The sequence below is a fragment of the Exiguobacterium sp. s78 genome, assembly GCF_018618985.1.
GTDB lineage: Bacteria > Bacillota > Bacilli > Exiguobacteriales > Exiguobacteriaceae > Exiguobacterium_A > Exiguobacterium_A abrahamii.
This window is the reverse complement of sequence record NZ_JACSNB010000002.1, coordinates 287,885-334,187: the sequence shown is the minus strand read 5'-3', so window position 1 is coordinate 334,187 and position 46,303 is coordinate 287,885. Positions and strand designations below refer to the sequence as shown.

The 46,303-nt window shown below is 48.6% G+C and carries 47 protein-coding genes, 1 rRNA gene and 5 riboswitches (1 of these 53 only partly in view); of the genes, 22 read left to right on the top strand and 26 right to left on the bottom strand.

Annotated features, from left to right (window positions below):
• From KNQ18_RS13100 to mtnK, 13 genes are all read right to left on the bottom strand, one after another.
• Nucleotides 1–71: ribosomal RNA gene (locus KNQ18_RS13100) — 16S ribosomal RNA — on the bottom strand; the annotation flags it as partial.
• Nucleotides 72–390: 319 nt separating this feature from the next.
• Entirely contained in the window at nucleotides 391–1,302 is a 912-nt protein-coding gene (locus tag KNQ18_RS13095; RefSeq protein ID WP_214725049.1) for a proline dehydrogenase family protein, read from the bottom strand.
• A gap of 83 nt (nucleotides 1,303–1,385) precedes the next feature.
• Entirely contained in the window at nucleotides 1,386–2,690 is a 1,305-nt protein-coding gene (locus KNQ18_RS13090) for an NCS2 family permease (protein ID WP_035398981.1), read from the bottom strand.
• 135 nt (nucleotides 2,691–2,825) lie between these two features.
• Nucleotides 2,826–2,927: riboswitch (purine riboswitch) on the bottom strand.
• A 69-nt stretch (nucleotides 2,928–2,996) separates the two neighbouring features.
• Nucleotides 2,997–4,028, bottom strand: a complete 1,032-nt coding sequence (locus tag KNQ18_RS13085; RefSeq protein WP_215085109.1) for an acyltransferase family protein — start codon at nucleotides 4,026–4,028, stop codon at nucleotides 2,997–2,999.
• Nucleotides 4,029–4,139: 111 nt separating this feature from the next.
• Nucleotides 4,140–5,660, bottom strand: coding sequence for a glutamine-hydrolyzing GMP synthase (guaA, locus tag KNQ18_RS13080; RefSeq protein WP_051353615.1), 1,521 nt, complete (start codon nucleotides 5,658–5,660; stop codon nucleotides 4,140–4,142).
• Between the two features lie 129 nt (nucleotides 5,661–5,789).
• Nucleotides 5,790–5,891: riboswitch (purine riboswitch) on the bottom strand.
• A gap of 40 nt (nucleotides 5,892–5,931) precedes the next feature.
• On the bottom strand, nucleotides 5,932–8,004 hold the full coding sequence (locus tag KNQ18_RS13075) for a transglutaminase TgpA family protein (protein WP_215085108.1): 2,073 nt from the start codon (nucleotides 8,002–8,004) through the stop codon (nucleotides 5,932–5,934).
• On the bottom strand, nucleotides 8,001–9,083 hold the full coding sequence (locus tag KNQ18_RS13070; RefSeq protein WP_023467046.1) for a DUF58 domain-containing protein: 1,083 nt from the start codon (nucleotides 9,081–9,083) through the stop codon (nucleotides 8,001–8,003). The genes KNQ18_RS13075 and KNQ18_RS13070 overlap by 4 nt, the downstream gene beginning before the upstream one ends.
• The gene (locus KNQ18_RS13065; protein ID WP_023467045.1) at nucleotides 9,080–10,036 is read right to left on the bottom strand and encodes an AAA family ATPase; all 957 of its coding nucleotides are present in this window, start codon (nucleotides 10,034–10,036) and stop codon (nucleotides 9,080–9,082) included. The genes KNQ18_RS13070 and KNQ18_RS13065 overlap by 4 nt, the downstream gene beginning before the upstream one ends.
• 361 nt (nucleotides 10,037–10,397) lie before the next feature.
• The gene (locus tag KNQ18_RS13060; RefSeq protein ID WP_215085106.1) at nucleotides 10,398–11,405 is read right to left on the bottom strand and encodes an ABC transporter permease; all 1,008 of its coding nucleotides are present in this window, start codon (nucleotides 11,403–11,405) and stop codon (nucleotides 10,398–10,400) included.
• Nucleotides 11,402–12,910 (bottom strand): sugar ABC transporter ATP-binding protein, encoded by a 1,509-nt coding sequence (locus KNQ18_RS13055; protein ID WP_215085104.1) that lies wholly within the window; start codon nucleotides 12,908–12,910, stop codon nucleotides 11,402–11,404. The genes KNQ18_RS13060 and KNQ18_RS13055 overlap by 4 nt, the downstream gene beginning before the upstream one ends.
• Nucleotides 12,907–13,989, bottom strand: coding sequence for a sugar ABC transporter substrate-binding protein (locus KNQ18_RS13050; protein ID WP_215085102.1), 1,083 nt, complete (start codon nucleotides 13,987–13,989; stop codon nucleotides 12,907–12,909). The genes KNQ18_RS13055 and KNQ18_RS13050 overlap by 4 nt, the downstream gene beginning before the upstream one ends.
• An 11-nt stretch (nucleotides 13,990–14,000) precedes the next feature.
• A complete protein-coding gene (mtnA, locus tag KNQ18_RS13045) occupies nucleotides 14,001–15,050 on the bottom strand; it encodes an S-methyl-5-thioribose-1-phosphate isomerase (protein ID WP_215085100.1) in 1,050 nt (349 codons plus the stop codon).
• Complete coding sequence (gene mtnK, locus KNQ18_RS13040; protein WP_215085098.1) at nucleotides 15,047–16,213, bottom strand: S-methyl-5-thioribose kinase; 1,167 nt, start codon at nucleotides 16,211–16,213, stop codon at nucleotides 15,047–15,049. The genes mtnA and mtnK overlap by 4 nt, the downstream gene beginning before the upstream one ends.
• A gap of 78 nt (nucleotides 16,214–16,291) precedes the next feature.
• Nucleotides 16,292–16,395, bottom strand: a riboswitch (SAM riboswitch).
• A 205-nt stretch (nucleotides 16,396–16,600) separates the two neighbouring features.
• Nucleotides 16,601–16,702: riboswitch (SAM riboswitch) on the top strand.
• 70 nt (nucleotides 16,703–16,772) lie between these two features.
• Here mtnK and KNQ18_RS13035 point away from each other — a divergent pair.
• The 6 genes from KNQ18_RS13035 (at nucleotide 16,773) to KNQ18_RS13010 (ending at nucleotide 21,218) form a co-directional block, all read left to right on the top strand.
• On the top strand, nucleotides 16,773–17,963 hold the full coding sequence (locus KNQ18_RS13035; protein WP_029340724.1) for a 2,3-diketo-5-methylthiopentyl-1-phosphate enolase: 1,191 nt from the start codon (nucleotides 16,773–16,775) through the stop codon (nucleotides 17,961–17,963).
• Complete coding sequence (locus KNQ18_RS13030) at nucleotides 17,960–18,619, top strand: 2-hydroxy-3-keto-5-methylthiopentenyl-1-phosphate phosphatase (RefSeq protein WP_215085096.1); 660 nt, start codon at nucleotides 17,960–17,962, stop codon at nucleotides 18,617–18,619. Before KNQ18_RS13035 ends, KNQ18_RS13030 begins: the two co-directional genes overlap by 4 nt.
• Entirely contained in the window at nucleotides 18,616–19,236 is a 621-nt protein-coding gene (locus tag KNQ18_RS13025) for a methylthioribulose 1-phosphate dehydratase (protein ID WP_023467033.1), read from the top strand. The genes KNQ18_RS13030 and KNQ18_RS13025 overlap by 4 nt, the downstream gene beginning before the upstream one ends.
• A gap of 16 nt (nucleotides 19,237–19,252) precedes the next feature.
• Entirely contained in the window at nucleotides 19,253–19,789 is a 537-nt protein-coding gene (locus KNQ18_RS13020; RefSeq protein WP_023467032.1) for a 1,2-dihydroxy-3-keto-5-methylthiopentene dioxygenase, read from the top strand.
• A 124-nt stretch (nucleotides 19,790–19,913) separates the two neighbouring features.
• Nucleotides 19,914–20,402 carry an arsinothricin resistance N-acetyltransferase ArsN1 family A gene (locus KNQ18_RS13015; RefSeq protein WP_215085094.1) on the top strand — a complete coding sequence of 163 codons (489 nt, stop codon included), beginning with the start codon at nucleotides 19,914–19,916 and terminating at the stop codon, nucleotides 20,400–20,402.
• 60 nt (nucleotides 20,403–20,462) lie between these two features.
• Nucleotides 20,463–21,218: an MBL fold metallo-hydrolase gene (locus KNQ18_RS13010; protein WP_215085092.1), complete on the top strand. Its 756-nt coding sequence runs from the start codon at nucleotides 20,463–20,465 to the stop codon at nucleotides 21,216–21,218.
• A gap of 67 nt (nucleotides 21,219–21,285) precedes the next feature.
• Here the strand turns inward: KNQ18_RS13010 and KNQ18_RS13005 are convergent, their stop codons facing one another.
• A complete protein-coding gene (locus tag KNQ18_RS13005) occupies nucleotides 21,286–21,924 on the bottom strand; it encodes a pentapeptide repeat-containing protein (RefSeq protein ID WP_215085090.1) in 639 nt (212 codons plus the stop codon).
• 175 nt (nucleotides 21,925–22,099) lie between these two features.
• Here KNQ18_RS13005 and KNQ18_RS13000 point away from each other — a divergent pair, with 175 nt between their 5' ends.
• The 8 genes from KNQ18_RS13000 (at nucleotide 22,100) to KNQ18_RS12965 (ending at nucleotide 28,653) form a co-directional block, all read left to right on the top strand.
• Nucleotides 22,100–23,422 (top strand): Y-family DNA polymerase, encoded by a 1,323-nt coding sequence (locus KNQ18_RS13000; protein ID WP_058714034.1) that lies wholly within the window; start codon nucleotides 22,100–22,102, stop codon nucleotides 23,420–23,422.
• On the top strand, nucleotides 23,406–23,735 hold the full coding sequence (locus tag KNQ18_RS12995; RefSeq protein WP_023467027.1) for a YolD-like family protein: 330 nt from the start codon (nucleotides 23,406–23,408) through the stop codon (nucleotides 23,733–23,735). The genes KNQ18_RS13000 and KNQ18_RS12995 overlap by 17 nt, the downstream gene beginning before the upstream one ends.
• Before the next feature lie 51 nt (nucleotides 23,736–23,786).
• Nucleotides 23,787–24,599, top strand: a complete 813-nt coding sequence (locus KNQ18_RS12990) for a ZIP family metal transporter (RefSeq protein WP_023467025.1) — start codon at nucleotides 23,787–23,789, stop codon at nucleotides 24,597–24,599.
• Between the two features lie 357 nt (nucleotides 24,600–24,956).
• Nucleotides 24,957–25,793: an undecaprenyl-diphosphate phosphatase gene (locus KNQ18_RS12985; RefSeq protein WP_149426781.1), complete on the top strand. Its 837-nt coding sequence runs from the start codon at nucleotides 24,957–24,959 to the stop codon at nucleotides 25,791–25,793.
• Between the two features lie 107 nt (nucleotides 25,794–25,900).
• Entirely contained in the window at nucleotides 25,901–26,494 is a 594-nt protein-coding gene (locus tag KNQ18_RS12980) for a LemA family protein (protein WP_050677130.1), read from the top strand.
• Complete coding sequence (locus KNQ18_RS12975; RefSeq protein WP_149426780.1) at nucleotides 26,491–27,228, top strand: TPM domain-containing protein; 738 nt, start codon at nucleotides 26,491–26,493, stop codon at nucleotides 27,226–27,228. Before KNQ18_RS12980 ends, KNQ18_RS12975 begins: the two co-directional genes overlap by 4 nt.
• An 18-nt stretch (nucleotides 27,229–27,246) precedes the next feature.
• Nucleotides 27,247–27,510: a DUF1294 domain-containing protein gene (locus KNQ18_RS12970; RefSeq protein ID WP_251133417.1), complete on the top strand. Its 264-nt coding sequence runs from the start codon at nucleotides 27,247–27,249 to the stop codon at nucleotides 27,508–27,510.
• Nucleotides 27,511–27,690: 180 nt separating this feature from the next.
• A complete protein-coding gene (locus KNQ18_RS12965; RefSeq protein ID WP_055970200.1) occupies nucleotides 27,691–28,653 on the top strand; it encodes an EAL domain-containing protein in 963 nt (320 codons plus the stop codon).
• A 48-nt stretch (nucleotides 28,654–28,701) separates the two neighbouring features.
• Here KNQ18_RS12965 and KNQ18_RS12960 read toward each other — a convergent pair whose 3' ends face one another.
• The gene (locus KNQ18_RS12960) at nucleotides 28,702–29,727 is read right to left on the bottom strand and encodes an iron-containing alcohol dehydrogenase family protein (RefSeq protein WP_215085088.1); all 1,026 of its coding nucleotides are present in this window, start codon (nucleotides 29,725–29,727) and stop codon (nucleotides 28,702–28,704) included.
• Nucleotides 29,728–29,859: 132 nt separating this feature from the next.
• On the opposite strand from KNQ18_RS12960, the gene KNQ18_RS12955 reads away from it, so the two are divergent.
• Complete coding sequence (locus KNQ18_RS12955) at nucleotides 29,860–30,675, top strand: aldo/keto reductase (protein ID WP_064300617.1); 816 nt, start codon at nucleotides 29,860–29,862, stop codon at nucleotides 30,673–30,675.
• A gap of 111 nt (nucleotides 30,676–30,786) precedes the next feature.
• Here the strand turns inward: KNQ18_RS12955 and KNQ18_RS12950 are convergent, their stop codons facing one another.
• The 3 genes from KNQ18_RS12950 to KNQ18_RS12940 all read right to left on the bottom strand — a co-directional run bounded on the left by KNQ18_RS12950 (nucleotide 30,787) and on the right by KNQ18_RS12940 (nucleotide 32,302).
• The gene (locus KNQ18_RS12950) at nucleotides 30,787–31,530 is read right to left on the bottom strand and encodes a general stress protein (RefSeq protein WP_215085086.1); all 744 of its coding nucleotides are present in this window, start codon (nucleotides 31,528–31,530) and stop codon (nucleotides 30,787–30,789) included.
• A 128-nt stretch (nucleotides 31,531–31,658) separates the two neighbouring features.
• Nucleotides 31,659–31,976, bottom strand: coding sequence for a DMT family transporter (locus KNQ18_RS12945; protein ID WP_023467016.1), 318 nt, complete (start codon nucleotides 31,974–31,976; stop codon nucleotides 31,659–31,661).
• On the bottom strand, nucleotides 31,973–32,302 hold the full coding sequence (locus KNQ18_RS12940) for a DMT family transporter (RefSeq protein WP_149426776.1): 330 nt from the start codon (nucleotides 32,300–32,302) through the stop codon (nucleotides 31,973–31,975). Before KNQ18_RS12940 ends, KNQ18_RS12945 begins: the two co-directional genes overlap by 4 nt.
• 269 nt (nucleotides 32,303–32,571) lie before the next feature.
• Between KNQ18_RS12940 and KNQ18_RS12935 the strand changes: the two genes are divergently transcribed.
• Nucleotides 32,572–33,126 (top strand): GNAT family N-acetyltransferase, encoded by a 555-nt coding sequence (locus KNQ18_RS12935; protein ID WP_133208350.1) that lies wholly within the window; start codon nucleotides 32,572–32,574, stop codon nucleotides 33,124–33,126.
• 141 nt (nucleotides 33,127–33,267) lie between these two features.
• Nucleotides 33,268–35,823, top strand: a complete 2,556-nt coding sequence (locus tag KNQ18_RS12930) for a C40 family peptidase (RefSeq protein ID WP_251133416.1) — start codon at nucleotides 33,268–33,270, stop codon at nucleotides 35,821–35,823.
• A 58-nt stretch (nucleotides 35,824–35,881) separates the two neighbouring features.
• On the opposite strand, the gene KNQ18_RS12925 is transcribed toward KNQ18_RS12930, so the two are convergent.
• Nucleotides 35,882–36,175 carry a putative quinol monooxygenase gene (locus KNQ18_RS12925; RefSeq protein WP_029340705.1) on the bottom strand — a complete coding sequence of 98 codons (294 nt, stop codon included), beginning with the start codon at nucleotides 36,173–36,175 and terminating at the stop codon, nucleotides 35,882–35,884.
• A gap of 77 nt (nucleotides 36,176–36,252) precedes the next feature.
• Here KNQ18_RS12925 and KNQ18_RS12920 point away from each other — a divergent pair, with 77 nt between their 5' ends.
• The 4 genes from KNQ18_RS12920 (at nucleotide 36,253) to KNQ18_RS12905 (ending at nucleotide 40,287) form a co-directional block, all read left to right on the top strand.
• Nucleotides 36,253–37,431, top strand: coding sequence for a M20 metallopeptidase family protein (locus KNQ18_RS12920; protein ID WP_215085084.1), 1,179 nt, complete (start codon nucleotides 36,253–36,255; stop codon nucleotides 37,429–37,431).
• A gap of 62 nt (nucleotides 37,432–37,493) precedes the next feature.
• Nucleotides 37,494–37,597: riboswitch (SAM riboswitch) on the top strand.
• 94 nt (nucleotides 37,598–37,691) lie between these two features.
• Complete coding sequence (gene msrA / locus KNQ18_RS12915; RefSeq protein ID WP_023467010.1) at nucleotides 37,692–38,222, top strand: peptide-methionine (S)-S-oxide reductase MsrA; 531 nt, start codon at nucleotides 37,692–37,694, stop codon at nucleotides 38,220–38,222.
• A 230-nt stretch (nucleotides 38,223–38,452) separates the two neighbouring features.
• Entirely contained in the window at nucleotides 38,453–39,052 is a 600-nt protein-coding gene (locus tag KNQ18_RS12910; RefSeq protein WP_064300613.1) for a winged helix-turn-helix domain-containing protein, read from the top strand.
• Nucleotides 39,053–39,066: 14 nt separating this feature from the next.
• Nucleotides 39,067–40,287, top strand: coding sequence for an MFS transporter (locus tag KNQ18_RS12905; protein ID WP_214725037.1), 1,221 nt, complete (start codon nucleotides 39,067–39,069; stop codon nucleotides 40,285–40,287).
• A gap of 260 nt (nucleotides 40,288–40,547) precedes the next feature.
• Here the strand turns inward: KNQ18_RS12905 and KNQ18_RS12900 are convergent, their stop codons facing one another.
• From KNQ18_RS12900 to KNQ18_RS12885, 4 genes are all read right to left on the bottom strand, one after another.
• A complete protein-coding gene (locus tag KNQ18_RS12900) occupies nucleotides 40,548–41,030 on the bottom strand; it encodes a DMT family transporter (protein ID WP_149426772.1) in 483 nt (160 codons plus the stop codon).
• 12 nt (nucleotides 41,031–41,042) lie between these two features.
• Nucleotides 41,043–41,711, bottom strand: coding sequence for a Crp/Fnr family transcriptional regulator (locus KNQ18_RS12895; RefSeq protein WP_023467006.1), 669 nt, complete (start codon nucleotides 41,709–41,711; stop codon nucleotides 41,043–41,045).
• Nucleotides 41,712–41,726: 15 nt separating this feature from the next.
• A complete protein-coding gene (locus KNQ18_RS12890) occupies nucleotides 41,727–42,155 on the bottom strand; it encodes a DMT family transporter (RefSeq protein WP_050678968.1) in 429 nt (142 codons plus the stop codon).
• A 137-nt stretch (nucleotides 42,156–42,292) separates the two neighbouring features.
• Nucleotides 42,293–43,231: an NAD(P)H-dependent flavin oxidoreductase gene (locus KNQ18_RS12885; protein ID WP_214772179.1), complete on the bottom strand. Its 939-nt coding sequence runs from the start codon at nucleotides 43,229–43,231 to the stop codon at nucleotides 42,293–42,295.
• Between the two features lie 91 nt (nucleotides 43,232–43,322).
• On the opposite strand from KNQ18_RS12885, the gene KNQ18_RS12880 reads away from it, so the two are divergent.
• Nucleotides 43,323–43,862 carry a gamma carbonic anhydrase family protein gene (locus tag KNQ18_RS12880; protein ID WP_035399020.1) on the top strand — a complete coding sequence of 180 codons (540 nt, stop codon included), beginning with the start codon at nucleotides 43,323–43,325 and terminating at the stop codon, nucleotides 43,860–43,862.
• Nucleotides 43,863–43,918: 56 nt separating this feature from the next.
• On the opposite strand, the gene paaX is transcribed toward KNQ18_RS12880, so the two are convergent.
• The 3 genes from paaX to KNQ18_RS12865 all read right to left on the bottom strand — a co-directional run.
• On the bottom strand, nucleotides 43,919–44,803 hold the full coding sequence (gene paaX / locus KNQ18_RS12875) for a phenylacetic acid degradation operon negative regulatory protein PaaX (RefSeq protein ID WP_023467002.1): 885 nt from the start codon (nucleotides 44,801–44,803) through the stop codon (nucleotides 43,919–43,921).
• A 73-nt stretch (nucleotides 44,804–44,876) separates the two neighbouring features.
• The gene (locus KNQ18_RS12870) at nucleotides 44,877–45,644 is read right to left on the bottom strand and encodes an enoyl-CoA hydratase-related protein (RefSeq protein ID WP_215085082.1); all 768 of its coding nucleotides are present in this window, start codon (nucleotides 45,642–45,644) and stop codon (nucleotides 44,877–44,879) included.
• Nucleotides 45,641–46,303 carry the 3' portion of an acetyl-CoA C-acyltransferase gene (locus KNQ18_RS12865; protein ID WP_214806075.1) on the bottom strand. The gene runs 546 nt beyond the window's last position, so only the last 663 of its 1,209 coding nucleotides appear in the window; its start codon lies beyond the right edge, outside the window — the gene reads right to left on this strand; its stop codon occupies nucleotides 45,641–45,643. Before KNQ18_RS12865 ends, KNQ18_RS12870 begins: the two co-directional genes overlap by 4 nt.

The following is a 46,303-nucleotide window of genomic DNA, read 5'->3' as shown; positions in this document are numbered from 1 at the left end:
CTGCGCTCGACTTGCATGTATTAGGCACGCCGCCAGCGTTCGTCCTGAGCCAGGATCAAACTCTCCATGAAGTGTTTGACTTGCTCGTTTTTGTGACCGAAGTCACGATTGACGAAGCTTGCGCTTCATTCGTTTTTGTATTCCGTAGAATACGATTTTTGCCTCATCGTTCAGTTTTCAAAGTTCGTCTGCCGCCTTAGCGACTTCAATAGATTAACAGGTTGTTTTGATTATGTCAACCATGCTTTTTAAAAAACTTTTCAGCCCCAACGAACCGTTTATAAAAGGCGTCTCGCTGGAACATTTATTAATATAACAACAAAATTCGACAAACACAAGCATTATTTTAAAAAAACTTTGCAAAGAGTTTAAATCCTCTTCGCAAAGTCTTTACCTTCTTAACATGGCTCCTACTGTAAACGCGATATTCGCTGGACGTTCTGCTAACCGTCTCATCAAATACGTATACCAGTCCACACCATGCGGAACGTAGATAACGACACGATAACCTTGTCGAACTAACTTTTGTTGTCGTTTCGGTCGCATGCCTTGAAGCATTTGAAATTCAAACCGTGATGGATCAATCTGTTTCATTTTAGTAAAGTCAATGATTTGCTGAATGATCTGTTCATCATGTGTCGCGATTTGCGTGTAGTTCCCATTTAACAAATTGACTTTTACTAATTGAAGGTATGTCTCATCGACTGTCTTCTTCGGTTGAATATAGAGTTCATCGTCTCCATCGTATGCCCCTTTGACGACACGTATTGTTGCGTGAAGATACTCTAAATCAAAACGACTTCGATAGACGTTTGCTTGTAGCGCAATCCCGACGTTTGGATAGTGTTCATGTACGCGTTCGAAGACTCGGACGATCGACTCGACCATCATCGCTTCTTCCATATTGACTGTTACGCGCATGTTTTGTTGATCTGCAACCTCTGCAATACGACTTAACTGTTGATAGGCGATATCCGGATCAATTCTTAATCCGATCGATGTCAGCTTTAAAGATACTTGCGCGTCTAGATCATATGCTTTGATCTGTCCGATGACTTTGATGCATTCATCCGCGATATCTACCGCGTCCTGTTCTGTCTCGACGAACTCGCCTAAACAATCTATTGTGGCGGCTCGTCCATCTTGATTGAATTGTTTGACCGTGTCGAGTGTCTCTTCAGCGCCCTGCCCTCCAACGAATAACGTCCCACCAAGTGGTAATCCGACTTTTCTAGCTAGTTGAATCAACAGTCTGTTCTCAGCCAAGTATTCAAATACAGGTCCAGTAATCTGTTGTAACATCTGAATCACCCTCTCTCTTCTTCCTTACCCTCTCCCAATAAAAAAACGTCTTTCTTCTATATAGAAGAAAGACGCAGTTTGGATTAATGCAACCAGATAAAGTAACCGAGGAATCCGAGTGACAACACGTACATGATTGGATGCACTTCTTTTGCTCGTCCTTTCGCGATCATCGTGACCGGATAGAAAAGGAAACCGAATGCAATCCCTGTTGCGATTGAATACGTCAACGGCATCATGATGACGGTCAAGAAAGCCGGAACGGCGTACTCGAATTTTTTCCAATCGATCTGGAGCAGTGAAGCTGCCATCAACACACCAACGATGATCAATGCGGGTGCTGTGACCGGTGCGGTGATGATTGCGAGCAATGGTGAGAAGAATAAAGCGAGACCGAAGAATAAAGCTGTGACGATCGCCGTCATTCCTGAACGACCACCTGCTGCAACCCCTGCACTTGATTCGATGTAAGAAACCGTCGTCGACGTTCCAAGGATCGAACCTGCTACTGTTGCTGTTGAATCAGCGATCAATGCGCGACCAGCGCGTGGTACTTTATTTTCTTTGATCAGACCGGCTTGGTTTGCTACCGCAACCAGTGTACCTGCTGTATCAAAGAAATCAACGAAGAAGAAAGTTAAGATGACGATCATCATTTGAACCGTGAAGATTTCATCGAAGTGAAGGAATGCTTGTCCAAATGTAGGTGCGATGCTTGGTGGTGCTGAAATGACTTCACCAAGACTTGTTGGAATCGGAATCAAACCGAAGATCATTCCAGCGACTGCCGTTAGGATCATTCCGAAGAAGATCGCCCCTTTGACACCACGCGTCATTAGGACCGCAGATACGACAAGACCAAATACCGCGAGAAGCGTTGTTCCTTTACTTAAATCACCAAGCGAGACGAGTGTTGCTTCATTCGCAACGACGAGACCACCTGTTTTTAATCCGATGAACGCGATGAACAATCCGATACCTGCTGCAACTGCCATTTTCAATGGTTCTGGAATCGCATTGATGATCATCTCACGAATACCTGAAGCTGTTAATACCATGAAGACGAGACCTGAGACGAGAACGCCTGAAAGTGCGGTTTGCCATGGAATACCCATTCCGATGACGACGCTGTAGGCGAAGAAAGCATTTAGTCCCATTCCTGGTGCGAGCGCGATTGGATAGTTCGCTAGTAATCCCATCGTAACGGAACCGATGATCGCAACGAGTGCTGTGGCACCGAAGACTGCTCCTGCGTCCATTCCTGCTTCGGCTAATGTATTCGGGTTAACGAATAAGATATACGCCATCGCGAAGAATGTCGTCATGCCGGCGATGAACTCTGTACGCATGTTCGTACCAAGCCCATTGAAATCAAAGAAACGCGCAATCGCATTTTCTTTTGCTTTCGGTTGGTGTGGCTGTTTCAATTGTGTGCTCATGATTGCCTTCCTTCCAAATAAGCCGTCTCCTTGAAAACAAAAAACGGCCCTTACCTAAGCGGTAAAAGCCGTTTCAATAAGCGCACGATGCTGCGTGTGCGCCGTAGTAGGAACCTTTACGGTGTTCCTGTAGAGACTTCCGGGCCCTATCCCCAGAATTATACGGCATTATTTATGTTTTTTTAGTGGTATGAAAAATAAGAACAGACACATCGTAGCACGGTCAAATTCATCGGTCAACCATAAAAACGAAATTTAACCACTTAATTTATCCGAACGTTCGGTTTTGTAAGCGTTCTTCTGTTCGGAATTTATCATGATCCATTTCGATAGTTGTAGTGTCATTGGGAATTTTCCGAGTAAAACTAAAATTAGAATCGTCATCACACCAACCCCTATACCATGCCAAATCCCGACATTATTATAAAACGATATCGCAACCAACGCTTTTACAATAAAACCGTGTCCGACATAAATCGGTAATGTATGAGCACCCAGTGTTGTTCCAATTCCATCTCGTCGTGGTATCCAAGCAAAAAAAGCGCAGACTAAAAGCAGTTGCAAACCATACAAAGAAAGTCGAATACCTGCTCCTTCTAAACCGAGACCCATAGGAGCATAACCGCTTGTACCACTCAACAATTGAAAGTTCAAAATCTCTGGGTAACGTAACAGTAGGACGATTGCGATTCCGCCCATCCCTAATCCAAAAACCTTTGCGCCACCCGACGTCGGAAAGGTTAACTTGTATCGGCGGAATGTATAGCCCAGTAAAAAGAACGGGAAAAATACGATAATCCGCGAAGCACTGAGTGTCCAACCGATTGCTTCAAAAAAGCCAAGACAAACACTGATTATGATGCTTCCCGCGACAAAGTACCATAATGACACTTGTAGAAAGTGATTGATCCAGACGATTCCCCACAACATTAACGTCCATATAAATACGGCAAACAGATACCAATAGATATAAGCTGGTTGCAGCGTCCAAAACGCATATTGTGTGAGTCCCATCCACTTTGCCGCCGCGACGAATACCGTTTGTACAAGCAGAAACAGTACAAGATAGTCTAGTGTGAGTCGAAGAAGACGAGATGCCGTCATGTGTCCTTTCGTAAAGTAACCGGAGATGAAAATGAAAGCTGGCATATGAAACAGATATATGAAATGAAACAGGTTCGTCATACCGACATCTATTGAAATCATCGGTTCAATCAAATGACCGAATACGACGAGCGTAATCAATCCGAATTTTGCATTATCCCAATATGCATCACGTTTGTTCATAACGAATGTCCTTACCTAATCCTTTAGAATAATAAGCTCCATCTCATAGTGTAGCAGGAGATAACAAAAAAGCACCACGTTCTTTTACAGAAACGTGGTGCTGATCACTTATTACTCCCACTCAATCGTTGACGGTGGTTTCGATGTCACATCGTACAGGACGCGGTTAACGTTCTGGACTTCGTTGACGATTCGAACCGAGATTTTCTCGAGCACGTCCCATGGGATACGTGCCCAGTCTGATGTCATTCCGTCAATTGACGTGACAGCGCGGATTCCGACCGCATAGTCGTATGTCCGCTCATCGCCCATGACACCAACCGAACGGATTGGAGGAAGGACTGTGAAGTATTGCCAGATTTCACGCTCGAGTCCTGCTTTTTTGATTTCATCACGAAGAATGAAATCAGATTCGCGGACGATTTCAAGTTTCTCATCTGTGATTTCACCGAGGACACGAATTCCGAGACCTGGTCCTGGGAACGGCTGACGCCACACGATTTCATCAGAAAGACCGAGTTCTTTTCCAAGTTCACGAACTTCATCCTTGAACAACGTGTTGATCGGTTCGATCAATTCAAACTGCATGTCTTCCGGCAATCCACCGACGTTGTGGTGTGATTTAATTGTTTGTGCCGTATCCGTACCGCTCTCGATAATATCCGTGTAGAGCGTACCTTGGGCAAGGAAGTCCATGTCCGTCAACTTCGAAGCTTCTTCGTCGAAGACGTAGACGAACTCGTTGCCGATGATTTTACGTTTCTGCTCCGGATCTGAGATACCACGGAGTTTGTCGAGGAAACGGTCCTGGGCATCAATCTTGATGACGTTCATGTGGAAGTGATCCGCGAATGTCTTCATGACGCTCTCCGCTTCACCCTTACGCAATAAACCGTGATCGACGAACATACATGTCAATTGATCACCGATTGCTTTGTGAATCAAGGCTGCGACGACAGACGAGTCGACACCACCAGAAAGTGCACAGAGGACTTTTTTGTCGCCAACTTGTTCTTGAATCTTCGCTACTTCGATTTCGATGAAGTTCTCCATCGACCAATCGCCTGCACATTTACAGACTTCAAAGAGGAAGTTCTTGAGCAATTCTTTTCCGAAGACCGTATGGTTCACTTCCGGGTGATACTGCACACCGTACATTTTCAATTCTTCGTTCTTGATCGAAGCGATCGGACATGACACGTTCGTTCCATCGACGACGAATCCGTTTGGCACAGATGTGACGAGGTCGCTGTGGCTCATCCAGACCGTTTGTTCAAGCGGTAGGTTCGCATACATCGGTGACGGGTCTTGTAACGTCAATGTGGCTTTTCCATATTCACGATGTCCCGCACGTTCTACTGTTCCGCCGAAATGTTGTGACATGAGCTGCATGCCGTAACAGATCCCGAAGATTGGAATACCGAGGTCGAAGATTTCTGGGTCACACCGGTACGCATCCTCTGCGTAGACGCTACGTGGACCACCTGAGAAGATGATACCAGCAGGTGCGATTTCTTTTACTTCTGCTGCAGTGATTTTATGCGAATGCAATTCACTGTAGACACCAAGGTCCCGAATACGACGTGTGATCAATTGATTGTACTGTCCTCCAAAATCGAGGACGAGAATCATTTCCTGGTCCAAATGTGCTTCCAAATCTGTTCCCGCCTTTCTGATTTCATGCGCACCCTATGAAAAAAGCCCACTCTTCGCCCATGGATAAAATGGAAAAAGAGCAGGCCGCTTCACAAAAAAATGTATACGAAGGGTCTGCTCCTTCATAGTCAGGTCGTTTAAGGTGACCCGGTAGAGACTCTCGCGCCATATTCGCGAGTATATACAAAGGAGATTGCATGTGTGTGATTTACGTTGTTCCCATTGTAACTGTATCGTTTCGTAAATATCAACCCTCTACATGACGAATGATATTTTCGAAATATTCACGTTTTTTCTCAGCCGATAGTGATTCTCCACCATAGACCATCCGTTCGTAAGCATCCGTCAACGGTCGCATCGCATACGTCTCGTAGTACCCATCGACTTCGTGAGCGAGTTCCGCAAGCGTCCGACCATCTTGATAATGGAATCCTTTTTTATCAAGACGTCGTAAGAGGTACCGGTACATCCGGCGGAATCCTTCCGGTCGCTCGATTTGTCTCCGGAAGAAGAGAATCGCGAGTGTTCGAATGATTGGTTTTCGGAACAAGTACAGGAATAAGAGAGCAAGTGCCGTCAGGAAAATCGGCCAAAATGGAATTGACTTCTGCTCCGTCTGTCCAGCGCTAGTCGTCTGTTCTTCATCAAGAAGATTTTCTTGCGGACGATTTGGCGTCGTTGTCTCCGTATTATCTTCTGTCTCACGTTGCGGATTTGCTTGTTCCGTCTCATTATCCGTTTCCCGATCGATCGTGTATTGTCCTGCTCCATCGAAACTGACTGTCGGCTCAAGCGGTACCCAGCCTGGTCCTTCGATATACACTTCGACCCACGAGTGCGCATTTTTATTCCGCACTGTATAACTCGTCACGGCAGCTCCGATGACGTCGGATTCGCCTCCCGTGAACCCTTTCACCCAGCGTGCGGGTAACCCGGCTGCCCGTAGCAAAACAGCAGCCGACGTCGAGAAGTTATCACAGTATCCGAGCTTCGTCTCGAATAGGAATTGATCGACGTAATCTTGATTTTCTCCTGGTACGGCAACTTCCTCCGTATTGTATTCAAAGTTCTCTTCTTCGAAATAATTTTCAATCGCCCGTGCTTTGTCCCACGGTGTCTCCTCACCCTCAACGATTTGTTCCGCTAAATCACGGACACGCTGTGGTAAACCATCCGGCAGTTGGAGATACCGCTCTGTTTCATTCTCCGATAAATTGACGGGTTCATCTGTCTGGAGTTGTTCTTCCGTAAAGAGCGGATACGAGTAGTCAATTTGATAATTGCGTTGACGATCCGCCTCGTCTAGATACGATATTTTTTGATTCTCTGGATCAACCAGTACATTTTGTCGTTGTTGATCGACCGAGACCCGGACGTTATCTCCGTTATATGGCACGAACGGTAATTCACGTGCCATCTCAAACGTCGCTGTTTCCTCACGTGTCTTGACTTCTCGCCCGAAGTGCGAGAAGAAACCCCGTCCATCGATTTCCGGGTTCGATTCCGACAGCACCCAGCCTTTGCCGGTATAAATGTCTTTCGTCTCGACTCGCCAGTATCGGTTCCCTTCACTTTCGACCTGGAAGACTTCCCGATCGTCCATCTGGAACGGTCCTCCGAGTTGCTCGTCATTGTTACCGTAACCAACCTTTTGAATCGCATTCGTCGGCTCTCCTTCACCTTCAAGCCCGGACGTCAAATCGTACCAACTGTCTTGCCATGTCGCATTGATGACAGGACTTTGGACAGCAGCGACGATGACGGCACCCATGATGAATAAGGCACTCAGCGGACGAACGTAAGAAGCGCGTGGTCGTTCGTTGACTTCCGTCGCATAGAGCAATAGCAAGGATAAGATGATCGGATAGAGAATAAATGTCTCTCCCGAGTAATCCGTCCATGTATCACAATAGGCGATGAACCCGATGACTCCGAAGGCAAGCCCGAAGACGAACCCACGATTCGGGAACGTCCGACGCGCGAGATACGCGATCAAAAAACTAATCAATCCGATCGAGAGCGCGAAAGCGGGTCGTCCTGGTAATTCACCATTGATGACGCTCTGAATATCTGAACTGATTTCCGTAAAGATGCCCCATGGTGCTGCTCCCGGCGTCAAAATCAGATAGAACGACAGCAGTAATCCACCGAGACTTCCGAGTAAAAAGTAACGCCGCGATAGATGCGACAACAGCAACGGCAAAAACAGCATCGGTAAGAAGGACCAAAGATGTTCAAACGTCGTCAGTTCGAGAAGTGGTGGCATGAAACAAGTCAGGACGGCTGCCGCGATGGTGTTCCAAATCAAGCGTCGCATCATCGCACTCCCCTCCGTTCTGGTGTATAGACATGAACGGTGGCTTCTTGATTAATCTTCGAAATCCATAGTTCATTGTTCGATTCAAGATCCGGTGTGATGAAAAGGACGTTGCCACTCAATCGAAGTGCTTTTGACGAGTACTCCCATGACTCGATGAACGTCCGTGTCCGACTCGGCTGCGCCGTCATCAGGTAATGCGTCAGTTTCGCTCCTTCAAGCGGTAACGACAACGATTGAACAGCATGTCCGACGAGGTGAATGCGGTAGCTCAGCCGTCGTTTGTTCAACTGATCCGTCGCTTCTGCCAGCATCGAGATGACGCGTTCGAAGGCTTCACCCGCTTCCGTCCCCTCATCAAAGACGATCGTCGTCTCCCGTTCCTGCTCTCGCTCGAACGTCTTCGTCATTAAGCCTTGGCGTTTTGCCGTCGCTTTCCAGTCGATCTGATTCATCCGGTCACCACTGACGTATTCCCGGACCCCGACGACAGTAAAGGACGACTGACGAAGATCAAGCGACACAGGGGAGATTCCTCCATCGCCGCGATCCTCCTCATGCGGAAGTTGAACGGCAAGGCGTGCCGGTTCGATCGCAAGATACGTCTCGACCGGAAACATCCGCTTCCGTTTGAACAGACCGAACGGATCTGTAATTTCAACGATACAGCCAGGAATCTGGTACACTCCTCGACGAATCGATGGAATCGTGTAGTCGATGTGCTCTGTCTTTCGGTAGTGGGCACGGAGCGGACGACTGATATCGAGTTTTTCTTCGCTGAGTTCGTTTGGAATCGCCTCCGTCACCTCGACGGCTCCGACAAGGAACGGGAAACGTCGGCGAACCCGCAAGGAAACCGGGATATCCGTTCCGGCAACGAGCATCTTATTTGAGACTTCGCGTGTCGCCAGTGCCTGCGTGACAGGCCAAACGAGGAAGAGTGTCCAGTAGACGGTCAAACCAGCCATGACATAAAACAGCAAGGAAGCGACATTTCCGCCATCGACGCGCGCATATGTCCATAAGGCAACCGTCGTCAAAAGGAGTACAGCGTAACGCCAACCAATTTGCCACTTCGTCATAGGGACTCCACGTCTTGTTGGATGGGTACAGCAACCTCTTTTTTGATTTGTTCTAAAATCCGTTCCGACGATTGACCGTGATAACGCGCGTCCGCTGTCAAAATCAAGCGGTGTGACAGGACCGGAATCAAGAGATGTTTGACATCATCCGGTAAGACGAAACTGCGTCCTTCCATGTATGCCCATGCTTGCGCGACTTTCATCAAAGCGATCGAAGAACGGGGACTCGCGCCGAGATAAAGTGAACCGTTCGTCCGGGTCGCTTGGACGAGATGGACGATATATTTTTTGACAGGCTGTGAGACATGGACGTTCTTGACTTCTTCTTTCATCTGGAGCAATTGCTCGCGACCAATCACCGCTTCGAGCGTTTCAATTGGTTCATCCCGTTCGAAACGTGTCAGTAGCTTCATTTCCTGGTGGAAATCAGGATAACCCATTTTGACTTTGACGAGAAAACGGTCGAGTTGTGCTTCTGGTAACGGATACGTTCCTTCGTGTTCAATCGGGTTTTGTGTCGCCATGACGAAAAAGGGATTCGGAAGCGTATGAATCTCACCATCGACGGTGACGTTCGCTTCCGCCATTCCCTCGAGTAAGGCAGATTGAGTTTTCGGTGATGTTCGGTTGATCTCATCGGCTAAGACGATGTTCCCCATTAGAGGACCCGGTCTATATTCGAATTGGCTTGTTTTCTGGTTATACATCGATACACCCGTCAAATCTGACGGAAGTAGGTCTGGCGTGAACTGAACACGTTTGAAGGTCAACCCGATCGATCGGCTGAACGCACGGACGAGCATCGTCTTCCCGACTCCCGGTACGTCTTCTAATAGGACGTGACCGCCCGCTAGTAGTGCTGCCAATGATTGTGTGATGACATCTTCCTTACCGATGATGACTTTCTCTACGTTGTCGATAATCGCTTGAATCTCCTTAGTGTATGTTCGCATTGTCAGGCCCCTTGCTCTCGTAGTAGTTGAATTTTCTGACTTTTTATATCATCTCATATTCCGCTACGCTTTTAAAGAAATACGAGCAGTTTCTAGCACATGAAAAAGGGGGAACGCCGTAGCGTTTCCCCCTTATTTGTTTCAGGAACGAACACATGCCGTGATCCGTTCTTGAACCGTGCAGTTGCACGTAAAACACGAATACATCCGTGTCAATGGACAACGTTCGTCAAGTCCGGTGATCCTCTTCTTTCAGAAGCGACATGCGATTGTTCCCTCTACATTGGTAATCATTCATGTGCATCACCATCCTTTCATATATTGAATATTACCGAATATGTTATAAACGAAACGTCGAATTTTAATTATTTTTTCGATACCGCGCATAGGTCGTCGCGAGTGCGACCGCAAGGACCAGCCCTTTGATGATATTCAACGAATAGTATGGAACAGACAGCATGACGAGACCATTTTCAAGAATCCCGACGAGACAAGCCCCAACGAGTGTGCCAAGCGCATTCGGCTTCCCTTGTCCTGCGAACGACGAGCCGATGAATGCGGCTGCGACCGCTGGCATCAGATAACCGGAACCGGCATTGATTTGTGACGATCCGACTTGTGACGCAAGCAAAATCCCACCGACCGCCGCAAGTAACCCAGCAATCAGATACGCGAGTGCCCGGTAGCGGTTGACACGAATTCCTGTCAGTCGTGCGGCTTCCGGATTCCCGCCGATGATATAGAGAAAACGACCGTGTCGCGTATGGCTTAAGAAGACGTGTGTCACAGCGACGACGACGAGCATGATGACGATGATCCAAGGTGCCTGGCTGATTTTCGCGAATGCCTCCGGAATCGTGCCGACTGTTGGTGTACCGTCCAAGCGCGGCATTCCGGCACTGATTGAACCACCACCGGTATACGTCATCGCGACACCTTCGACGATGAACATCGTCGCAAGCGTCGCAAACAAATCCGGAATCTTAAACCAGACGATGAGTAAGATGTTCACCAGAGCAACGCTAAGAGATAAGAGAAGTGCTAAACCAATCGAGACACCGAGCGGTAGACTGTACCAGACGAAGAACGAGACGACGAAAGAACTCGCAAGCGTCGCGGTTGACCCGACCGATAAATCAAATCCATTGACCGTCAAAGAAACGGTCAAGCCGATCGCGATAATCGTCACGATGGAGATACTTCGTAAAATATTAATCAAATTCGTCCCTTGTAGGAATGTTGGAGCCGTCGTCGCAAAAAACAGGACGAGGGCAAGGATCGCGAGGACGATCCCCCAGTCGTTCAAGAATCCGAGGACAGGACGTAAACCCTTCCCTCGGTTCGTTTGTTTTGATACTACCTCATTCATCGTTGCCCTCCTCCTGTCGCATACCACAACAAGGTTTCTTCTGATGTGTCCGCCGTCTTCGTTTCATGGACGATCCGTCCATCGAACATGACGTAGATTCGGTCCGTGACGGTCAAAAGTTCATCCCATTCACTCGTCGCGTAAAGGATCCCTTTTTGTTGTTGCGCGAGTCCGTCAATCAGACGATAGATATCTTGTTTGGCTCCGACGTCGACACCTTTTGTCGGTTCGTCCAAGACAAGTACAGAAACATCGGTCAGTAACCATTTTCCGATGGCGACTTTTTGTTGATTCCCACCGGATAGTTGACCTACTTCCTGTTTCACGTCTGCCACTTTAATGCCCAGCTCCTTGACCCATTGCGATGCCTGATTTGCTTCTTTGCGACGATCCATCAGCCCCCAGCGGTTGACGAAATCATGAGCTGCCGCTGCTGTTAGATTTTCTGCGACAGAATCGGCAACGAGGATCCCTTCTTTTCGTCGTTCTTCTGGAACGAGACCGATCCCCGCTTGAATCGCAGCTTGTGGATTGCGAAGGCGATGGGCTTTTCCACCTATCCGAACCTCCCCTTCCTGAAACGGACGATCACCGAACAATGCTTTGCATAATTCCGTTTTACCGGCACCGACAAGACCCGCGATACCAACGACTTCACCTGCTTGAACCGTCAAGGAGATATCGTGGACGTCCGCATTCGTAGCACTCTCGACCGTCAATACGTTCGTTGCATTTACCCGTGACGTTTTCGCAACAGACGTAAGCTGACGCCCGAGCATTTGCTCAACGACAGCTTCCTTCGTGATGTCTGCCAAAAGATGTCGCGAGATGAGTTGACCGTCGCGCATGACCGAGATGGAGTCGCAAATCTCATATAGTTCCTGTAAACGATGCGAGATGAAGATGATCCCAAGCCCTCGTTCGGCTAAACGACGCACGACTGAAAAGAGATGGCTTGTTTCCGCCTGACTGAGAGGTGCCGTTGGTTCATCTAAAATCAAAAAACGGCGTTCTTGGACGAGGGCGCGAGCAATCAGTACGAGTTGCTTTTCAGCAAGCCGCAACTCCTCGACACGTGTCTTGACGGAAATATCCGCCTGTAATGTCGCTAACGCTTCCTTGGCACGCTGTATGTAACGGCGTTGGGATACGAAGCCAGTCATCGTTCCGTCCGTCAACAGATCGAGACAGATATTCTCAGCGACCGTCAAATACGGGACAAGCGCCACATCGACCTCTTGTTGGACGAGGTCGATTCCAATCTGTTTCGCATCACGTGGTGACGTGATGGACAACTCCTTCCCGTCGAGACGGATCGTTCCTTCGTCCGCCGTTTCCGCTCCGGATAAGACTTTCATCAACGTCGACTTACCGGCACCATTCGCACCGACAAGCGCGTGGATTTCACCGGACTTCACTTCAAACGAGACTTGTTTTAAGGCTTGCACTCCTGGAAACGCCAGTGAAATCCCAGTCATCTTCAAGTGATGATCGGTAGACGTCATTGTTTTTTATGGACGTCACGCAACCGGTCCATCCACGGTTCATTGAATTTGTCCGATGTACTCCATCCTTTGATGATCGTATCGAGATTGTACATCGTCGTATCCTGCTTCAACGCCTTCTGCTCCACGAGTTTCGCGTCGAGATCAAAGCTATCCGGTGTCTTCTCGCCAGCGATTTTCTTAGCCAGTAATCGCATGTCCGTTTGTCCAATCAAGAATGGATCCACCGCACTCGTCGAGACCCAGTTACTGCCTTTTTCACGCATCAGGTTGATATCCTGATTCGAGACATCGATCGAGATTAGCGGGATTTCTTGACGTTTATTATCCTTGAGCGATTTGTAAGCCCCTTTTGCGACTTCGTCCCACGCTCCCCAAACCGCATCAATGCTTCCTTTCGGATATTTCGCGAGAATCGCATTCATCTTCGTTGCGATATCCCCTTGGATATCTTGGAAATTTGTCGGTCCAACTGTCTCAAGCGTTTTGATCTTACCGTCTGCTTCGTACGTCTTATAGATTTCCTGACGACGATCGAGCGGGGCAAAACCTGGTCCGAACCAAAGTTTGATGACACGGACTGGCTTTTTGTCCGTCACCTTCGTCACTTCATCAAGCGATAGCTTCGCGAGTTGATGATCGTTTTGGAACGTTTCCGTCACACCTTTTAACGCCGTTCCTTTTTTCTTCGTGACCGTATCGAACGTCACGACCTTCAGCCCTTTGTCGACCGCTGGTTTAATCATGTCATAGGCGTAGTCTTCCTTACCATGCGAGATGATGAGCCCATCATAATCTTGCTGAATCGCTTGCGCGACAAGCTCCTTGAACTTGACGTCGTTACCTTCCGAAATGAACGTGCTGACTTTAAAGCCAAGCGCTTCGCCTTCACTTCGTGCGCCATCAAGGAATTGTTTCGTATGGTCGTCCGATGCTAGGTTGCGGATGACGGCGATCTTGACGTCCGATTGAACCCCTTTTGGTACATCCTTGACGACCTTCGTCGTCGTGGCTTCTCCATTCGCACAAGCCGCTAGTAACAGTGCCGGTGCTAGGACGGCGTAAGCTAGTTTTTTCATGACATATCTCCTTATCCGAGGGGTTGGAGCCCTGTTAATTGTTCAATCGTTTCTTCATTCGGTTGCGTGATGACACCAAGTTCGGTGATGATGCCCGTGATCAATGTGTGTGGTGTGACATCAAACACCGGGTTGAAGACAGCGACGCCTTCCGGTGCTGTCGCGACACCTTGGACAGTCGTCACTTCTTGCGGATCACGTTCTTCGATTTCGATCGCGTCTCCGGAAACGAGCGAGAAGTCGAACGTCGAGAGCGGTGCTGCGACGTAAAACGGAATACCAAAAGCTTGCGCGAGCAATGCCAATTGGAACGTCCCGATTTTATTTGCCGTATCTCCGTTTCGTGTAATGCGGTCGGCACCGACGATGATCGCATCGATCTGTTTTTCTTTCAGCGTATGGGCGACCATGTTGTCCGTAATTAACGTGACATCAATGCCGGCACGTTGCAGCTCCCATGTCGTCAATCGTGCTCCCTGCAGTAACGGTCGCGTCTCACTCGCAAAAACGGATAATTCGATGCCGCGTTCTTTTGCGATGTAGAACGGCGCAAGTGCCGTTCCATAAGCAGCGGTCGCAATCGATCCAGCATTACAAATCGTTAGGATCCGGTCGCCTGACTGGAACAATTCCAGTGCATGAATCCCGATTTGACGTGACGTCTGCGCATCCTGGTCGTATAAGGCGACCGTCCGTTTTTCCAACCGTTCGCGAATCTCTTCTACCGACGTCCCGTCTTGAATGATTGGATTCAACTGATTGAGTACATTTCGCAAATTGACGGCCGTCGGTCGTGTCGCGAGTAACGTCGCCGATGTCTCAAGCAAGGCTTGCTTGTAGACCGGTAGCGCCGCTTCAAACCGGTATGCTTCTTGAACGAGCACGAATCCACCGAATAAACTGATCGCAGGCGCGCCCCGGACACGTAGTTGTTTAATCGCCTCAACCGCTTGCGCGAGATCAGCAATGACTTCATAGTGCTCTTCTTGCGGTAGACGTGTCTGATCGAGAATCGTCAAGACACGGTCTTCGTAACGAATACTTTGGACGAATGTAGTCATCGGCTGAGTTCCTCCGTTACGTCAAAGTTTCGTAAATCATCGAATGTCCGGCATTCTGTACGGCGTTTGATTAACGCCGCTCCTAGACGAAGAGCGTGACGTTTCCGCTCTAAGCGTTCCGTCGTTGAATCGATTGATTCTAAATCAGCGACCGGTGCAAGACCAATCGTCCGCCGAATCAATTCGCAACCGGCAAAGCCAAGGGCATCCTGCAAGATCGTGCTCAGTACATCATCGACGAGTCCTGATGCCTGGAACGGTTCGACGGCTTCCCGTTCCCATAATGCACGGAACGTTGAAGCGAACGTCAGCCAGAACGTGTCGATGTCGCGAATCCGGGCATCACGAAGTGCTGAATAATCGGGGTATGCTGCAAAGAATAAGTGGGCGATGAACTGTCCGACATCGAATCCGAATGGACCATAAAAGGCGAATTCAGGGTCGATGACCTTCGTTTCCGTCGCCGAGGCGAAGATGCTTCCTGTATGTAGATCGCCGTGTAACAAGGCGTCCCCTTTTGTGATGAAGAGCGCTTCGAGTTTTGCGACTTCGCGTTTTAACTCATCGTCTGCCCATAGATGTGCCACCTCTTCTTCCAGTCCGGATTCAATCTCGTTCGTCTCCGCGTCATGGAACGGATCCGTGAAGATTAACTTTTCCGTGATGTCGCACAAGTCTGGATTGTAGTACGTTCGGGCGACACGTTTCTTTTCAACCGGACCAAGCGCAAAGTCCGATGTATGGAATAACGTCCGAGCGAGATAAGAACCGATATGTTCCGCAAGCAACGGATACTGTTCACCTGCGAGTAAACCGCTTCGAACGATCGTCAGATGTGAAAGATCTTCCATGACCGTATACGCCTCTTCATGACTAGCATGAAAAACACGTGGCACGAACGGTACGGCATGCCGTGCGAATTCACGGAGTGCGGATTGCTCGATCCACGCTCGTTCGAGCGATAACGGCCAGCTCTCCCCGACGACCTTCGCATATGGTAATGCTTGTTTTAAAATCAAGCGATGTTCGCCTTCTCGAATCCGAAAGACGAGGTTGAGGTTCCCGTCGCCAATCTCTTCTGCTTCGACGGCTCCATCGCCGATCAGTCCTAATGTCCGAACACGATCAATCGCGTCCTGTTCTGTGAATGCTTTATATGTCATCTCAGTTTCCCCCTATGTGATACACGAAAAAGCGCCTCTTTTCGTCATCGAAAAGAGGCGCAGAAAAGTCACTGCGTCCTCTTATCTCTCAGACGAAACGTCTGTTGGATGTAGCACCGTGCCTAGTGGTCGGTTGCTGCGGCGTCATCGGGCCAATTCCCTCTGCCAACTCGCGATAAGAGTCGTATGTAGTTGTCGTGTGTGATATTGATTTGAATCTTACGCAATCGACTTCCTCGCTGTCAAATCGAAATCAAGCAGAAACGGACATCATTTTTAAGTCATCTATAGAAAGAGTATTTTCAAAAAAATAAATTTTCTAAAAATAGTTTGACAAGTGGCGATTCTCATGTAAAAATTGCAATTAGATTTCACAATTTCATCCAATTCTTATCAAGAGCAGACGGAGGGACAAGCCCTACGATGTCGCAGCAACCGACCTTTTGGCACGGTGCTAATTCTTGCAGCTACTAAGCTGACAGATAAGAGTCCACGTTCGAATCATTCATGGTCTCTTGTCGCTGACGAGAGACCATTTTTTTGTTGAAGGAGGAAAGACATGGCTTATATCACTGCTACTTATCAATTGACTGCCCGTGATCGACTCGAGCAACGCGCTGAACAACTCGCGCTTGGTCTGACAGTCGGTTCTTGGACGGAACTGAATCATCTCGAACAACAACAACTCGCCTCGTTCAAAGGGGAAGTCGTACATACCGAAGAGCGCGATGGCAAAGGATATATCACGATTCGTTATCCAGAACATAACGTGTCGCGCGACTTTTCTGCGATTCTGACGACCGTCTTCGGGAAACTCTCACTCGACGGTGAAATCAAACTAACAGAATTGCTATTACCCGATACATTTACGTCGGACTTTCCAGGTGCGAAATTCGGGATCGAAGGGGTCCGCTCCTTGATTGGTGTCGAAGATCGCCCATTATTAATGAGCATCTTCAAAGGAGTCATCGGACGGGATTTATCGTTCCTTCGTGATCAACTCGAAGGACAACTCGCTGGTGGGATTGACCTCGTCAAAGACGATGAGATCCTATACGACAATCCGTTGACACCGACGATTGACCGGGCACGAATCGGACGTGAGGTCATCGATGCTCACTTCCACCGGACCGGTAAACGTGCGTTATATGCGATCACACTCAGCGGTCCCGTCTTTACGCTCAAGGATCAAGCCAAGCGATTGATTGATGCTGGAGCGACCGCATTCTTGCTGAATACCTTCACATACGGACTCGACGTCTTACGCGAACTGGCGAGTGATCCGGAAATCAACGTTCCGATCTTCAATCATCCAGCATATAGCGGTGCGTTGATCGCTAGCCCGAATCACGGAGTCGCAGCTCCTGTCTTACTCGGCACATTACCGCGTGCTGCTGGAGCAGACTTGACGCTATTCCCGTCTCCTTACGGCAATGTCGCTTTGCCAAAGGATGTCGCCCGTGGCATCGCGGTCGAAGCGACCCGTCTCGGTCAGACGAAATCGATCTTCCCGGTTCCTTCAGCCGGTATTCATCCTGGACTCGTCGCTCAACTCGTACGGGACTTCGGTATCGATTCCGTCATCAACGCCGGCGGCGGCGTACATGGTCATCCGCAAGGTGCTGCGGCTGGTGTCATTGCTTTCCGCCAGGCGCTCGATGCGGCACTCGCAAATGAATCCCTATCGGCGGCAGCATCGCGTCATGAAGAATTACGGATCGCCCTTGACGCTTGGGGGATCAAGTCATGACCGTACGGATTCTTTGTGACTTCGACGGTACGGTGACGACGCAAGATAACATCATCGCACTCATGCAGGCATTTGCGCCAGCTAGTGACTTCGAACCGTTGAAACGCGGCGTACTCGACCGGACGCTATCGATTCAGAGTGGTGTCGGGCAAATGTTCGCACTTCTGCCGTCTGACGGAAAAACAGCCTATCTTGACTTTTTGTTGGAGCGTGCAGTCATTCGCGACGGATTTTCGGAGTTACTTCAGTACAGTCGTCGTCAAGGAATCGATTTTTCGATCGTCAGCGGTGGAATGGACTTTTTCGTCGAACCGATCTTAGCGCCATTCCTTGAACAAGAACAGATTTACTGTAACGTCGCCGATTTCAGTGGTCCATTCGTCCATATCGATTGGCCAAACGCCTGCGATGCCCATTGCACGAACGGGTGCGGCTGTTGTAAAACGTCCGTTGCCCGGGCATTGCGCAAAGACAATGACGTCATCATCGTCATTGGTGACTCGGTGACGGACTTCGAACTCGCGAAACAAGCGGATCGTGTCTATGCCCGTGATTATCTGATCACGTTGTGTGAAGAGAACGATATCGCCTATACACCGTTTGAGACGTTCCACGACATCGTTCATGATTTAACACGAGCGGAGGTGACAACATGACATTCATGCGACGGTATGAAGAGCTACGCGCCATCAAACAAGAGCTTGCGGCGCGCGATTGGTTCCCTGGTACGAGTGGCAATCTCGCCATTCGGACGTCCGGTGTCCCGGTTGAATTCCTTGTGACGGCAAGCGGAAAAGATAAACGGCAGACGACTCCTGACGACTTCGTTCATGTCGATGCGACCGGTCAATTGATTGGTGAGCAATCCGGGCGTCCTTCCGCTGAGACATTGCTCCATGTCGAAGTGTTCAATCGAACGGACGCCGGTTGTTCTCTGCATGTCCATACGATTGCGAACAATGTGATTTCGGAACTCTATGGCGATCAAGGCAGCATCACCTTTTCCGGTCAAGAAATCATCAAGGCACTCGGACACTGGGAAGAGGATGCGACGGTCACGGTACCGATCATTCCGAATCATGCGGACATTCCGACGCTTGCCGCTGCTTTTGCACCGCATGTCACAGCGGACAGTGGTGCCGTCCTGATCCGCAATCACGGGATCACGGTCTGGGCACCGACCGCCTTTGAAGCAAAGAAACACCTCGAAGCCTTCGAGTTTTTATTCAATTACACGTTGACGTTGCAATCATGCCGTCAATCCATTCATTAAAAGGAGGAATCATCTCATGGCAACAGTCTTATTCCAAGAAACAAACACACGGTATACGGATCAAACGGAAGTCGCTGACTTCCTTGCGTCACGCGGCGTTCTTTACGAACAGTGGGACGTTTCGAAACTTCCAGCGCCTCTCGTTGAGAACTTCACACTGACGGATGCAGACAAACAAACGATTCTCGATACGTTCGCTCCCGAAATCAAAGACGTATCAGAACGTCGTGGGTATCAGACAGCTGATATCATCTCACTTTCGGATACGACACCGAACCTTGATGAGTTGCTCGTCAACTTCCAGAAAGAACATCATCACACGGATGATGAAGTTCGTTTCATCGTCAGCGGTCATGGCGTCTTCGCGATCAAAGACGAAGAAGTCGGCTACTATAACATCGAACTCAATCCTGGTGATTTAATCTCCGTTCCTGTTAACACACGCCACTACTTTACGCTTCAAGACGATCGTAAAGTCGTCGCTGTTCGGATCTTCGTCACGACAGACGGCTGGGTTCCGATTTACGAGAATGAGACGTCAACGGTCTCTTAAGATCGATAAAAGCGCTGTTTTCCTTCATATGAAGGGAATCAGCGCTTTTCTTATCGCACAAACATATCACTACATTGATACGTAACCGATATAATGAAGGAAAAGCGATGAGGAAGTGAGCGTCATGCATATTCGTCCCGTAATGGAACACGACTTACCAGCGATTCTCGCCATCTATAACGAAGGTATCGAAGATCGGATCGCAACGCTTGAGACCGACCAAAAGGACTTATCCTTCATGACCCAGTGGTATGCGGAACGCACCGATCGATATGCTGGATATGTCGCTGAAGATGACACAGGTGTCCTCGGCTTCATTTCCCTCGATCCGTATAATCCGCGTCCTGTCTACGCATCCGTCGGTGAGATTTCGGTTTATATCACTCGGACACATCGTGGACAAGGGATTGGCACACGTTTGCTCGAAACGATTGAACAACATGCCCGTGATCATCAGATGCATAAACTCATTCTCTTCACCTTCCCGTTCAATAAAATCGGACAAAAACTCTATATCCGCTCCGGGTTCCGGATCGTCGGAACGTTTAAGGAACAAGGACAGTTGAACGGCGAATATGTCGACGTCATGGCGATGGAGAAACGCTTGCGATAGGATTCATTGAATGCCAGACAGGGAATAGTCAATCCGAGTCATTGAGAGAGGATGAACCTAATGGATATTCAACAAATTCGTAATGCAACACTCGTTGTCACGTATGCCAATCAAGTCTTACTGATTGATCCGTTCCTCGGCGAAAAAGGCAGCTTGCCTCCCTTCGGTCAAACACCAAATGCCGTCACCAATCCACTCGTCGACTTACCGGTCGATGTCAAGACACTGCTCGATCCTGACGCTGTCTTCGTCACGCATCTGCATGCCGATCATTTCGATGATGCTGCAAAACAACTTCTACCCAAGCATTTGCCACTCTATGCGCAGCAAGAAGAAGACGCGCAGCAAATCCGAGAAGCCGGCTTCACGAACGTCTCTTCCTTCGATTCCGGTGTAACGATCGGTGATATCCAGGTCCATCGAACAGGTGGACAGCATGGTGTCGGTGAAATCGGCGAACGGATGGGACGTGTGTCTGGGCTCGTCCTCACCCATCCGGACGAACCGACACTTTATATCGCAGGTGATACGATCTGGTGTGACGAGGTCGCGCATGCGATCGAACAACATACGCCCGATATCATCGTCGTCAACAGTGGCGCCGCCCAGTTCTTGACGGGAGAGCCGATCACGATGTCACAGCGTGATCTCCTTGCGGTACACGAAGCGGCGGCGGAAGCGACGATCATCGTCTCGCACCTCGAGTCCGTCAACCACTGTCTCTTGCGACGTGATATGATTGCTGACTTTTTAACTGCTTTCCATCTCTCTGCCCATTTCCTGATTCCAGAGGATGGCGAAACGATGTCATTTTAAGAACAGTAACTTTCATTAAAAAGAAGCCCTTGTTTCGAATATCCATCGAAACAAGGACTTCTTTTTGTTATGGGATGACGAGACCTAACAAACGAGCAAAGGCAACTGCTTGCTCTTCCGTAATGACAGCACCTGGTAAAAATCGCGGATCGATCGTAATACCAGAGAGTTCCGTCTGCCGGAGGTCAAGACCTTTTAACGGTGTTTCAATCCATTGACTATCGGTAAGCCGGACCGCTTCGAGTTTCCAATGGGTCGGCTTCACTTCGAAGAACTGTGCTTCTTTCATCGTCGTTTCGCTCCAGTGTTGATGACGGACCGTACAGCGAATGAACTGTACGTAATCCGCAAGCCCTTCCTGAATCGTTAAATGGTCCAGCGTACAATCTTCGAACTGAACACCCGTCATCCGGCATCCGACGAAGGACACACGGTGAAAACGAGTTTCTTGGAAGTGACATCCGGTTAAGTCGCATTGCTCAAAACGAATATCTTCGAACGAACCACGGTCAAAGGTAAGATTCGCGAACGAGACATTTTGAAAACACACTTGATAGGCATCGATGCGTTCTGTCAGTTCACTCGGTATCGACTCTTTCTCATAACGCGCTCCTTTCAGATACGGATCATCGATTTCGACTTGATCGAAGGTCTCTGACTGAAGCGTCTTCGGTAATTCTGGTAAACGGATAACAGTCTCTTTCAATAAAGGTTCCCCCTTTTTTCTCTCCCTTAGTGTACCAAACTCCTTTTATATGAGGAGAAATCGTTCGAATTCCCCTTTTTCAACAGTTTTTATTTTGAGACACTTTGAGACCATGCTATAGTCAAGGAAAATCAAAATAAGAACATACGTTCTTTTATGTAAAGGAGTGATTCAGATGTTTCCTTCCGTCGTTTTACCACAAGATAAACGGATTTTTTGCGTCGACAGTGTGTCCTTCTACGCCAGCTGTGAATGCCAGTATCGCAATCTCCCCCCCTTGACGACACGCCTGGCGGTCGTCTCCGATTTAAAACGAAGCGGGTCCGTCATTCTCGCTGCCACCCCTGCCTTAAAAGCACTTGGAATCAAGACAGCCGGTCGATTATATGAAATCGAGCAATTGCCATACGCTGTTCGTCGTACGATTCGACTTGTCGAACCACGTATGCTCGCTTATATGAAGACGTCGATTCGTGTCCTGGATGTCCTGCACCAATTCGCCCCACCTGAAGCCATCCGCGTCTATTCGATTGACGAAAGTTTCATTGACATGACCGGAACCGATCGCCTATTTGGTTCCGACCTGCAAGCTGCCCTCAAAATTAAAGAAGCAATCCTGAAACAGACCGGCATCCACGTCCGGATCGGGATTGGTCCAAATAACGTCATCGCGAAACTGACGCTTGATTTAATCGGGAAAAAAGAAGGCATCGCGCGATGTGGATATGCTGATGTCGCACGACGTCTTCATGATTTTCCGATTCGAAAGATGTGGGGAGTTGGACATCGCATGGAACAACATCTGCAGATGATGGGGATTGAAACGATCGGTGATCTTGCCATGCGCCCCGTTGAAGAGTTACACGAACGCTTCGGTGTCATCGGTGCCGAACTGTGGCATCACGCTTGGGGACTCGACGCGTCACCGACACTGCTTCCCCCGCGTCATCTGTTCGAGAAAGCCCCTCAACGGACGATCGGACACGGTGTGACCTTAATGCAGGACTATTATCAGTTCGAACGCATCCGGAATGTGCTCAATGAACTGGTACAGGATGTTGCCGCACGTTGTCGCTTTTCGAATCAAGTCGGCTGGACCGTTCACATCGGTGTCCGTTATTCTCGAAACGTCGTCCGAAGTGGTTTCTCCCGTCAAGTACGGTTGCCTTATCCGACATCCGATGAACGAATCATTCTGCGTCACGTCTTACAATTGTTCGAACCGAATTGGCTCGACGGAGAACCTGTTCGTTTTTTATCCGTCGCAGTGGGGCATTTGACTGCCGATCAAGGCACCTTACAGTTGTCTTTGTTCGAGGATAATGCGCGGCTCTGGAAACGACGACGGTTATTAAAAGCAATGGATGTCGTCAACCTCCGCTACGGAAAAGGAACGATTCGCCTCGCTGTCTCGTTTCTTGATACGAGTGTCGCCAAACGTCGTCTTCGTTTCGTCGGCGGTCATCCGGGAGGTGATCTTCATGACAGCGTATCGTGATCGAGGAAATTTAAAATGGATTCCTTTTCTCATGCCGGAACATTTGCAACTGTTGCGGGAATATTATGTCCAGATGCATCAGCTCGACTTGCCTGAAATTGATGAACAGTTGCAAGAATCATGGCACTTTCTGCTTCAAGAAGCTTTAATAGAAGGAAACGAACTTGAAATCACGTATTATAAGGAAAGTAGCTACGTGACGGTCGTCGGTTTCGTGGAACGACTAGAACCCGAACGTTCCGTTCTCTTTCTGCGCGGACGTGAAGTCATTGAAATTCCCTTCACACGAATCGTCCGGATCGAAAACGGGTAAGCTCTCATACAGATGGATGCTTTAAATCGTCCCCGGAAAGAAGGAATAGTCATGTTGGATTGGTTTACTTCCCTCCCCGTCGTCGTGCAAGCATTGCTTGCCGGAATGATGACGTGGGGGTTAACCGCACTTGGTGCGGCACTCGTCTTCGTCTTTACGACGATTGAAAAACGCGTCATGAACATGATGCTCGGTTTTGCTGCCGGCGTCATGATTGCCGCGTCGTTTTGGTCGCTGCTTGCTCCTGCGATCGAGTTCACGGAGCAGGATGGAGGAATCGCCTGGATTCCTGCCGCCATCGGTTTTCTCGCTGGTGGATTTTTCGTCCGTCTCCTCGACTTCGTTACGCCGCATTTGCACTTATCTGCACCACTCGAGACAGCGGAAGGTCCTTCGACAGGACTCAAGAAAACGACGTTACTATTTCTTGCGATCACGTTGCACAATATTCCCGAAGGTCTTGCGATTGGTGTCGCTTTTGGCGCCGCTGCCTTAAACATGGACGGGGCGACCGTCGCCGGTGCCTTGACGCTCGCACTCGGTATTGGGATACAAAACATGCCGGAGGGAGCTGCTCTATCGATTCCACTACGCGGTGAAGGAATGTCGCGTCGGCGCGCCTTCCATTACGGTCAATTGTCAGCAATCGTCGAACCGATTGCCGCGATGGTCGGAGCAGCCGCGGTCTTCTTCGTTCAACCGCTTCTACCGTATGCGTTATCGTTTGCTGCCGGAGCGATGATTTTCGTCGTCGTCGAAGAATTGATTCCGGAATCACAAGCAGAAAACGGATCCGATTTAGCAACGCTTGGTCTGATGGTCGGGTTTACGGTCATGATGATTCTTGACGTCGCTTTAGGATGATCCCGTTTCAAAACGAGTAGTGGACGATACTGTCTCCTGCTCGTTTTTCTGTTTGTAGATCCAGACATATTCCAGTGAAACCAATCGATTTGAAGTTTTTCTGACCTTGTGTCCTAACAGAAAGATTCCCTTTTCCTTCATGCCGTTTTAGTATGAATGAAAATGACCGGATTTCCTGATCTATCCGATGATACCTAAATCCATCTATTATCTTATCCAAACGAATTTAAATCGGACAACGCGTCTTACACATACGATCGTCTCTCAGACCTGCGCCCGATATTCCAATTAGTTCTATCTCACAAGAATAAAACATGATATGTTTTTAACTAGCACATCATATAGAAGGAGATTATCATGACAATCATTGAACTTTTAAAAGCGCTCTTACTCGGTTTCGTCGAAGGGATGACGGAATTTGCACCGGTCTCTTCCACAGGTCACATGATCATCGTCGATGACATGTGGTTGCAAACGACCGATTTTCTCGGTAAATATTCGGCGAACACCTTTAAAATCGTCATTCAGCTCGGATCGATTCTTGCGGTCGTCGTCGTCTTTTGGAAACGCCTCTTCAGCTTGATCGGTTTGTATAAGATTGAAGGCGAACACGACGCATCAGGGACACACAAATTAAAGCTACGTCACGTCTTGATCGGTCTTCTACCAGCAGCTGTTCTCGGATTGTTATTCGAAGATTTCATCGATGAGAACCTCTTCTCGATTGAAACGGTCATCATCGGTCTTGCTGTTGGTGCCCTCTTGATGATCGCAGCCGATAAATTCGGACCAAAGGAACCAAAAACGACATCGCTTGATCAGATTACATATCGCCAAGCAGCACTCGTCGGTCTGTTCCAATGTATTTCACTCTGGCCTGGCTTCTCCCGCTCAGGTTCAACGATTTCCGGAGGGGTCTTCCTCGGGATGAATCACCGGACGGCAGCCGACTTCACGTTCATCATGGCTGTACCGATCATGTTCGGTGCTAGTTTCCTTTCGCTCGTTAAGAACTGGGAGAACATTCAACCGAACCACTTCGCATTCTATGCTGTCGGTTTCGTTGCGTCGTTCGTGTTTGCCCTCTTATCGATTCGCTTCTTCTTGAAGCTGATCAACAAGATCAAACTCGTTCCGTTCGCCATCTACCGTCTTGTCTTAGCAGCTATCTTAGCTGTCATCGTCTACATGTAAGTTCAAACCGTTAGCTATTTTAGCTGACGGTTTTTCATTTTTTTGAAACTAATTCAGTCGCTTAAGGGTATATAGGGATGAGACATAACTAAAGGAGTGAATGCCACATGGCACGCAGAAGTCGGAGTACATCAAAACTCCCATTAATCATCGGAGTCGTTGTTGTCGCCGTGATTGCCTTTTTAGCAATCGGACAATACAACAGCCTCGTCAATGTAGAAGAAGATGTATCGAATAAATGGTCGCAAGTCGACAACCAAATCAAGCGTCGTGCGGATTTGATTCCGAACCTCGTTGAAACTGTTAAAGGTGTCGCGGGTCAAGAAGAAAAAGTATATGGAAAAGTCGCAGAAGCCCAAGCGGGTCTTGCGCGTGCTGCGTCAACTGAACAACGGATCGAAGCCGACCAACAAGTCACGTCTTCGCTTCGGGGATTGATTGCCTTGCAGACGACTTACCCGGAACTTAAATCAAGCGAACGATTCCAATCCTTGATGGACACGCTGGAAGGAACAGAAAATCGTCTAGGGATCGCCCGCAAGGATTACAATGATGCTGTAACCCTCTACAACAAAAAACGTCGGAGCTTCCCAACGACACTTTACGCATCCGCCTTCGGATTCGAGAAAAAGCCGTATTACGAGATTTCAGACAGCGACCGGGAAAATCCGACCGTCGACTTTAACAGTGATTCGAAATGATTCGGCGGTGGACGCGACTTCTGTTGAGCGCGTTCCTCGTCTTCTTCCTCTTCGTTCCAACAGCTAGTGCCGTTTCAGAACGGACGGGAGCAGCCTTCTTCATTCAGGATGATGCTCAGCTGCTCACCCCTTCGGAAGAAGCCGAACTCGCGCAACTCGGTCAGGAACTCGAACAATATACGACAGCACAAGTCGTCCTCAAGACGGTTCCCGATCTAAAGGGACAGGATTTAAGCTCTTACGCCAATGAAACGTTCCGGCGCCAAGGCATCGGTCAAGAAGGAAAAGACAATGGTGTTCTTGTCGTCGTCGCTCCGAACGAAAAGGATCGCCAATTCCGGATCGAGGTCGGTTATAAACTCGAAGGGATTTTGACAGACATCACAGCCGGACGTATTCTCGATCAGTATGCTGTTCCTTACAAGGAAAACAGTGAGTATGGAAAAGCAGCATCCGAAACATATAAAGCGGTCGTCAGTGTCATTTCAAAGGACCAGTCGCTTGAGTCACAGGATCCTCCGAAAACACAAAATGACGACGGACTTCCGCTTTGGACGAAGATTCTGATCGGTGCTGGATTACTGATCTTATTGTTCCTCGATATGAAGTTCACCGGTGGTATGTTCTTCTTTGCGATTTTGAACATCTTCTCCGCGATCATGCGTGGTGGCGGTGGAAATGGTGGCAGTCGCGGTGGTGGCGGAAGTTCCGGCGGTGGTGGTGCCGAACGGTAGAAAAGGAGTCGTTTTTTCATGAGGATCATCTTAGGGTATTACCTCCTCCTGACACTCATCGGATTTGTATCGATGTGGCAGGATAAACGTCGGGCGCGGCAACATGCTTACCGAACACCCGAAGCGACACTATTGACGATTGCTTTCCTCGGTGGTGCGCTCGGTTCTTGGATCGGTATGTACACAGTTCGGCACAAGACACGGAAAGCGAAGTTCCAATGGCTCGTTCCAATGGTTGCTGTCTTGCATCTCACTTTCTGGTTTGTTTACACTTCACAATGAAAGAATGTGACCGATAGAGGAGAGAACGTACGGAATTGTGTCCGTCGTTCCCTTCTCTTTTTTGTATGAGGTCAATGATTATGAAGAACAGGTTTAATTTCTTTTTCTCTTAGGGTAAAGAATTTAACCAATTTAATAAATACATCTTTTTTTGATGTACTGAGAGGTGGACATCCCTTTATGTGGCATCCTTGCGCCGAATGTACGACATCAATCCGTTTCGTTGAAGCGGGAGCACTCCATATTCAATCACCAACGCCAGAAATTTATTCCTATCAATCGTTCGAACAGCTCGAACAGCTACTGACATCGCTCTTACGTGTAGCGGATTATCCGGTGTCGTGTCGCGCCACACAATCGCGTTATGTGACAGCACCCATCCTAGCTTCAGCACTTCTAGAACAACTGAAGCATCGGTCTGCGATTGATTTCATCCAGCATGGGGTCATGACAAGCCATTTACAACCGATTTATGATATCCAGCGCAACGTGCTCGTCGCGAACGAAGCCTTATTGCGAGCAGCAGATGATAACACGCCTATCTCGCCTGGTGTCTTGTTTTCGACGGCCTCGAAGATGGGACTTCATTCCCGTCTTGATCAGCGGGCGCGTGAAGAAGCCATCCGTGCGACGCATCATATCGGTGGCACAACAAAAACGTTCATCAACTTTCTCCCTTCGACGATCTATAATCCGGAGTACTGCCTGCGCCATACGTTTGAGATCGTCGAACGTTATCAAGTCGATCCGAGTCGGCTCGTCTTCGAAGTCGTCGAAACGGAAAAAATTGAAGACGTCAACCATTTGAAACACGTCTTCGAACAGTATAAGAAGCAAGGCATTCAAGTAGCACTGGACGATGTAGGCGCTGGTTTCTCGACACTCGATATGTTGTCCTTGCTTCAACCGGATTATATTAAAATTGATCGTTCCTTCATCGATCACTGCGATACGAACTCAGAAAACGAAGCCTTTTTACGAAAAGCCCGTCATCTGACACGAGAAATGGGGATTCAAATCTTAGCGGAAGGCATCGAACGGCAAGAAGAACTCGATCTTTGTCGCGAACTCGGCTTCGATCTTGGTCAAGGATACCTACTCGGTCGCCCTGCTCCTTATGCTCGCTTTGCGAAAGCACAATAAAAATACGCACATGGACCGTCTGATTCGGCACATGTGCGTATTTTTATGTTAAGTCGTCGAAACGGAAACCGTCTCGTTCCGTGTAATAGCATCAACTAGTTGTTCCACTGACACGATCGGACGCAACAGACGACACAGTTCCTCTTTCGATGTCCGTAAAGCAAGTGTTTCGACGACATCGAGCGATAATGCGAAGTCTGCGAGTGCCGTCGGCTGTTCTTGTGCAAGAAGATAGTCACGCAACTCTTCATAATCATCATCATGTCCGAGTAGCTTCTCCTGAACGAGTAGTCCATAACCGACCTTACTCCCGTGTAAAAACGCGTGTGTTTCCGGATGAGGAGATAACGCGTTATGCATTGCGTGTCCGATTGCACCACGCGTCGCCGCGTCACCAAAACCGCCGATACTTCCAGCTAACGGAATGACCGTTTCGACGAGATGTTGCATTTCAACGGGATACTCACGAAAACGCGTTTCCGTTATATTCGTCGACAAGATAAGATCCTTACAACGTTCAGCTGTTCGAAGCGCCATCTCAATGACGGGATCTTCAGCTGATGATCCGCTTAAGGCACGTGCTTCATACCACTTCGCTAGCGTATCGACGAGTCCGGCTACGAAATAATCATACGGACTCGCTGCGATGATCCGATGATCGAGTAAAAGAGCTTCAATCACGACGGGAAACGTATCAAATCGGATGTACTGTCCCTCTTCGTTATACATGACACTGAGCGGAGTCCACGGAGCACAGTTCGAGACGATCGTCGGAATGACGATGATCGGGCGTTGTAATTGAAACGCGACTTGTTTTACCGTATCGATGACACTCCCACCTCCGAGCGCGAGAATCACATCGTATGGAGCACATACCTGTTTGAAAGCTTCCACCTGTTGATCCGTACAATGCCCTTCAAATAAAAAACGTGGTAATGCTGGTAAAGCAAAAGCGGCTGCTTCATAGGCTTGACGTCCATGAATCAGGACTGCTGAACGATCACCTATCACTTCTTCGAGTTGATCGAGTGCGTGTTGCTCATGTATGTATTGTAAAACAGCTTGTCGAATCACAGGATCGCCTCCTAATATTTGTTATCGCTCAGTATACGCAAAAGAACTCACTTCGGCAATCATTCGATTTTTACAGGAGGAGCGCGTACACTAGAAAAGAGAAGAATTTACTACAAAGGAGTCGATGAATCGATGCAACAGATTACGTTAAATAACGGCATCAGCATGCCCCAACTCGGATATGGTGTCTTTAAAGTACCGGAAGAAGAAGTATATGAAGCGGTCAGCGAAGCACTCCGCGCCGGGTATCGTTCAATCGATACGGCGATGATTTACGAGAACGAAGAAGGTGTCGGTCGTGCGCTGCGTGACTCGGGCATTCCCCGAGAAGAGATCTTTCTAACGACGAAAGTCTGGAATTCCGATCACGGCTATGAAGAGACACTTGCCGCTTTCGAGACGAGTCTGCAAAAGCTTGGTGTCGATTACGTCGATTTGTACCTGATTCATTGGCCGATGCCAAAAGAGGATCGTTATGTCGAGACATGGCGGGCGCTCGAACATCTCTATGCAGAAGGAAAGACGCGTGCCATCGGTGTTTCGAACTTCCATATTCCGCACTTGGAACGAATTTTAGCCGAAGGATCAATCGTTCCTGCCGTCAATCAGATTGAACTCCATCCGTTCCTTAGCCAAGAAGCGATCCGAGACTTTTGCCGCAAGCACGGTATCGTCGTTGAAGCTTGGAGTCCGTTGATGAAAGGACGCGACGCGTTAACGCATCCGGTCATCGTCGATATCGCCGATCGTCATCAGAAAACGCCAGCTCAAGTCGTCCTCCGTTGGCACTTGCAACACGATATCGTCGCGATTCCGAAATCTGTCACGCCAAGCCGCATTCGCGAAAATCTTGATGTCTTCGACTTCACCTTGTCAGACGCTGATATGCAAGCCATCGATCAATTGAACGCCAACGTGCGTACAGGATCAAATCCAGATCATAAATAAGGCGAGACGCTTCTCGTTTAATCTCCATACAAAAAGAAGGTACCTTTCGGAATTGATCCGGAAAGTACCTTCTTTGATGATGACCCTGATGCGTGATTCTAATCTATTATTTTAGCGGTCTAAATTATTTCCATGGTCTTGCTTGGCGATGTCATCCGATTGATGTTTCGATTGACGATGTTCTTCGCCGTCTTGCGTTGCATCATGTTCTTTTTCCTCGCGTTCTGTTTCCGGCCGGCGGAAATCGTCATCCCGACGCATCGCGATGTCCGGTTCCCGGTTCCCGTCGAGTTTTTTTGAATGATCGATTGCCTGCTCGTCTTGCGGCATCTTATCCGTACCGGCACGGTGCAAATCAATCTCTGCATGCTCTTCCTTCGAATCTTTATCAACATCAAGCGGATTACCGGAGCCGAGCTGTGCATTGGAGTTCGCATCTGATGACGTATGCGTCTCTTCGCCACTACCATAACGGACTTTTACATCAGGATGCGTATTATCTGTATTTAAATGTGGATCGAACTGGATGTCTTGGACTTCAAGTAAAAGAACGAAGCCCCCACCTTCGACTTCCGTTTTGCGTTGTTCGATTTCATTGTCTGATAGATCAAGTGACCCGAACAGATCATCGACTTCTTGATCACGACCTTTGTTCCCACGAATCCGATCAATCCAAGACGGTTTCGTCGTCGCGATTTCTGCGTCCATTTGGCTACGGACGAGTGCGATGTTCGACTTCTCCTTGACGATGACGTAGAAGTCTTCCTCCCGGTGTCCTTGAATGTGCAGTTCGTCCATTTTTGAAATCAATTCTTCCTCTGAATAGAACGTTCCGATATATTGTTTTGTTTTCATGGATGTTCTCCCCTTATTAACACGATTTGTCATGCGTGACTTCTATAAGGAGTATTTCCTCTTTTGCGTTAAAATATGCCAAAAAATATGCGTTCCGTTAAAACGTCATCTGTTTGACATGTAAACAATCATTCGCCGACGAGTTTCAGACCAATCGTCGCACTTAAGACGAGACCGATACAAACCAGTCGCTTCCAGTCTTTTGATTCGTTATAGAGCACCATGCTGAGAATCGCACCGCCCGCCGCTCCGATTCCCGTCCATACCGCATACGCCGTTCCCATCGGTAAACCATTCATTGCAAGCGTTAAGAATAGGAAACTGAGTCCGAATCCTGTTCCCATCAACAGTAGATTCTTCGCATTCTTATTTTGATTGAACGTATTGATCAAGACGACACCAAACATCTCAAAGATTCCGGCAATGATTAAATAAATCCAACTCATGCTGATTTCTCCTCTCCACTGACTAACTTCAGACCGATGACGCCGACCAGTAAGACAGCGATCAATGCTAATTTCATCACGGAAGCCGCTTGATCGAATAACACGATGTCCGTCACGACCGTCCCTGCCGTTCCGAGACCGACGAAGACAGCATAGACCGTTCCGACCGGTAAATGGTTACTCGCTTTGATCAGCACGGTAAAGCTAACGATGATACAGACGATCGTTGCAGTCCACTCAAGTGGTGTTGCCGCATGTTTTAATCCAATGACCCAGCCGACTTCAAAACATGCCGCGACGATGATCCCAATCCAATACTTTGCCATAGTAATTGCCTCCTGATAGGTAAATTCAAATGAAAAAGCCCGGGAGTAAGCGAGATGATTCGCTTTACTCCCGGGCTTTTATCCCTCCGTTGCATGGACAAACGTCCATGTTCCTCCCTCGGTCCAGCCGTACGGAACCCTAGAGGATACTCCCTATTCCATTCGATACAACCACCCTAGCACGCCCTTTTTCCCGTGTCAAACAGGAATCCGTTCCCCATCTGTCAAATAGAATCAAAGTGACTTCATCTGAAAGAGGAGGATGCTGCATGCGTTATAAAATCAATGATCAACTTCGGATTCGTCGTTTTACACCAGAAGATGTAGAAGCGGTTCACGCCTATGCCTCACAACCCATCGTCAGTCAATTCCAATCATGGGGACCGAATACCGAAACGGATACGAAACAATTCCTACACGATGCGCTTGAAAGTGAACTCGAGACACCAAGACGTCGTTATGTCTTTGCTGTGACGTTTCCAAGTGACGTCGTCATCGGTGCCGGTGAACTCGTCATCACAGACGTTGATAATAAAATCGCCGAAATCGGATACGTCCTCTCGCCTGATGAATGGGGGAACGGATACGCGACGTCGATCGCCTCTTTCCTTCTCCAATTCGGTTTCGAAAAACTAGAACTACACCGAATCACGGCAACGTGTGACCCACGGAACGTCGCTTCCGAACGTGTGTTGCAAAAGGTCGGCATGACGAAGGAAGGACAGCTTCGCGAGACGGTCTATCTCGAAGACCACTGGCGCGATTCCTTGATTTACGGCATGCTTGACTGGGAATGGCAAGTGGATCACGAAGAAGATAACTAACATATGACTTCAAACGGTATGCCGAGGCATACCGTTTTTTTATGGACAATCTCCTATTTTTTTGATTTTTATCAATTTTTAAACAAGCGCATGCTACACTATTCATAATGACAAATTTTAAGAATTGGAGTGAACCTCTTGATGAAAAAATGGACTGCTCATGTTGCTGGACTTGCCGCAACGTTAATGTTGAGCTCGGTTTTACCCGCACCCGCTTTCGCTGAATCGCCACCTGCTCAACCGACGGCAGAAACACAAACAGTCACCGAGACGATCGGAACGGCTTATTTGAAAGAGGATGCTGCGTTGCTACAAACGGCTGATTCCGCAACGGTCATCCAACAACTACCAGCAGGAACGGCATTCAAGACACTCGGCACGGACGGTGACTTTACCCGTGTCAGTTGGCAAGAAGGCGCTGCTTATGTCGCAACCAACGCGTTAACGCAAACAGCACCTGTCTTTCAAAAACAAGCAACACTGACGTCGAAAAGTCCACTCTCATTAGTTGCTTCACCATTTGATTCCACCGTCGTGACGACACTTCCCGCCTATCAGCGAATCGATACATACGGCACTTTCGACACGTTCACACGTCTGAAATGGAACGAGCAATACGTCTACGTCTCTACGACACAACTCGAGCAACTTCCAAAATTAGTTGGAACGCGTTATGCCAAACGAGCGACTTCTCTTTTCGTTGAACCGAAGACGACGAGCGCGAAGTCAGCTGTCACTCAAAATCAAGCATTCGAAACGTTCGGTACGACGGGTACTTTTACACGCGTGGCCACTAAAACGGGTTACGCCTTCGTATTGACGGCTGATTTAGCTGATGCGCAGGTCGAAAATTATCCGGAAACAGGACTGCGTTATGCCAAACGAACGACTTCTCTTTTCGTTGAACCGAAGACGACGAGCGCGAAGACAGCTGTCACTCAAAATCAAGCATTCGAAACGTTCGGTACGATCGGTACTTTTACGCGTGTTACGACTAAGACGGGTTACGCCTTCGTATTGACGGCTGATTTAGCTGATGCGCCGGTCGTGAACCATCCGGAAACCGGGCTACGTTACGTCCAACAGCAGACGACGGTCTATGCTACTGCGACTACGAAAGGAAAAGTCGTACAATCGATTCCTGTGAATACTTCGCTTCAGACGTACGGCATCGAGGGGTCATTTACACGAATCAAACGAAACGACGAGTATGCCTATGTGTTGACGGCACATCTCGGTACGTTGAAATACTATCCGAAGACTGCACGCCTCTATGTTCAGCGCGTTACGCCAATCTATTCGGACGCCAAATCTTCAAGTCCTGTCTTAAAGCAACATCAAACGAATACGCTGCTGACGGTGTATGGCACAAGCGGTACCTATAGCCGGATCATCTTCCGTGGAGTTCATGCTTACGTCAAGACAGCTGATCTCGGTACTGGAAAAGTCTATGCATCAACCGGGACACGATACGCGAAACGCAACTTGTCCGTCTACACGTCTGCTTCGACGAAGAGCAAAATTATGTATTCCGTCAAACGAGCTGACAAACTAACGGTTTACGGCACAAGCGGTAGTTACACACGCTTGAAAAAAGGATCGGTCTACGGCTACGTCAAGACGACGGATCTCGTGACGAAAAAGCCGGATCTGTATGACGTCACTGGTCAACGCTATGTGACGGAAGACGATGTCGTCATTCGTTCGCAGGCAAAACTTTCGAGCAAAAAAATCGGCACACTAAAAAAAGGTACCTCGATTTCGATCTACGGAAAAAGCGGTTATTATACACGCGTCAAATATAAAAATGCCTTTGGTTTCGTCGATTCGAGTCGTATCGGACTGAACAAGCCGACGGCAAAAGCAAAAAAAGGCACGACATTTTATGTCCACCTGGACCAGACGCCACTCTTCTCTGCCGACGTTGCTTACAGTCGCCCAGCTGCCTATTTGAAGAAAGGAACAAAACTGATTGGTCTGAAATCGATTGATGATGACTTTTGGCAAGTTCGCCTGGCAAATGGTCAAACCGGTTATGTCCTCAACCCTTATATCAGCACGAGCAAACCCGATATGGGAATGACACAAAAAGCGATCGACCGGGCGAAAATCTATACGGTCAAACAGACGACGTCGTTCTTTGCGAGTCCGACAAGTCCAAAAGGCAACGGACTCGTTGAACAAGGCAAACGGGTTTATCCGCGTCATCGAGTCGGAAACTTCTATGTCATCCAGTCAGGCTGGACACCTGTTTATCTTCCTGTATCCGCTGTGACGATCACGTCCGATAAACGGGTCGTTAAAAAGAATAATACGCGTGGTGAAAAGCTGATCCAAGCAGCCGTTCAACATATCGGCACACCATACACATGGGGTTCGCAAGATGCCGTGAACGGTGGTTTTGACTGTTCCGGTTTGATTCACTATGCGACGAACAAGGCTGGAAAATACGGTGGTCGGACGAACGTTCGTGGCTACTGGTACGGTGCTTTCTTTACGAATCGCCGGACGAGTATCTCGAGTGGTAAACGCTCGGATATCGTCTTCTTCCAGAATACCTACACGGATGGTCCATCGCATATCGGGATCATGCTCGATAGCGAACACTTCATCCATGCGGGCGGTTCACAACTTCAAATCAACTCGATTTATGAACCGCGTTGGCAAGAGCATTTCCTCGGATTTAAATCGATGTAAGACAAAAAAAGACGAATCCGTCGAAATCGACGGGTTCGTCTCTTCTTATCGCAATACGTTAAAATGTCATCTCGACGTATTTCGTTACTTGTCGATCCATCAAGTATAACTCGATCTGTTCACGGTAGGCTTTATAGTGATCGGATGCGATATGCGCTTCAAGTGCCTCTTCATCCCGATACACTTCATACAGCATGAATTGATGCTCATCCTCGATCGATTGATGTAAGGAATAACGTAAGCACCCTTCTTCTTTTTGTGAGGCATGATAGACCGTTTGTAGAATCGGGAAGACTTGATCCGCAAGTCCTGCTTTGATTGTAAGTACAGCGTTGACGACGATTTCTCCCATGTTTCATTATCCCCTTTCGTGATTACCTGTATCTGTACCCATTTTCACGAAAAGACACACGTCAAAGGAGCTTGAAGATGCAAACTCAACTTTTTGAAGCACTTGAACAATTCGAACCGACGATGATCGCGTTACGTCGTGATTTTCATCGACATCCGGAACTCTCTTTCCAGGAAGTCCGCACACCAGAACGAATTGCAAACTTTTACGCGGAGCAGGGCATCCCTTATCAAACAGCCGTCGGAGGTCGTGGTGTCGTCGCGACGATCGAAGGCAAACAGCCTGGTCCGACGATTGCGGTCCGTGCAGATTTCGATGCTTTACCACTTCAAGAAGAGACGACGCTTGCCTTCCGGTCGATCCATCCCGGTGTCATGCATGCTTGCGGGCATGATGGTCACACGGCAATGGTGATGGCCCTGGCTGCTACGCTCTATCCGTTACGTGATCAATTGCAAGGAACGATTCGAATCATTCACCAGCATGGTGAAGAGGTCTTTCCCGGTGGAGCCGTCCAAATGATTGAAGCCGGTGTCCTCGAAGGTGTCGATGCGATTTTTGCGACACATCTCGAAAATGATTTACCGGTTGGTACGATTGGGTTTCGGGAAGGACATACATTATGTGCGATCGACGAATTCGAAATCATCGTTCATGGTCAAGGCGGGCATGCCCAAGCACCACATAAAACAAAAGATGCGCTCGTCGCTGGAGCGCAGCTCGTCTGTAACTTACAGCATCTCGTTAGTCGACGGGTCGACCCGTTCGAGCCGGCAGTTCTTGCAATTGGTTCTTTCCATGCGGGAACGGCGCCGAACATCGTCACGGGTGAAGCACGCATCGTCGGTGAAATTCGGACGTTCAATGAGACATTGCGGCATCAGCTCCGGCAAGAAGTCGATCTTGTCGCCAAAACGACATGTGCCGGCATCGGTGCTACCTATTCAATCGACTTCACGACGGGTTACCCGGCGCTCTGGAATCATCCGGACGAGACAAAACTTGTTCAGGAAGCCGCTTCTTTCTTACCGGAAGCATCCGTCCGGGCACTCACACCAATGATGGCTGCGGATGACTTCGCGCATTATCTAACACATGTCCCGGGAAGTTATTTCTTCACTGGCTCCGGATATACGGACGGTCGCGTCAACTATCCACAGCATCATCCGCAGTACGAAATCAACGAACAGGCGTTGTTGATTGGTGCGAAGACACTCGGAGCGACGGTTTTACGTGCCTTAAAACCTAAGGATTGACTTTATTTCTGTGTGAATGGTATCATCACAACAATGATAACGAATGACATCAACTTCATATACCCTTATCAAGAGTGGACCGAGAGATCTGGATCGATGACGTCCCAGCAACCTGCGCATAGCAAGGTGCTACGACCAGCAAAGCGAAAGCTTTGGTTGATAAAAAGCGGCGACTCCTTTTGCAACCAAGCGAAGGAGTCGTTTTCGTTTTCTCGCTGTCAGACATACAATGGGGATTTCCCACGGAGAGGAAGAGACAGATGGAAAAAGCAACATTTGCAGGTGGATGTTTTTGGTGCATGGTGACACCGTTTGAAGAATTACCAGGAATCGAGGGAATCGTATCAGGTTACATGGGCGGACACGTCGACAATCCGACATACGAGCAAGTCAAAACAGGAACGACGGGACATCTCGAAGTCGTCCAAATCACGTTTGATCCGAGCCTGTTCCCGTACGAGCGTCTGCTCGAACTCTACTGGCCACAAACGGATCCGACGGATGCAGAAGGTCAATTCCAAGATCGCGGCACGCAGTACGCACCAGCGATCTTCTATCATACGGATGCACAGCACGAAGCAGCGATCGCTTCCCGTGACGCCCTTGCTGCAAGCAATCGTTTCAAACAACCGATCGTGACGCGGATCGATGCCGCTTCTGAATTTTATCCGGCGGAAGAGTACCATCAAGACTTCCATAAGAAAAATCCAGAACACTATAAAAAAGATCGTGCTGCTTCTGGTCGCGATGCTTTCATCGAGCAGGAATGGAAAGATACGACGACGGTCTAATCACTTCGAACCATATACAGTAGCTGAAACTGATTTCAAACATCTCGTTCTTACCCTACTTTCAGTAAAAAGTGGAGGATGATCGAGATGTCGTGGAATCAGTTTTTTTTGTATGTAAAAAAATGATGTCTTCTTTACCAACACCCTTACATAAATTTGTAATCGTTTACAAAATAAGCCTTTTGTTTTACGGTTAATAAAAATTAACCGGTTAAAAAGGAGATCAGTGCATGGAACAAAAAGCGATTCACATGTTAGAGAACTATGAACAGTTAAAAGTGATCAGTGATCCGTTACGAACAAAAATCCTCATGTTTCTCGTCGAAAAACCACACACGGTACATCAGTTAGCCCACTTGCTGACGTTATCCCGCGCGAAGGTCCTCTATCACGTACGGGAACTTGAAAAGCATGACTTGATTCGTCTCGTCCGTACGGAAGAACAGGGCGGCAATCTATTGAAATACTATCAAGCGATTGCTCGAGGATACATTCCTGCCGATCATCTACTGAACTTCGTCGAGACGAATGAAGCGACCCGGCAGTCGTATCTTGAGGTACTAGACCGGGCAAAGACACGCGTTCTTACGGCTCCGACAGCTACTTTTTCTCCTTCATCTTCGAACATCGAGGACTGGATGAGCTTATCACTTCAAAAGGAACTGGCGATGTCTGAAGCCGATTTTCGGCAGTTTGCTACAAAATATCGTGCTCTATTGGACGAGTTCACACGGTCCCCTTCACTAGACAAAAAAGATAAAAAACACTTCTATATCATGACGACTGCCTTTGCAATTGATGAACCACTATTTGAGAATGACGACGTCTAAACCGGAGGTGCCACATGCTGCCTATTGAAATGGATACGCAACAATCGCTGTTTAAAAATCGATCTTTTTTATTTTTATGGGGGTCCGGTATGTGCTCTGCCCTCTCCCTATCAACCTATCTGTTTGTTGAACAATGGTATGTCATCCATACGCTAAACCAGGCGTCATATCTTGGATTCGTCCTCATGGCCACCTTGTTACCCCGTATTTTTCTCATGTTATTCGGTGGCGTCTTATCCGATCGCTATAAACGTTCGACGATCATGCGCATCTCGAGCGCTTTACGAATCAGTTTCATTCTCTGTCTTCTCGCATTACTTCATACCGATCAGCTTACATTGCTGACGATTTTAGGATTCGCCTTTCTATTCGGTAGTGTGGATGCATTCTTTTCGCCGGCGAATGCTTCCTTACTTCCTACGCTCGTTCCGAAAGAACAACTCACTAAAGCCAATTCACTGATTCAGACATCTAATCAAATCGCCCTCTTTTCAGGTCCGATTCTTGGTGGAGTCATTCTCAGCTATTCTTCTTACTCGCACGTCTTTCTCGTAATTTTCGGGACACTCTGTCTGACGCTCCTTTTCACGTATGGTATTCGTGAATCTAAGATCAAGCGATCGCTTCAGCATTCAGCTCTCTTTGAACTAAAAGAAGGGCTGCATTACGTTTTTCACTTTCAGCAACTCAAGCAGACACTTTTTCTTGTCATCTGTGTCAATTTCTTTTTCTTTGGACCACTCTTACTCGGAATCCCCTTACTCGTTCATGATGTGCTCCAAGGAGATGCGATGGATTTAAGTTATATGCAAGGTGCTTATCAAATGGGAATGCTCGGAGGGGCGCTCTGGAGTGGTTTTACGCAAACGAAAGTAAATGGGCTTACCTCATCGGTCCGATTAATTGGCGCCTTAGGTCTGCTTCTCTTCCTGCTTAGTCAAGCGCAGCAGATCTTGTTGTACCTGATCATCCTGTTATCACTTGGTGTCCTTTCTTCGATCATCAATATTCGCTTCATTACGTTCATCCAGTCTCAGTGTGCGGAACAGACGATGGGACGTGTCATGAGTGTCGTGAATGCCGCGTCAAATGGTCTCATTCCATTATCTTACGCGCTCCTCTCGTTTCTACTGTCGTTTCACGTTTCGATCACGACAATCATATTGTACTGTGGTCTTCTCATTATTGTTCTCTCACTTTACTTCAGAAGACGAATGGTTCATCTATTCGATTGAGATCAAGTCACAACACATAAAAACATGCGAATCTCCCGATCGAATTAGCGGGAAACGCGCATGTTTTATTTAGTCAATCTAGAACGTGAGTGTTCATCCTCGACTCCTGCAGGGAAAGAAAGCGCGAGTCGCGCTTTCGTCAGGGTCAGGTAAGACCCGGCAAATCGCATAGAATGCGGGATGACGCGGCTTACCTCCCGCCTGCGGAAAGCGAGGATGACAGAAACGTTCGTCAGTCGATCGAACTAGTATCAGATTTTTTAAGAGACTTGCTTCGGTATATCCTTCGCCCTCTCTTCCGGCGCCACGACTTGATACCGCTTCAAGACGAAAATCCCACATACCATGACAGCGAGACCGACGAGTTGACCGAACGATAAATCAATTTGTGGTAAACCGAACCAGCCGAACGTATCGACAGCGAGAGCAAAGCTTAACTGCGAAATCAGAACGACAGAGATTGCGACGGACGGACCAAGTAACTGAATCCCACGCATGACACAAAAAACGACGCCGACACCGACAAGTCCACCAAACCAATAGAGTGGCGATACGTTTTGAATCTGTCCGATTGTTCCACCACGAAACAGAACATACGTGACACTTGCTCCGATGAAACCGACGAAGAAGACCAGCGTCGTCGTCGCCCAAGCGCCAAACGCGTCACTCATCCGAGCATTCAATACCGTCTGTAAACTGATTAACATCCCTGCAAACACGGCACACACGATGCCTATTATCATGTTCGTTCCTCCCTACTCATAGCTGTTGCCGTTCGCCTTCTCGCGAATCCGCTCCAGATCGACGATGATGATTTTCCCGCGTCGTCGAACGAGAATCTCTTCTTCACATAATTTCGTGATGATCCGATTGAGATGGCGATAACTCGTTCCAAGCCAGTCGGCGACGTCATGTAAGTTCGACGTCCGCATCTCCTGATAAAACAAACTGTCACTGGCTTCAGAAGCGATCGACAACAAATACCCTGCAAATCGCTCTTCAACTGTATACAACACATGGTGCGACGCTGATTTCGAGTCGGCATACCACTTCGCTGTGATCGTGCGTAATAAGAATTGCAGAAAGACGTTCGTTGTATTGTGCTCGCGTAAAATCGCATACGGTACGCTCAACACCTCGACATCGGTCACTGCTTCGACCGTATTCAGCACTTCCCGTTCATTGATGAACTCAGCGTCACCGATCACTGTCAGTGGTGTCTTGAATCGTAGAATCCGTTGTTTCCCTTCTGACGAGGCAGCAGATATCTTAACTTTGCCTGCGACGATGAAGTACATCCGGTCGATCGCTGCCCCTGTCGTACAGAGGAGTTCCCCTTTTTGGAAGGTTTCTTGACGCAACCAAGCGCGCGTCTCTTCCGTCAAAATCGTATCCAGTCCATACTGTTGAATGACGGTTTCCATGTTCATTTCCCCCCTTTAGGCAAGTGAGAAAATCGCAACTCCTGCAAGCATGAGACCCACACCAACCCACTGACCACGATTTCCTTGTTTTTTTAAGACACCGAACCATCCCTTTAAATCAATCACAAACGCACATAAAATCTGTGCGACGAGTAATAAACACATTGCCCATGTCATCCCGAGCGTTTGGATTGCTGTCAGTTCCGTTACGACGACTAGCACGCCAATCAAACCGCCGCTCGCATAAATCCACGGTAACTGACGGAAGCCACCGATTTTCCGATCTCGTACGAAACTGTAAATGACTAAACAACCCATCAGACCCACAAAGTGGACGATCAATACGGACAACCACGGTCCGACCCCTGTCGCAAGGCGCGCATTGAATATGCCTTGCAGGGCGATGAACAGACCGCTCATCAAAGCAAACACGACTCCTTGCACGTCATCTCCTCCTTTAATCTCTACACTAGAGTAGACCTTACTCGTACCCTACTTGAAAAGGACAAATGTCCCATTTTCAAAAAAACATGAAAAAACCCGCTGTCCACAAGTGGAATCACGGGTCCCTCACTATATGCTCATGTCGTAAAACGAGTAGTCGTTTGCTTCAGCTGTTCCTCTGCTTCCGTCATCATGCGCGTAAACAACTCCGCAACAGTCGGCACATCATGAATCAATCCGGCAACCAGTCCAGCGTTGACATACCCTTTCTCCTCATCACCCTTAAGAGCGCCCGTAATATGATACGACTCATTCGTCTGATCAAGAAAAGCAGCAGGTGTCTCTGCTGTGAGTCGTTCGACGTAAGGACCATCAAGGACACGTCGGACGAATCCGACGGAACGTCCGATGATGCGTGTATCGGTATCGGTCGCATCCATTAAGTGCGCCTTGTATGCCGAATGAACCTTCGCCTCTTCCGTCGCGATCAATCGTGTTCCGAGCTGGGCACCCGCCGCACCAAGTAACAGAACAGCTGCCAATCCACGCCCGTCACCAATCCCACCCGCTGCCAGGACCGGAATGTTGACCCGATCGACGAGTTGCGGAATCAAGGTCAGCGTCGTCAACTCGAGCGGTGAATTGATGCCTGCCGCTTCAACTCCCTCCGCTACGAGTACATCAGCGCCTGCTTGTTCTGCCTTTAACGCCTGTTTGACTGAAGCGACAACAGCGATCGTTTTGATGCCAGCAGTTTGAAGTCGCTCTATGTACGGTGCCGGATTTCCTGCCGACAAGGAGACGACCGGAATCTTTTCTGCGATCGCGAGATCAATCAGTGCTTCCGTATAGGGAGACACACGAATCGCGATGTTCAAGGCAAATGGTTGATCCGTCAGCATTCGTGTCTCGTGAATCCGCGACGACACTTCATCGACCGACAATGTCCCGCACCCGAGCGTTCCGAGTCCTCCGGCATTCGACACCGCTGCCGTGAGCGCCGCATGACTAATGTTACCCATTCCTCCTTGGATTAAAGGATATCGAATTTTAAAGAGCTCACAAATCGGAAACATATCTTTCCTCCGTTCTCGACTTCACTCACATGCTATACTGACATGGAATGAATAGCAGTTCATCTTATTATAGAAACGAGGTCATTCTGTTATGAAGATTCCGTATCAATCGATTCATCCGAACGTTGCCTCCGATGTATTCATCGCTCCTGGTGCTTATCTGATCGGAGACGTCACGATCGGTTCCGAGTCTACCGTCTGGTTCAACGCTGTCTTACGCGGTGACGAAGGACCGATTACAATTGGGAAACGATGCAGTATTCAGGACAACGCGACGATTCATCTCTATGAAGGGGCACCCGTCGTCATTGAAGATGAAGTAACGGTTGGACATAACGCAATTTTACACGGTTGCAAAATCGGACGTCGTTCGATCGTCGGAATGGGTGCGACCGTTCTTGATCACGCAGAGATTGGTGAAGAATGCATCATCGGGGCGAATACGCTAATTCCATCGGGAAAAGTTTTCCCACCCCGTTCGCTGATCATCGGCTCACCCGGTAAAGTCGTGCGTGAACTAACAGAAGCGGATCTTGCGATGATTCAGGAGTCGATTGATTCTTATGTCGATAAAGGATATGCCTTCCGAAACATTCTCGCAGAATCCGCTGAACAGAACACATCTGAATGACACGAATGCGGGGCGGATCAACTGATCCGTCCCGCTCTTTTCATTCGAATAAATCTTCACCGCTCTGCAAACAGCGGGTGTTCCGCCGCGTCGTACGAGGCACTGCGTTGGGACACATCGTGCGTCTCTTCAAAGATCGATTCGAAGAACCGACTCGCTGGTTGTGCGAGCAATCGGTAATATTGTTCGAACAAGAGCGCCGCATGATGTCCGCTCCACGCATCTGGTAACAGTTCTTGCGGTAATCCGGGATCCGTGAATAGAAACTTCCGGTATTCATGTACGAGCATCGTCCGTTCGACGAAACACTGTTCATCCGTCATTTCTCCGAGTTGGAGCTGACTTTGATGGACGATGTATTGCCGGCTGTAATCCGTGATGAACGTCTCGTAACGCTCCTGCAATTCTTCCAGCGGGAACGCACGCTCGACGAGGGATTGATCCTGCTTCGGACCGTGGTATTCACCGACGAAGAAATCGACATACTCTTCGATCTCGTACGACGCGATCAATCGTTCCGCCTCTTTTTCAAGTGGGTTCGGTGAGATCCAAACCCCATTCGATAAGTTACCAAACCCACTCCACGTCAGTTCTTTGCGGAGCTCATCACGAATCTGGCGTTTATCCTCCGGAATCGTGTACATCAGCGTCCGCCACTTCCCGTCCCAGTCGTGCGGTGTTGATCTGTAGATCCGGCGTGCGGCCTCCTCCATCCGTTCCACCCCACGTGGTGTCAATGAATAGAAGCTTTTATTTCCTTGTTTCTCGGAGACGAGCCAGCCTTGTTTAACCATTCGGGACACAGCAACCCGAACGGCCTGTTCGTTATGTCCGAACTCTTTGACGAGTCGAATTAAACTCCCGACCCAGATTTGATTGCCGTAATGGCGAATGTAATCGCCGTAAATCGTAAAGATCATCGATTGGGTGTTCGCACTCATGGTATTCACTCTCTCTTCAGTCGTTCATAGTGTGTATCGTTAGTATACGGGTTATTTCAAACGTCGACCATCCTCATCTTCCTTCAAAGCGTGGTGGTCGTTTTTCAGCGAAGGCTTGTAGCGCTTCCTGACGATCAGCCGTCGGAATGACGACTTCATAAGCCTCTGTTTCGAGCTGTAGTCCTTGTTCGAGTGAGACATCCCGCCCTTGATCAATCGCTCGCTTCGCTTGGCGCAAGGCGATTGGTCCGTTCTGTAACATCTGATTAGCAAACTCAAAGCACGTCGTCATCAACGCTTCCCGGGCAACAACGGCTGTCGCGAGTCCGTACCGTTCTGCTGTCATCGCATCGATTTTTTTCGCCGTGAAGATCAATTCCTTTGCCCGCGTCTCCCCAATCAGTCGTGGCAAGCGTTGTGTTCCACCGGCTCCTGGAATGATCCCGAAGCTGGTCTCCGTCAAGCCGACGAGTGCATCCTCGACGAGAAACCGGAAATCACAGGCAAGGATCCACTCGAACCCACCGCCGAGCGCGTGACCGTTGACGGCTGCGATTGTTGGTTGCGGCAATTGTGCGATCGACGTAAAGACGTTGCGGATCGCAAGGACATTGCGTCGGACTTCTTCTTCGTTTAAATGCACGCGTTCTTTTAAATCGGCACCCGCACTGAATGCTTTCCCCGTTCCCGTAAACAGGATGACCCGCGCTTCCGGGTCGACTGATAACGCATCGACCTGTTCTTGCAAGGCGACAAGCGTCGGATAATCGAGACAGTTCAAACGTTCCGGGCGATCAATCCGGACGATTGCGATATAGCCTTCTCGTTCTAAGTGAATCATACGAGTCCCTCCCGATCGACGACGAGTGCGATCCCTTGTCCGACTCCAACACACATCGTCGCGAGACCATACGTCCGGTTCGTCCGGCGCATCTCATGCAATAATGTCGTCAAAATCCGAGCTCCACTCGCACCGAGTGGATGACCGAAAGCGATCGCACCACCGTTGACGTTAACCTTTTCGCTTGGTAAACCAAGTGCTTCGATACAGGCAAGACTTTGAGCCGCAAACGCTTCGTTCAACTCGATTTGATCGAGCTGTTCGACCGTCAACCCTGCCCGCCGGAGAACTTTTTCCGTCGCGTCAATCGGTCCGATTCCCATGATGGCAGGTTCAACCCCAGCCGTCGCACTCGCCCGGTAATACCCGAGTGGCGTCAAACCGAGTTCGTTCGCTTTTTCTTCACTCATCAATAAAAGTGCCGACGCACCGTCGTTGACACCAGATGCATTCCCCGCCGTCACGGTACCACTTGGGAATAACGGACGAAGTGTCGCCAGTTTCTCACGCGTCGTCTCAGGACGAGGATGTTCATCACGGTCAAAGACGCTGACGTTGCCTTTCCGGTCCGTTTGTGTGACCGCAACCAGTTCGTCCGTGAAGCGCTCTGCCTCGATCGCTCGTTTCGCGCGTCGTTGGCTTTCAAACGCAAAGTCGTC

Coding starts and splice junctions, on each gene's coding strand:
- KNQ18_RS13095 (WP_214725049.1), bottom strand. CDS start 1,302: ATGTTACAACAGATTACTGGACCTGTATTTGAATACTTGGCTGAGAAC.
- KNQ18_RS13085 (WP_215085109.1), bottom strand. CDS start 4,028: ATGAACAAACGTGATGCATATTGGGATAATGCAAAATTCGGATTGATT.
- guaA (WP_051353615.1), bottom strand. CDS start 5,660: ATGATTCTCGTCCTCGATTTTGGAGGACAGTACAATCAATTGATCACA.
- KNQ18_RS13075 (WP_215085108.1), bottom strand. CDS start 8,004: ATGATGCGACGCTTGATTTGGAACACCATCGCGGCAGCCGTCCTGACT.
- KNQ18_RS13070 (WP_023467046.1), bottom strand. CDS start 9,083: ATGACGAAGTGGCAAATTGGTTGGCGTTACGCTGTACTCCTTTTGACG.
- KNQ18_RS13065 (WP_023467045.1), bottom strand. CDS start 10,036: ATGCGAACATACACTAAGGAGATTCAAGCGATTATCGACAACGTAGAG.
- KNQ18_RS13060 (WP_215085106.1), bottom strand. CDS start 11,405: ATGAATGAGGTAGTATCAAAACAAACGAACCGAGGGAAGGGTTTACGT.
- KNQ18_RS13055 (WP_215085104.1), bottom strand. CDS start 12,910: ATGACGTCTACCGATCATCACTTGAAGATGACTGGGATTTCACTGGCG.
- KNQ18_RS13050 (WP_215085102.1), bottom strand. CDS start 13,989: ATGAAAAAACTAGCTTACGCCGTCCTAGCACCGGCACTGTTACTAGCG.
- mtnA (WP_215085100.1), bottom strand. CDS start 15,050: ATGACTACATTCGTCCAAAGTATTCGTTACGAAGACCGTGTCTTGACG.
- mtnK (WP_215085098.1), bottom strand. CDS start 16,213: ATGACATATAAAGCATTCACAGAACAGGACGCGATTGATCGTGTTCGG.
- KNQ18_RS13035 (WP_029340724.1), top strand. CDS start 16,773: ATGGCTTATATCACTGCTACTTATCAATTGACTGCCCGTGATCGACTC.
- KNQ18_RS13030 (WP_215085096.1), top strand. CDS start 17,960: ATGACCGTACGGATTCTTTGTGACTTCGACGGTACGGTGACGACGCAA.
- KNQ18_RS13025 (WP_023467033.1), top strand. CDS start 18,616: ATGACATTCATGCGACGGTATGAAGAGCTACGCGCCATCAAACAAGAG.
- KNQ18_RS13020 (WP_023467032.1), top strand. CDS start 19,253: ATGGCAACAGTCTTATTCCAAGAAACAAACACACGGTATACGGATCAA.
- KNQ18_RS13015 (WP_215085094.1), top strand. CDS start 19,914: ATGCATATTCGTCCCGTAATGGAACACGACTTACCAGCGATTCTCGCC.
- KNQ18_RS13010 (WP_215085092.1), top strand. CDS start 20,463: ATGGATATTCAACAAATTCGTAATGCAACACTCGTTGTCACGTATGCC.
- KNQ18_RS13000 (WP_058714034.1), top strand. CDS start 22,100: ATGTTTCCTTCCGTCGTTTTACCACAAGATAAACGGATTTTTTGCGTC.
- KNQ18_RS12995 (WP_023467027.1), top strand. CDS start 23,406: ATGACAGCGTATCGTGATCGAGGAAATTTAAAATGGATTCCTTTTCTC.
- KNQ18_RS12990 (WP_023467025.1), top strand. CDS start 23,787: ATGTTGGATTGGTTTACTTCCCTCCCCGTCGTCGTGCAAGCATTGCTT.
- KNQ18_RS12985 (WP_149426781.1), top strand. CDS start 24,957: ATGACAATCATTGAACTTTTAAAAGCGCTCTTACTCGGTTTCGTCGAA.
- KNQ18_RS12980 (WP_050677130.1), top strand. CDS start 25,901: ATGGCACGCAGAAGTCGGAGTACATCAAAACTCCCATTAATCATCGGA.
- KNQ18_RS12975 (WP_149426780.1), top strand. CDS start 26,491: ATGATTCGGCGGTGGACGCGACTTCTGTTGAGCGCGTTCCTCGTCTTC.
- KNQ18_RS12970 (WP_251133417.1), top strand. CDS start 27,247: ATGAGGATCATCTTAGGGTATTACCTCCTCCTGACACTCATCGGATTT.
- KNQ18_RS12965 (WP_055970200.1), top strand. CDS start 27,691: ATGTGGCATCCTTGCGCCGAATGTACGACATCAATCCGTTTCGTTGAA.
- KNQ18_RS12955 (WP_064300617.1), top strand. CDS start 29,860: ATGCAACAGATTACGTTAAATAACGGCATCAGCATGCCCCAACTCGGA.
- KNQ18_RS12950 (WP_215085086.1), bottom strand. CDS start 31,530: ATGAAAACAAAACAATATATCGGAACGTTCTATTCAGAGGAAGAATTG.
- KNQ18_RS12945 (WP_023467016.1), bottom strand. CDS start 31,976: ATGAGTTGGATTTATTTAATCATTGCCGGAATCTTTGAGATGTTTGGT.
- KNQ18_RS12940 (WP_149426776.1), bottom strand. CDS start 32,302: ATGGCAAAGTATTGGATTGGGATCATCGTCGCGGCATGTTTTGAAGTC.
- KNQ18_RS12935 (WP_133208350.1), top strand. CDS start 32,572: ATGCGTTATAAAATCAATGATCAACTTCGGATTCGTCGTTTTACACCA.
- KNQ18_RS12930 (WP_251133416.1), top strand. CDS start 33,268: ATGAAAAAATGGACTGCTCATGTTGCTGGACTTGCCGCAACGTTAATG.
- KNQ18_RS12925 (WP_029340705.1), bottom strand. CDS start 36,175: ATGGGAGAAATCGTCGTCAACGCTGTACTTACAATCAAAGCAGGACTT.
- KNQ18_RS12920 (WP_215085084.1), top strand. CDS start 36,253: ATGCAAACTCAACTTTTTGAAGCACTTGAACAATTCGAACCGACGATG.
- msrA (WP_023467010.1), top strand. CDS start 37,692: ATGGAAAAAGCAACATTTGCAGGTGGATGTTTTTGGTGCATGGTGACA.
- KNQ18_RS12910 (WP_064300613.1), top strand. CDS start 38,453: ATGGAACAAAAAGCGATTCACATGTTAGAGAACTATGAACAGTTAAAA.
- KNQ18_RS12905 (WP_214725037.1), top strand. CDS start 39,067: ATGCTGCCTATTGAAATGGATACGCAACAATCGCTGTTTAAAAATCGA.
- KNQ18_RS12900 (WP_149426772.1), bottom strand. CDS start 41,030: ATGATAATAGGCATCGTGTGTGCCGTGTTTGCAGGGATGTTAATCAGT.
- KNQ18_RS12895 (WP_023467006.1), bottom strand. CDS start 41,711: ATGGAAACCGTCATTCAACAGTATGGACTGGATACGATTTTGACGGAA.
- KNQ18_RS12885 (WP_214772179.1), bottom strand. CDS start 43,231: ATGTTTCCGATTTGTGAGCTCTTTAAAATTCGATATCCTTTAATCCAA.
- KNQ18_RS12880 (WP_035399020.1), top strand. CDS start 43,323: ATGAAGATTCCGTATCAATCGATTCATCCGAACGTTGCCTCCGATGTA.
- paaX (WP_023467002.1), bottom strand. CDS start 44,803: ATGAGTGCGAACACCCAATCGATGATCTTTACGATTTACGGCGATTAC.
- KNQ18_RS12870 (WP_215085082.1), bottom strand. CDS start 45,644: ATGATTCACTTAGAACGAGAAGGCTATATCGCAATCGTCCGGATTGAT.